Annotated in this window: 63 protein-coding genes and 1 tRNA gene (2 of these 64 cut by a window edge); 25 read left to right on the top strand and 39 right to left on the bottom strand. The window is 58.0% G+C overall.

Annotation, left to right across the window (positions count from 1 at the left end; translation table 11 throughout):
• From ABJM03_RS01410 to fabD, 21 genes are all read right to left on the bottom strand, one after another.
• Positions 1 to 794: the 5' portion of a DUF2163 domain-containing protein gene (locus ABJM03_RS01410; protein ID WP_348415075.1), read on the bottom strand. It extends 97 nt beyond the left edge of the window; 794 of the gene's 891 nt are visible here — the first part of the coding sequence; it begins with the start codon at positions 792 to 794; its stop codon lies off the left edge, out of view.
• Positions 791 to 1423 carry a DUF2460 domain-containing protein gene (locus ABJM03_RS01405; RefSeq protein WP_348415074.1) on the bottom strand — a complete coding sequence of 211 codons (633 nt, stop codon included), beginning with the start codon at positions 1421 to 1423 and terminating at the stop codon, positions 791 to 793. The genes ABJM03_RS01410 and ABJM03_RS01405 overlap by 4 nt, the downstream gene beginning before the upstream one ends.
• A gap of 14 nt (positions 1424 to 1437) precedes the next feature.
• Positions 1438 to 2103, bottom strand: coding sequence for a phage tail tape measure protein (locus tag ABJM03_RS01400; RefSeq protein WP_348415073.1), 666 nt, complete (start codon positions 2101 to 2103; stop codon positions 1438 to 1440).
• On the bottom strand, positions 2093 to 2302 hold the full coding sequence (locus ABJM03_RS01395; RefSeq protein ID WP_348415072.1) for a rcc01693 family protein: 210 nt from the start codon (positions 2300 to 2302) through the stop codon (positions 2093 to 2095). Before ABJM03_RS01395 ends, ABJM03_RS01400 begins: the two co-directional genes overlap by 11 nt.
• The gene (locus ABJM03_RS01390; protein ID WP_348415071.1) at positions 2299 to 2613 is read right to left on the bottom strand and encodes a gene transfer agent family protein; all 315 of its coding nucleotides are present in this window, start codon (positions 2611 to 2613) and stop codon (positions 2299 to 2301) included. The genes ABJM03_RS01395 and ABJM03_RS01390 overlap by 4 nt, the downstream gene beginning before the upstream one ends.
• A gap of 2 nt (positions 2614 to 2615) precedes the next feature.
• A complete protein-coding gene (locus ABJM03_RS01385; RefSeq protein ID WP_348415070.1) occupies positions 2616 to 3071 on the bottom strand; it encodes a phage major tail protein, TP901-1 family in 456 nt (151 codons plus the stop codon).
• 37 nt (positions 3072 to 3108) lie between these two features.
• On the bottom strand, positions 3109 to 3519 hold the full coding sequence (locus ABJM03_RS01380; RefSeq protein WP_348415068.1) for a DUF3168 domain-containing protein: 411 nt from the start codon (positions 3517 to 3519) through the stop codon (positions 3109 to 3111).
• Positions 3516 to 3854 (bottom strand): phage head closure protein, encoded by a 339-nt coding sequence (locus ABJM03_RS01375; RefSeq protein WP_348415067.1) that lies wholly within the window; start codon positions 3852 to 3854, stop codon positions 3516 to 3518. The genes ABJM03_RS01380 and ABJM03_RS01375 overlap by 4 nt, the downstream gene beginning before the upstream one ends.
• On the bottom strand, positions 3851 to 4450 hold the full coding sequence (locus tag ABJM03_RS01370; RefSeq protein WP_348415066.1) for a head-tail connector protein: 600 nt from the start codon (positions 4448 to 4450) through the stop codon (positions 3851 to 3853). The genes ABJM03_RS01375 and ABJM03_RS01370 overlap by 4 nt, the downstream gene beginning before the upstream one ends.
• A gap of 181 nt (positions 4451 to 4631) precedes the next feature.
• Entirely contained in the window at positions 4632 to 5801 is a 1170-nt protein-coding gene (locus tag ABJM03_RS01365; RefSeq protein ID WP_348415065.1) for a phage major capsid protein, read from the bottom strand.
• Complete coding sequence (locus ABJM03_RS01360; protein ID WP_348415064.1) at positions 5798 to 6427, bottom strand: HK97 family phage prohead protease; 630 nt, start codon at positions 6425 to 6427, stop codon at positions 5798 to 5800. The genes ABJM03_RS01365 and ABJM03_RS01360 overlap by 4 nt, the downstream gene beginning before the upstream one ends.
• 21 nt (positions 6428 to 6448) lie before the next feature.
• The gene (locus ABJM03_RS01355) at positions 6449 to 6679 is read right to left on the bottom strand and encodes a hypothetical protein (RefSeq protein WP_348415063.1); all 231 of its coding nucleotides are present in this window, start codon (positions 6677 to 6679) and stop codon (positions 6449 to 6451) included.
• Positions 6672 to 7847, bottom strand: coding sequence for a phage portal protein (locus ABJM03_RS01350; protein WP_348415062.1), 1176 nt, complete (start codon positions 7845 to 7847; stop codon positions 6672 to 6674). Before ABJM03_RS01350 ends, ABJM03_RS01355 begins: the two co-directional genes overlap by 8 nt.
• 155 nt (positions 7848 to 8002) lie before the next feature.
• On the bottom strand, positions 8003 to 9373 hold the full coding sequence (locus ABJM03_RS01345; protein ID WP_348415061.1) for a terminase family protein: 1371 nt from the start codon (positions 9371 to 9373) through the stop codon (positions 8003 to 8005).
• A complete protein-coding gene (locus ABJM03_RS01340) occupies positions 9282 to 9632 on the bottom strand; it encodes a hypothetical protein (RefSeq protein WP_348415060.1) in 351 nt (116 codons plus the stop codon). The genes ABJM03_RS01345 and ABJM03_RS01340 overlap by 92 nt, the downstream gene beginning before the upstream one ends.
• Positions 9633 to 9793: 161 nt before the next feature.
• Positions 9794 to 10960 (bottom strand): endolytic transglycosylase MltG, encoded by a 1167-nt coding sequence (mltG, locus tag ABJM03_RS01335; protein ID WP_348415059.1) that lies wholly within the window; start codon positions 10958 to 10960, stop codon positions 9794 to 9796.
• The gene (fabF, locus tag ABJM03_RS01330) at positions 10961 to 12220 is read right to left on the bottom strand and encodes a beta-ketoacyl-ACP synthase II (protein ID WP_348415058.1); all 1260 of its coding nucleotides are present in this window, start codon (positions 12218 to 12220) and stop codon (positions 10961 to 10963) included. It lies immediately after the preceding gene.
• 173 nt (positions 12221 to 12393) lie between these two features.
• Positions 12394 to 12927 carry a GNAT family N-acetyltransferase gene (locus ABJM03_RS01325; protein WP_348415057.1) on the bottom strand — a complete coding sequence of 178 codons (534 nt, stop codon included), beginning with the start codon at positions 12925 to 12927 and terminating at the stop codon, positions 12394 to 12396.
• 177 nt (positions 12928 to 13104) lie between these two features.
• Positions 13105 to 13338 (bottom strand): acyl carrier protein, encoded by a 234-nt coding sequence (locus ABJM03_RS01320; RefSeq protein ID WP_348415056.1) that lies wholly within the window; start codon positions 13336 to 13338, stop codon positions 13105 to 13107.
• A 206-nt stretch (positions 13339 to 13544) separates the two neighbouring features.
• A complete protein-coding gene (gene fabG / locus ABJM03_RS01315; protein ID WP_348415054.1) occupies positions 13545 to 14282 on the bottom strand; it encodes a 3-oxoacyl-ACP reductase FabG in 738 nt (245 codons plus the stop codon).
• Positions 14283 to 14311: 29 nt separating this feature from the next.
• Positions 14312 to 15244 carry an ACP S-malonyltransferase gene (gene fabD, locus ABJM03_RS01310; protein ID WP_348415052.1) on the bottom strand — a complete coding sequence of 311 codons (933 nt, stop codon included), beginning with the start codon at positions 15242 to 15244 and terminating at the stop codon, positions 14312 to 14314.
• A gap of 149 nt (positions 15245 to 15393) precedes the next feature.
• Between fabD and ABJM03_RS01305 the strand changes: the two genes are divergently transcribed.
• Entirely contained in the window at positions 15394 to 16599 is a 1206-nt protein-coding gene (locus tag ABJM03_RS01305) for a cytochrome b/b6 domain-containing protein (protein WP_348415051.1), read from the top strand.
• A gap of 66 nt (positions 16600 to 16665) precedes the next feature.
• Here the strand turns inward: ABJM03_RS01305 and ABJM03_RS01300 are convergent, their stop codons facing one another.
• Both ABJM03_RS01300 and ABJM03_RS01295 read right to left on the bottom strand, forming a co-directional pair.
• Positions 16666 to 17235 (bottom strand): YceI family protein, encoded by a 570-nt coding sequence (locus tag ABJM03_RS01300; protein ID WP_348415050.1) that lies wholly within the window; start codon positions 17233 to 17235, stop codon positions 16666 to 16668.
• Positions 17236 to 17352: 117 nt separating this feature from the next.
• Entirely contained in the window at positions 17353 to 17847 is a 495-nt protein-coding gene (locus ABJM03_RS01295; RefSeq protein WP_348415049.1) for a hypothetical protein, read from the bottom strand.
• Positions 17848 to 18115: 268 nt separating this feature from the next.
• On the opposite strand from ABJM03_RS01295, the gene rpsF reads away from it, so the two are divergent.
• From rpsF to ABJM03_RS01270, 5 genes are all read left to right on the top strand, one after another.
• The gene (gene rpsF, locus ABJM03_RS01290; RefSeq protein ID WP_348415048.1) at positions 18116 to 18469 is read left to right on the top strand and encodes a 30S ribosomal protein S6; all 354 of its coding nucleotides are present in this window, start codon (positions 18116 to 18118) and stop codon (positions 18467 to 18469) included.
• 28 nt (positions 18470 to 18497) lie between these two features.
• The gene (rpsR, locus tag ABJM03_RS01285; protein WP_039018159.1) at positions 18498 to 18725 is read left to right on the top strand and encodes a 30S ribosomal protein S18; all 228 of its coding nucleotides are present in this window, start codon (positions 18498 to 18500) and stop codon (positions 18723 to 18725) included.
• 12 nt (positions 18726 to 18737) lie between these two features.
• The gene (gene rplI / locus ABJM03_RS01280) at positions 18738 to 19358 is read left to right on the top strand and encodes a 50S ribosomal protein L9 (protein WP_348415047.1); all 621 of its coding nucleotides are present in this window, start codon (positions 18738 to 18740) and stop codon (positions 19356 to 19358) included.
• A gap of 177 nt (positions 19359 to 19535) precedes the next feature.
• A complete protein-coding gene (locus ABJM03_RS01275) occupies positions 19536 to 20906 on the top strand; it encodes a DUF3179 domain-containing (seleno)protein (RefSeq protein WP_348415045.1) in 1371 nt (456 codons plus the stop codon).
• 101 nt (positions 20907 to 21007) lie between these two features.
• The gene (locus ABJM03_RS01270) at positions 21008 to 21487 is read left to right on the top strand and encodes a lytic transglycosylase domain-containing protein (RefSeq protein ID WP_348415043.1); all 480 of its coding nucleotides are present in this window, start codon (positions 21008 to 21010) and stop codon (positions 21485 to 21487) included.
• A gap of 83 nt (positions 21488 to 21570) precedes the next feature.
• On the opposite strand, the gene tig is transcribed toward ABJM03_RS01270, so the two are convergent.
• Complete coding sequence (gene tig / locus ABJM03_RS01265) at positions 21571 to 22902, bottom strand: trigger factor (RefSeq protein WP_348415042.1); 1332 nt, start codon at positions 22900 to 22902, stop codon at positions 21571 to 21573.
• Between the two features lie 109 nt (positions 22903 to 23011).
• Entirely contained in the window at positions 23012 to 23296 is a 285-nt protein-coding gene (locus tag ABJM03_RS01260) for a DUF2312 domain-containing protein (protein WP_348415040.1), read from the bottom strand.
• Positions 23297 to 23433: 137 nt separating this feature from the next.
• Here ABJM03_RS01260 and ABJM03_RS01255 point away from each other — a divergent pair, with 137 nt between their 5' ends.
• The 4 genes from ABJM03_RS01255 to ABJM03_RS01240 are packed head-to-tail and all read left to right on the top strand — an operon-like array spanning position 23434 to position 25005.
• Entirely contained in the window at positions 23434 to 23676 is a 243-nt protein-coding gene (locus ABJM03_RS01255; protein ID WP_348415039.1) for a hypothetical protein, read from the top strand.
• 47 nt (positions 23677 to 23723) lie between these two features.
• Positions 23724 to 24140, top strand: a complete 417-nt coding sequence (locus tag ABJM03_RS01250; protein ID WP_348415037.1) for a YeeE/YedE thiosulfate transporter family protein — start codon at positions 23724 to 23726, stop codon at positions 24138 to 24140.
• Positions 24140 to 24571: a DUF6691 family protein gene (locus tag ABJM03_RS01245; RefSeq protein WP_348415035.1), complete on the top strand. Its 432-nt coding sequence runs from the start codon at positions 24140 to 24142 to the stop codon at positions 24569 to 24571. Before ABJM03_RS01250 ends, ABJM03_RS01245 begins: the two co-directional genes overlap by 1 nt.
• An 11-nt stretch (positions 24572 to 24582) precedes the next feature.
• A complete protein-coding gene (locus tag ABJM03_RS01240) occupies positions 24583 to 25005 on the top strand; it encodes a TIGR01244 family sulfur transferase (RefSeq protein WP_348415034.1) in 423 nt (140 codons plus the stop codon).
• 31 nt (positions 25006 to 25036) lie between these two features.
• On the opposite strand, the gene ABJM03_RS01235 is transcribed toward ABJM03_RS01240, so the two are convergent.
• The 5 genes from ABJM03_RS01235 to ABJM03_RS01215 all read right to left on the bottom strand — a co-directional run bounded on the left by ABJM03_RS01235 (position 25037) and on the right by ABJM03_RS01215 (position 31113).
• Positions 25037 to 26203 carry a FliM/FliN family flagellar motor C-terminal domain-containing protein gene (locus tag ABJM03_RS01235; RefSeq protein WP_348415033.1) on the bottom strand — a complete coding sequence of 389 codons (1167 nt, stop codon included), beginning with the start codon at positions 26201 to 26203 and terminating at the stop codon, positions 25037 to 25039.
• A gap of 134 nt (positions 26204 to 26337) precedes the next feature.
• A complete protein-coding gene (locus tag ABJM03_RS01230) occupies positions 26338 to 29037 on the bottom strand; it encodes an ATP-binding protein (RefSeq protein WP_348415032.1) in 2700 nt (899 codons plus the stop codon).
• Positions 29037 to 29321, bottom strand: a complete 285-nt coding sequence (locus tag ABJM03_RS01225; RefSeq protein WP_348415031.1) for a hypothetical protein — start codon at positions 29319 to 29321, stop codon at positions 29037 to 29039. Before ABJM03_RS01225 ends, ABJM03_RS01230 begins: the two co-directional genes overlap by 1 nt.
• Complete coding sequence (locus ABJM03_RS01220; protein WP_348415030.1) at positions 29321 to 29698, bottom strand: response regulator; 378 nt, start codon at positions 29696 to 29698, stop codon at positions 29321 to 29323. The genes ABJM03_RS01225 and ABJM03_RS01220 overlap by 1 nt, the downstream gene beginning before the upstream one ends.
• Before the next feature lie 101 nt (positions 29699 to 29799).
• The gene (locus ABJM03_RS01215) at positions 29800 to 31113 is read right to left on the bottom strand and encodes a helix-turn-helix domain-containing protein (RefSeq protein ID WP_348415029.1); all 1314 of its coding nucleotides are present in this window, start codon (positions 31111 to 31113) and stop codon (positions 29800 to 29802) included.
• Between the two features lie 236 nt (positions 31114 to 31349).
• Between ABJM03_RS01215 and ABJM03_RS01210 the strand changes: the two genes are divergently transcribed.
• The 9 genes from ABJM03_RS01210 to aat all read left to right on the top strand — a co-directional run bounded on the left by ABJM03_RS01210 (position 31350) and on the right by aat (position 40853).
• Positions 31350 to 32714, top strand: coding sequence for a substrate-binding protein (locus ABJM03_RS01210; RefSeq protein ID WP_348415027.1), 1365 nt, complete (start codon positions 31350 to 31352; stop codon positions 32712 to 32714).
• Positions 32715 to 32836: 122 nt separating this feature from the next.
• A complete protein-coding gene (locus tag ABJM03_RS01205) occupies positions 32837 to 33868 on the top strand; it encodes a branched-chain amino acid ABC transporter permease (protein WP_348415026.1) in 1032 nt (343 codons plus the stop codon).
• 3 nt (positions 33869 to 33871) lie between these two features.
• On the top strand, positions 33872 to 35071 hold the full coding sequence (locus ABJM03_RS01200) for a branched-chain amino acid ABC transporter permease (RefSeq protein ID WP_348415024.1): 1200 nt from the start codon (positions 33872 to 33874) through the stop codon (positions 35069 to 35071).
• A gap of 12 nt (positions 35072 to 35083) precedes the next feature.
• Entirely contained in the window at positions 35084 to 35845 is a 762-nt protein-coding gene (locus ABJM03_RS01195; RefSeq protein ID WP_348415023.1) for an ABC transporter ATP-binding protein, read from the top strand.
• 34 nt (positions 35846 to 35879) lie between these two features.
• Positions 35880 to 36632: an ABC transporter ATP-binding protein gene (locus ABJM03_RS01190; protein ID WP_348415022.1), complete on the top strand. Its 753-nt coding sequence runs from the start codon at positions 35880 to 35882 to the stop codon at positions 36630 to 36632.
• Between the two features lie 297 nt (positions 36633 to 36929).
• Positions 36930 to 38177, top strand: a complete 1248-nt coding sequence (locus ABJM03_RS01185; RefSeq protein ID WP_348415021.1) for a calcium-binding protein — start codon at positions 36930 to 36932, stop codon at positions 38175 to 38177.
• Between the two features lie 172 nt (positions 38178 to 38349).
• Entirely contained in the window at positions 38350 to 38847 is a 498-nt protein-coding gene (gene accB, locus ABJM03_RS01180) for an acetyl-CoA carboxylase biotin carboxyl carrier protein (protein WP_348415020.1), read from the top strand.
• Between the two features lie 12 nt (positions 38848 to 38859).
• A complete protein-coding gene (gene accC, locus ABJM03_RS01175) occupies positions 38860 to 40212 on the top strand; it encodes an acetyl-CoA carboxylase biotin carboxylase subunit (RefSeq protein ID WP_348415019.1) in 1353 nt (450 codons plus the stop codon).
• A gap of 5 nt (positions 40213 to 40217) precedes the next feature.
• On the top strand, positions 40218 to 40853 hold the full coding sequence (gene aat / locus ABJM03_RS01170) for a leucyl/phenylalanyl-tRNA--protein transferase (RefSeq protein ID WP_348415018.1): 636 nt from the start codon (positions 40218 to 40220) through the stop codon (positions 40851 to 40853).
• On the opposite strand, the gene ABJM03_RS01165 is transcribed toward aat, so the two are convergent.
• The 5 genes from ABJM03_RS01165 to ABJM03_RS01145 form a co-directional block, all read right to left on the bottom strand.
• Positions 40817 to 41185 carry a DUF2155 domain-containing protein gene (locus ABJM03_RS01165; protein ID WP_348415221.1) on the bottom strand — a complete coding sequence of 123 codons (369 nt, stop codon included), beginning with the start codon at positions 41183 to 41185 and terminating at the stop codon, positions 40817 to 40819. The genes aat and ABJM03_RS01165 overlap by 37 nt on opposite strands.
• Positions 41185 to 41568, bottom strand: a complete 384-nt coding sequence (locus tag ABJM03_RS01160; protein WP_348415017.1) for an NADH:ubiquinone oxidoreductase subunit NDUFA12 — start codon at positions 41566 to 41568, stop codon at positions 41185 to 41187. Before ABJM03_RS01160 ends, ABJM03_RS01165 begins: the two co-directional genes overlap by 1 nt.
• Positions 41569 to 41658: 90 nt before the next feature.
• The gene (locus tag ABJM03_RS01155; protein WP_348415016.1) at positions 41659 to 42018 is read right to left on the bottom strand and encodes a Rid family hydrolase; all 360 of its coding nucleotides are present in this window, start codon (positions 42016 to 42018) and stop codon (positions 41659 to 41661) included.
• A gap of 65 nt (positions 42019 to 42083) precedes the next feature.
• Positions 42084 to 43349 carry an ATP-dependent Clp protease ATP-binding subunit ClpX gene (gene clpX, locus ABJM03_RS01150; RefSeq protein ID WP_348415015.1) on the bottom strand — a complete coding sequence of 422 codons (1266 nt, stop codon included), beginning with the start codon at positions 43347 to 43349 and terminating at the stop codon, positions 42084 to 42086.
• Positions 43350 to 43481: 132 nt separating this feature from the next.
• Complete coding sequence (locus tag ABJM03_RS01145; RefSeq protein WP_348415014.1) at positions 43482 to 44132, bottom strand: ATP-dependent Clp protease proteolytic subunit; 651 nt, start codon at positions 44130 to 44132, stop codon at positions 43482 to 43484.
• 144 nt (positions 44133 to 44276) lie between these two features.
• Here ABJM03_RS01145 and ABJM03_RS01140 point away from each other — a divergent pair, with 144 nt between their 5' ends.
• Positions 44277 to 45455, top strand: a complete 1179-nt coding sequence (locus tag ABJM03_RS01140; protein WP_348415013.1) for an FAD-binding domain-containing protein — start codon at positions 44277 to 44279, stop codon at positions 45453 to 45455.
• A gap of 122 nt (positions 45456 to 45577) precedes the next feature.
• A complete protein-coding gene (locus tag ABJM03_RS01135; protein WP_348415012.1) occupies positions 45578 to 47602 on the top strand; it encodes a PhoX family phosphatase in 2025 nt (674 codons plus the stop codon).
• A gap of 216 nt (positions 47603 to 47818) precedes the next feature.
• Here ABJM03_RS01135 and ABJM03_RS01130 read toward each other — a convergent pair whose 3' ends face one another.
• Positions 47819 to 48910 (bottom strand): zinc ABC transporter substrate-binding protein, encoded by a 1092-nt coding sequence (locus ABJM03_RS01130; RefSeq protein WP_348415011.1) that lies wholly within the window; start codon positions 48908 to 48910, stop codon positions 47819 to 47821.
• A gap of 94 nt (positions 48911 to 49004) precedes the next feature.
• On the opposite strand from ABJM03_RS01130, the gene ABJM03_RS01125 reads away from it, so the two are divergent.
• From ABJM03_RS01125 to ABJM03_RS01115, 3 genes are read left to right on the top strand one after another with little or no spacing between them, the layout of a single operon-like run.
• Positions 49005 to 49487 carry a transcriptional repressor gene (locus ABJM03_RS01125; protein ID WP_348415009.1) on the top strand — a complete coding sequence of 161 codons (483 nt, stop codon included), beginning with the start codon at positions 49005 to 49007 and terminating at the stop codon, positions 49485 to 49487.
• On the top strand, positions 49484 to 50230 hold the full coding sequence (locus tag ABJM03_RS01120) for a metal ABC transporter ATP-binding protein (RefSeq protein ID WP_348415008.1): 747 nt from the start codon (positions 49484 to 49486) through the stop codon (positions 50228 to 50230). The genes ABJM03_RS01125 and ABJM03_RS01120 overlap by 4 nt, the downstream gene beginning before the upstream one ends.
• Positions 50230 to 51024: a metal ABC transporter permease gene (locus ABJM03_RS01115; protein WP_348415007.1), complete on the top strand. Its 795-nt coding sequence runs from the start codon at positions 50230 to 50232 to the stop codon at positions 51022 to 51024. The genes ABJM03_RS01120 and ABJM03_RS01115 overlap by 1 nt, the downstream gene beginning before the upstream one ends.
• A gap of 79 nt (positions 51025 to 51103) precedes the next feature.
• Here ABJM03_RS01115 and ABJM03_RS01110 read toward each other — a convergent pair whose 3' ends face one another.
• Positions 51104 to 52006 carry a hypothetical protein gene (locus ABJM03_RS01110; RefSeq protein ID WP_348415006.1) on the bottom strand — a complete coding sequence of 301 codons (903 nt, stop codon included), beginning with the start codon at positions 52004 to 52006 and terminating at the stop codon, positions 51104 to 51106.
• A gap of 94 nt (positions 52007 to 52100) precedes the next feature.
• On the opposite strand from ABJM03_RS01110, the gene ABJM03_RS01105 reads away from it, so the two are divergent.
• Positions 52101 to 52176: transfer RNA gene (locus tag ABJM03_RS01105), tRNA-Thr, on the top strand.
• A 333-nt stretch (positions 52177 to 52509) separates the two neighbouring features.
• On the opposite strand, the gene ABJM03_RS01100 is transcribed toward ABJM03_RS01105, so the two are convergent.
• Entirely contained in the window at positions 52510 to 54123 is a 1614-nt protein-coding gene (locus ABJM03_RS01100) for a long-chain-fatty-acid--CoA ligase (RefSeq protein ID WP_348415005.1), read from the bottom strand.
• A gap of 24 nt (positions 54124 to 54147) precedes the next feature.
• Positions 54148 to 55250 carry the 3' portion of a GMC family oxidoreductase N-terminal domain-containing protein gene (locus ABJM03_RS01095; RefSeq protein ID WP_348415004.1) on the bottom strand. Its footprint extends 520 nt past the window's final position, so 1103 of the gene's 1623 nt are visible here — the last part of the coding sequence; its start codon lies off the right edge, out of view; it ends in the stop codon at positions 54148 to 54150.

The following is a 55250-nucleotide window of genomic DNA, read 5'->3' as shown; positions in this document are numbered from 1 at the left end:
AAATTGTTGAACTTACCCTGGCAGGTCTCCATTCTTTTGTCGCACCCCGCCACAACTCGCACCTGCGCCCCGCTCGTAATCTCGCCACGGATCGGCTCCCAAAGCTCGAGCACACGGGTCGTGCCGATGATCCGGTCGGATTTGACCGTCCCCCAAAGGCCAGCCGCAGGCCCGTCCAATATCTCCAACCGGCCCCGCGTGAACCATCCGTCGTCAAAGCCTTTAAAATCTTCCCAAACGAATTTTCGCGCACCTTCAACATTCTGCACAGGCAACGCATAGGAATAGCCGCCTTGCCCCAGATTAAAGCGGCAGGTGCCATCCCCCAGTACCGCCGCACAGGGCTTTTGATACACTCGCCCCAACGGGCGGTTCAGCCCTTCCGTCAACCCGCGTAATTCCGCACGAAATCCGCCATCTGCGCGCGTCAACTCACCCAGATGACCGCGAAAATTCAGCCAATGCTGTGAAGGATCAGCCCAATTGACCAGCCATCCACGTACCTCGGCGCCGTCAAACCGCCCTTGCTCGATCTCGTCCTCGCGCAACGAACTATCCGACAGCGCCCCCAAAGCTTCGGTGTTATCCACCGACAACCCCGTAGATTGCGACAGTGCCAATGCGCTCAGCCCCGTATCCGCGCGAAACTCGAACCCCGCAAAACTGAGCGGCTGATCATGATCCGTGAAGCCGAAAACTGTGCCATCGGTCCGTATAATAGCCCATGCATGGCATACCGTGCTCACCCCGGAGGCCAGATGCGCAGCAAGATCCTCATTGAAAGCAACGCTCATACCCGCACCTCGCGCACCGGAATATCCGGCACCTGACCTGCGTGAAAACTGGCAATGTTGGTAAGAAGGCTATCGCTGTCAAAACGCACAGGGACGTCGAACTCATACCCTGCAAACACACGGGTATCAGGATCAGGCGCATCAAAAAACGTGATCACACCTGTGGTGTTATCAATCGTATAGTCGACAAGCTCCTGTTTGTCGTCCTGTTCCACGGCAAGGACTACACTGCCTGCGACCGGTTTAGTAATTGGCCGCGCATAGGTATGGCTGCCCGAGCGGTATGTTTTGATGAGCTGATATTGCGTCGTGACCCCGTCCCCCAACGCGATCTGCTGATCACCGCGATCAATCTCGGCGGACGGGATGGCAGATTTGTAATCCGACCAGTCCTTCCAGCGAAACCCGTACATCTGACCATAGCGCGCCTCATAGAACGCGATCACCGCCTCAACGTCATCAAGCGACCTTAGCCCAAGCCCCGCATCATAGACGCGGCGCGAATGTGCCCAAGGCGTGTTGCGTTCTTCGAAACCATTGGCCAACGTGACCACATCAACCCGCCGCTGCGGTCCGCCCAACGCACCAAAACTCAGGTTGGCCGGAAATTGCACCTCATGAAAATTCATCGCCTGTCTCCCGCTTATCTATTTCTCTCACCAGCGCTCAACGCGCGGCTCACCTGCGCCGAGATCTGCCCGCGCGAGCGTTGGAAGCCCGCGACATCAGGCGTCGAGATGTTCATGACAATTGTCGGAGACGATGCATTGCTGCCGCCCGCCCGGACACCCAGTTTCCCGTCAGGTCCGCGCGCCAGTGGCATGATTGCTTCAGGGCCGGCCTCTCCCATCACACCCAGCCCCCCGCGCATCCCGAAATGCGTAGCTTGCGACACGACCCCTCCGTCCGCAAAAGGCATCACACGCCCCTGACTGAACGGAGCCCCGTTCGCAAAGGGCAGAATCCCCTGCACCAATCCGGTCACCCCTTGGGTAATCAGGCCCCCAACATGATCAGTCACCGGCTTGATCGCCGCATTATACGCACTGTTGGACAACGATTGCGCAACAGTCGTCAAAGCATCCGACAGTTTGCCCCCATCCAGAACCACATCATCAAACGCCTTGCGCAATCCGCGGCTCAAACCGCGCTCCAATGTGGCCACATCTTTGCCCGTCGCACTCAGCGATGTGCCCATCCGGCGCAGTTCACTATCAAACCCCGATACCAGAACACTCGTCTGCCCCAGCGTTTGGTTCAACGATTGCGCATCTGTCCCGAGATCCTCAAAACCGTCATCATCTATCATCACAGTGATCCTTATTCTTGTCCGGATAAGCCGCCATCAGGGCCGCTAATCCATCACTCAGCATCGGTGAGCATGATGTGTCATTCCCCAACATCAGCCCCAGCTCGGCGGGCGTCAGTGACCAGAAGACATCCGGTGCCAACCCAAGCCCGTGCAGGGCTGCGCGCATCAACGCAGGCCAGTCAAAACCCGCGCTCACGAGGACACCGTAAACGCCCGCGCCAACAGCTCGGCTGCAGCTTGCGCCGCCCGCATCGGCCCACCTTCGATCTCGGCACCGGCAAGCTGATCGGGATCCATCATCGTGCCGCCCCCGCGCAGACCAGCCACCAAAAGCGCCAGCACATCACGCGTGCTAAAGCCGCCTGTCTCAAACCGTTGCACCAGCGCCATCAAAGAGGTCTCGCCCAGATCTTCTTCCAGCTCGGCCAACGCCCCAAGGGTCAGCCGCATCCGGTGATGCTGGCCCTCCACAACCAACATCACCTCTCCCCTCCAGCGGTTCCCCATGATCAACCGGCTTCCGCATCTGTGGTGTCATCCACGACAACCTCGACCACAGGGATGAATTGCAACTCACCCGCCGAAGCCAGCGACAATTCATAAGTCGCCTCGCCATTCAACTGGCCTGCATATTCCAGCGAAGTCACCTGAAACGCGCCCTGCACCGTGCCGAAGTCAGGGATAATCACCTGAAAATTCGGTGTCAGCCCATCAAACAATAACTGTCGCGCGCGTTCGTCTGTCGCCGCGTCACGGAACACACCCGAACCGCTGATCGCGGCAGAGCGGACCCCCGCACCGGCCAGCAGCTCACGCCAGCCGCCTGCACTATCCAGTGCCGTCACATCCACCGCCTCTGCGTTGAAGCTGATCCGCGTTGCACGCAGCCCTGCGATGGTCTCGAAGTTGCCATCGGTGCTCATATCTACTTTGACCAAAAGGTCCTTACCTGCTTGAACAGCCATTTTCGTACTCCTGTAGTGTGCCAAAAGGCGTTGAGAATTAGTCGTCCTGCACCCGCGCCCGGAACCGCAGATCAATCTGGCGACCGCTTGCCCCGTCGATGCGTTGCGCCGCCGCCCTGTCGAAACGCAATGATACCAGCCTCCCGCGGCTCAGTGTCAGCGGCGCATTATGCAGCGCATCGCTCACGGCTGCGGCTACGGCTTTCGCCCCCGAAAACCCCGGGTTTGTGGTGATCACCGACACAGTCAGCACATGCTCTGCACCATCGCCGCTGATGTCGGATGCATCACGCACAGTCTCAGAGCCCAACCGGATATAAAGCTGCGGAAGACTACCCACCGGCACAGCATCATAGATCGCTGTACCCACCAGCCCTGACAGCAGCGCATCAGCACTCAGCGCCTCAAACACCGCGGTCTGCAATGCTCCCGAAATCGCATAGGTCATACCACCAGCTCCTGTTCGGCAAGACAGGTCAGATAGCGCCCCTCGGCGTCCGCCTCTGCCACTGCCTCGATGGCGAAAATCCGGTCCCCTTCGCGAAACCGCTGCTGTGGTGCCGGCCGCTCATCGCTCCCCTCAGGTGCAGCGCGCACAGTAATTTTAAAAGCCATCCGGCTCACAGGTGCGCCGGCCTGCATGGTTTCGCGGCCGCTGCGCGCCGTGACCTGTGCCCATAAAATGCCCAATGGCACCCAACCGCGTATAGATCCGCCCGCCCCATCGCTCAGCATATCGGGGGTCTCCAGAACCAGCTGGCGGTTCAGCCGCGGGGCGCTCATGGTTGCGCTCCGATTGCACCCAATCGCAATGTGCGGAAACGTTCGATCAATGAGGTAACACCAAAAGGCATGCAGCCCCCACCCAATGCCGTGTCATGACGATATTCATAGTAATGCGCCGCCAACATCATCACGGCCTGCTGCAAATCCGCAGGTATATCGTCCCACTCGGGGCCATAGCCTGCCAAAAACCGAACGCTGAACGCGCCGCCTGCCTCGGGCTCCGGCAAAGAGGCAGCAGTCGAACGTAAGCGCGGAGTGTGATTATCCCGCTCCAACCAATACAGCCCTACATCCAGCACCTGTTCGGAACCGCCCCGCGCCACCAACACAACCTTGTCCACTACAGTCACGGGTGCCACCGGCAGCATCACTGTATCCTGTTGTTTCAGCTCGGAAAGAGACAGGGTAAACTCCCGCTCGATCAACACCTTGCCCGTGCGCCCCTCAACAGCAGCCAAGGCCGCCCGCAGGAAGCTCCCCAACACCGCATCCTGAAGCGACGTATCTGAAAATCCTGTGCCCATCCGCAAATGCGCCTTGAATGCCGCCAACGGCAGAACCGCATCCGGTATGTTTGTTTCTTCGATCAACATCCCAAAGCCTCTCTCAACTTCTTTCCATTACCGCCCATCAGACGGCTCCCCTTGACCGGGCGTATGCCCCCCCGCGCATTGTTCGGTCGGAGGGGAGCAGCTAGACAATGCGAAGGCCTCGTCAGGGCACACGCCCGGGCCGGAACAGATGCAAAACCCTGTTCTGGCTTCGGCATGGCGCTTATGCCGTGCCGAATTTCAAAAGCTTGATGGCCGCGAAATCGCTCACATCACCGCCCACACGCTTTGTCGCGTAGAACAGGACATGTGGCTTGGCGCTGAAGGGGTCACGCAGAATGCGCAGATCAGGACGCTCGGCGATGGTATAACCCGCGTTGAAATCACCAAATGCCATGGCCATCGCACCTGCAGATGCATCCGGCATGTCCTCGGCGATAAGAACGGGATAGCCCATCAGACGCGCAGGCTCGCCCGCTGCCAGGCCATCGGTCCACAAGAAACGGCCATCCATATCCTTGAGCTTGCGCACAAGACCGGCTGTCTTGGAGTTCATGACGAAAGAGGCGTTGGCACGGTATTGCGCACCCAGCGCATAAACCACATCCACAATCGCATCTGGTGTGACCTCACCGGCAATGCCCGTCGGCACATAACCCAGATTACCCCAGGCCCAGACGTCATTGTCGACACTCGGATGATCAAGAAAACCCTTTGGCTTGTCCACACCATCACCGTTGATGAATGCACCCGCCTCCGCACGGGCGAATTTGTCCGCAATGCGGCCCGCCAGCCAGCCCTCAATGTCAAAAGCTGAATCGTCCAACAGCCGCTGCGACGCCTTAGGCAGCGCGCTCAGTTCGTGAAGCTGCACAGTGATGCGGTCGATCTGCGGGGTGTCGGTCTCGCCAATCGCCGACGACTCGGTTGCCCACCCCGCGCCCGCATCCGAATGATCCACCAAAACATCATAAGACGTGGCTTCCACATGTACCACGCTCGCAATCGCACGGATCGACGCGGTGGTGTTCAGCACGGATTTCACAATGTCGGAGGTCTGCGGATCAACAAGATATCCACCGTCCGAGTTCACCGCCGAAGACAGCGCCTTGCCCTCCATCTCAAGGCCGCGCAACCCGTCATCATCACCAGTACGCACATAGGCGTTAAAAGCTTTCTGGTGCGGTGCGCCCATATCTGTATCCCCCGCCAAAGGAGTACGCACAGCAGTCAGTGTCTTACGATCCAGCATGGTCATTCGCTCTTCTGTTTGTTGAAGTTTAGTCTCAATATCGGCCTGTAGCCCTTTGAATTGTCTTACAAAGCCACTCACAGCCCGCCGCATATCTTCAGCCGGGGACAAACCCGCAGCATCGTGATTGCTATCACTCATTTCGCGTTCCCTTTTTCTTGCTTGATCAAGGGCATGATTTCGGCTGCCGCCGCATCAAATACCCCCGCCATCTCACGCAGGATCTCTCCCAGCGGCACGAAACCGTCCGCCTTCGCCCCAACCCGCGCACTGGGCAGCATCGGAAAGGTCACTAACGACACCTCCCAAAGCTCCAGTTCCTGCAAGAGCCGTTGGCCCTTGGTATTCTTGGCCGCCTTTACGGTGCGGTAGCCGATGCTCAGCCCGTCGATTGCGCCCGCCTCAATCAACGCGATCGCCTCGCGTCCCTTTGCGACGGATTGCAAAATCCGGCCTTTTACAAACAAACCCTTGTTGTCCTCGCGCACCTCATCCCAAACGCCAATGGGCTGGGCCGGATCATGCTGCCACAACATCTTGACCCCGCGCCCTGCGGCTTTCAGCGCCATCAGGCTTGCGCCATAGGCCCCGCGCTGCACTACGTCATTGCCTTGATCCACCGCGTCAAAAAAGCTGGCGTAGCCTTTGATTTCAACGCCTCCGTCTACCTCTGCGACTTCATCAAACTGCATGAACTTGCGCTCAAGCGCGGGCAAAGCTTCCCCGTTCTCCGCGCTGCGCGCGAAGCTATTTCCACTCATATCCATGGGTAGTCTCCTGTTATTTTCTCACAACACCGGCGGAGGTCGTAGCAAGAAAGACTCTGCCGCCTGCGCAAGGATCACCGCTGCAACCCCGTAAACCGTCAGCCAAAGTCGACGCTCCAACCGCTCCATCATGATTTCAATCCGGTCCAAACGATCCGACAGCATCTCGAAATGGATCTTGCTGATCCGCTCGTGGGCCTGCAGCTGCATCCCCGGTGCGCATTGAAACCGCTCCACCGGCATCTCACTCACCACCGGTCACCGCAGGCAGCCCCAACAGCGCGCGTTTCTCACCTTCCGTGAGGAAATCCGCACCAGCGACCCGTGCCCATTGCGCATCTCGCTCGGCACTCAGCGCTGGCACCTGATCCAGATCTGGCTTCAGCTCCACAACCTCGCCCGTGAACCCCGACAGCCAATGTGCCAACGCCGCCGTTACCCGCGTCGCCAAGGGCAATACCGTCAGCCGGTAAAACGCACGGTGCGCCTCTTGGTAGTTGGCATAGGTTGCATCCCCCGCGATCCCCAACAGCATCGGCGGCACCCCGAACGCCAGCGCAATCTCCCGCGCAGCCGCCTCCTTGGTCTTTTGGAACTCCATATCCGAGGGCGAAAACCCCATCGGCCTCCAATCCAAACCGCCCTCTAACAACATCGGCCGCCCGGCATTGCGCGCCCCCTGGTGGTGGCTCTCCATCTCACTGACAAGGCGGTCATATTGGTCATTGCTCATCGCCCCCTGACCCTCGCCCCCCTTGTAGATGATCGCACCAGACGGCCGCGCAGCATTGTCCAATAGCGCCTTGGACCAGCGCGACGCCGAGTTATGCACATCCACCGCCGTTGCTGCGGCCTGCATCGGGCTAAAGCCGTAATGGTCATCTTGCGGATGGAAGTTTCGCACATGGCAAATCGGCGTGCCTTGCGTAGCATCAAAACGGTGCTTGCGCCCACTCACCGTGTATTCATACGCCACCGGCCACCCATCGGCCCCAGGTACCACAGACATACGGTCCGAGCGCAGAATATGCAGCTCCTGCGGCAGCCCCATACCGCCGCCCACCGCCTCGACATACCCATCGCCAGACAACAGCAACTGCGCATAAAGCGCCTCCAACAGCTCCGCCCGCCCCTGTGCACCATTGGGCCGCGCCATCAGCGCCAATACAGGATGCGTGTCAAAACGCTGCGCTAAATCCTGACACACCAACGGCAAGGCCGCCGCCGCCTCTGCAATCAATTTGACCGACCGGAAACCAACCGGATTACCTGCAAACCCCGTGCGCGTCAGCGACACGGTATCGCGCGGGCTCCACGCCACGCGGCCCGAGGTCTGCACCCCCACCACACGTCCCGTGGCCGAGGCCTTGGCCTCCACCACATCTTCCGTTCCGCGCTTTAGAAAATCAAACACCCGCATCTCCTATGCCCTGATCCGCTGGCCATCCCGCTGCTTGGGTGGCTCGATATGCAATTTGCCACCAAAGATTTAAGTCCAAAGAACCAGAGCGTGCGTTGCATGGTGCATCGCGGCCCAAACAAAAAAGGAGGGCCATTGCCCCCCTTTCAATCCCTCTACAGCGACCGCACCCCCGGCTGTCGCCACTTCGCCGCTGGCTCGATCATCAACTCATGTAAGGCCCAAACAAGCGCATCCACGCGGTCCGGTGATCCGCCCCCCTCATAGCCACGACGGGTCATCCGGCACATTTGATCCTCTAAGCCGTCCAGATCCACCACATGCCGCACCCGCCCCTGTTCATAAAGCGCCGCCACAGGCTCCGCCCGCGCGACCTTACCGCGCGACGCATGCACCCCCTTATAGGGGACCAAAGGATCCACCTGCCGGATCACCTCCCGTACCATCTGCCCCCCCTGATTGACCTCCGCCACCAACCGGTCCGCGCCAAAACGCTCCATCGCGCCCACAGCCGCACGCGCCCAGCCATTCGGCCCAAGCCCCGTTACCGTGCAATCCGCTAACACAAATGCACGCCAGTCCTGCGGCGGCCCGCTGCATTGCACCCCCGCCACCACAATCCCGCATTCATCAGAAGAGACCCCCGATGTGGTCGCAGGGTCCACGGCCACAACAATCCGGTCCAGCGTCGGCACATCAGACACCCGCGCTTTCTCCAACATATCCGAGGTCCACAACGCCCCCTCTGCATCCGCCAGCAATACGCCATCCAGCTCTTGCCGCCCCAAGCGCGTGCCGCGATACCGCGCACGCACCTCTTCCAGAAACGATGCCGCCAGATTGGCGCGGTTGGCCTCTGTGGGCGCATGGGTCACCACCGTCGAGGGGGATTTCAGCAAAGCCTTCAGCACCCCCACATTACGCGGCGTGGTTGTCACACAAACCTGTGGCTGATCACCCAACCGCAAAGCAAACTGCAACATGTCCCATGTTTCTTGGCTTTTCTTCCACTTGGCAATCTCATCCACCCAAGCCGCATCAAACTGCGGCCCGCGCAGCCCTTCGGGATCATGCGCCGAATGCACCGTCGCCACCGCCCCGTTGGGCCAGACCAACCGCTTGCGGCTGGCCTCCCAATCAGGCCGCCGATCCGCAGGCGAACAGGCCAGAATGCCACTATCCCCAAAGATCATAACCTCGCGGACCTGCTCAATCGTTTCCCCCACCAGCGCCACGCGCCGGCAACGTCCCGCATCCAATGGCCGCGCGCCCTCGACCACGCTGCGAACCCACTCCGCACCCGCACGGGTCTTGCCCGCGCCGCGCCCGCCCATAATGACCCACGACCGCCATTCCCCCTCAGGGGGCAATTGATGCGGCATGGCCCAAAAGTCGAATAAGTAAGGGAGAGCACGAAGCTCTCCCTCATCCAGCTCATTCAGGAAACTCTCCTGAACCGATGGAACAGCGGAGCCGATCCAGCTTGCACCCGATATCAGCCCGCGCTTGGTCCATGTCGAGGGCATATCCCCCTCGCACGATCCCCGCTTGTTTATTTCGGCAGTCATTCAGAATTAGCCCCGCTTTTTGACAACGCGCAACGGTCTCGGACAGCTGTGTCACCGTCTTTGACGCTGTAGTTGCATCGATTTCCTCTCCGGTTTTGGCCCGTTCCTTCAGGCTCTCTAATGCTTCTCTCAGCTCGGCGAGCGAGCGGTGAACAGAGGCAAACAACGCCTCTGCTTCCGCCAACTCGTCCAGCGGTGGCACCGGTTGGGTAGTCATATGTTCTCGGTCCTTTCGCTTGGATTCCTCCAATCGAAAGACATGAAAAAGCGGCCCTGACTATGTATCAGGGCCGCTCCCCAAATCTCCTAGCATGGGATCTGGTGTATCATTTAGATTTGAACAAATTCGCCAAGCACCGCGCGTTGCGGCGCAACGGCTTAGTTATTGCCGCTTTGTGCGGCGCGCTCCGCCTCGATCTTGCGCCATTCGGCCACGTTGCGGTTATGCTCGTCCAAGGTCACCGCAAAAGCGTGTCCGCCCGTCCCATCCGCAACAAAGAAGATATAAGGCGTCTCGTCCGGCTGAGCAGCCGCCATCAGGCTGGCACGTCCGGGGTTGGCAATCGGTGTGGGTGGCAAGCCGGGGATGACATAAGTGTTATATTCGGTCTCTGCACGCAGCTCGCTCCGGCGCAAGCCACGGCCCAATACACCCTCACCGCGTGTGATGCCGTAAATCACGGTCGGGTCAGTCTGCAACCGCATCCCTTGATTGATCCGGTTCACAAATACACTCGCCACTTGGCGGCGCTCGTCTGCAACACCGGTTTCTTTTTCCACCAGCGATGCCAGCGTCAGCAAATCTTCGGGGCTGTCGATTGGCAAGTCTTCGTCGCGCGCTTCCCAAGCGGCCGCCAAAAGCGTCTCTTGCGCCGATTGCATCCGCGCAATCAACGACGCACGATCATCGCCCTTGCGCACCTCATAGCTGTCAGGTGCCAACGATCCCTCCGCCGGTGTCGCAGCTACCGTACCTTCGAGGATATCCATGCTTTGCAATGCGTTCACAACTTGCCAGCTGGTCACACCCTCTGCCACAGCAACACGGAAACGCACATCAGCCTCGTCGCGCGTTTCGGTGTATGCTGCGGGTACGGCATCCGTACCGGGCGTGAATTCTGCCAGCTCCGCAAAACGGTTTGTCGCCGGATCCAACTCACGGACCTGCACGCTCACATTATTGACACCCACGCGGTACACAATCTCGGTACCACAAGTGCTTGCACCGCCCCGCGTGATAATATCCACAATGCTCTGCATCGAAGTTTCGGGCTCGACCAAAAAGCTGCCAGCCTTAAGCTGGGACGTCTTTTTCTCGTAATCCGCACCAATCCGAAAGATCGAAGCCGAGCTGACCGCCCCTTGCTCTGCCAGATTTTTGCTCACGCTGCGCATGTTGGTGCCGCTTTTGACCTGCACACAAACCGCCTGTGTCAGCGGCCCGGGCGCGTCATATTCGGACTTCCCCCACATGATGAGCCCGCCCACCAGAAACAGGGCGACCATCAAAAAGGTAATCGCGTTCGCCGCCACATGCCGCCACATTTAGTCGACCTTCCTGAAGATCACACTCGCGTTGGTGCCGCCAAAGCCAAATGAATTGCTCAGCGCGATCTTGATATCGTGCTTGACCGGCGCATTCGGGGCAAGGTTGATCTTTGTCTCAACTGCTGGATTGTCCAAGTTGATCGTCGGCGGCGCGATCTGATCACGGATCGCAAGAATCGAGAAAATACCTTCAGCCGCACCCGCAGCCCCCAGCAAATGCCCGATCGAAGACTTTGTAGAGGACATCACAACGTTCTCCGCATGATCCCCCAACAACCGCTCAACAGCGCCCAGCTCGATCGTATCAGCCATCGTAGATGTGCCATGCGCGTTGATATAATCAATGTCGCTCGGTGCCAGCCCCGCATCACGTACAGCAGCCCGCATTGCGCGCTCGGCCCCGTCACCATCTTCAGATGGTGCCGTGATGTGATAGGCATCGCCCGACATACCATAGCCGATCACTTCGGCGTAAATCTTGGCACCACGCGCTTTGGCGTGCTCATATTCTTCTAGCACCAAAATACCGGCACCCTCACCCATCACAAATCCGTCACGGTCTTTGTCGTAGGGGCGGCTTGCTTTCTTGGGGTCATCCCCCCGCTTGGTGCTCAGCGCCTTACAGGCGTTGAACCCTGCAATGCCGATCTCGCAAATCGACCCTTCGGACCCGCCTGCAATCATCACATCGGCATCGCCGTGCTGGATAATGCGGCTGGCATCGCCAATGGCGTGTGCCCCTGTGGAACAGGCCGTCACGATCGAATGGTTCGGCCCGCGGAAGCCGTAGCGGATCGACACCTGACCCGAAATCAGGTTGATCAGCGCACCGGGCACAAAGAACGGGCTGACCCGCTTGGGGCCTTTCTCGGCCATCATATTGGCGGTGTTGGCAATAGAATTCAGCCCGCCAATACCAGAGCCAATCAACACACCTGTGCGATCAAGGCTCTCGCGGTCCGTCGGCATCCAGCCTGCATCTTCAACAGCCTGCTGCGCCGCCGCGACACCGAACAACACAAAGGTATCAACCTTACGCCGCTCTTTCGGAGCCATGTAGTGGTCCGCGTTGAACGTCCCGTCAGTGCCATCGCCCAAGGGAACTTCACAGGCATATTGCGTCACACAATCCTTCGCATCAAAGGTCGTAATCGGCCCCGCGCCTGATTGGCAATCAAGGATTCGCTTCCACGTTTCCTCAACCCCGTCAGCCAACGGCGTGACCAGACCCAATCCTGTGACGACAACTCTGCGCATATGTCCTGCCCTTTGGTGACTATCTGCTTTCGCCTGCTATACAGCGTGGCGGCGCAATTGATCAAGAGCGGCTGGAAGGAACTACGAACGTTATCCCTAGCTTACGCTCAGTTACTGGCCGGCCCCGACCATATCGGTCAATATTCTGTGGTGCCTGTACCTTTGCCTGAAATCTAAACTGGCGGTCCGTTGCGGGTCATCAGCATAACATCGTCATCATCGATCTTGCCGTCGCGCAGCGGTGCATAGCCCAGTGTTCGCGCAATCTTTAACGAACCTTCATTACCTGGCCGGATCAAACAAACCGTTCTGCCCGCCACAACGCGGTCAAACCAATCATGCGCCGCCTGTGCGGCATCCAGACCAAACCCCTGCCCCTGAGCCTCCGGTGCCAGAATCCATCCTGCTTCGGGATAGGGATCGAAATCCTCCCCAAGGCCGCGTGATCCGAAAAAGAATCCCGTCTGCCCCGCCATCTCGGGTGAGCCGTGGATCTGGATGGCCCATTGTCCAAACCCCGTGATTTGCCAATGTCCGGCATTGCGCAAAAATGCATCCCAACTCCGCGCCTTTGTCCAAGGCGCACCACCGATATAGGCGACCACAGCAGGCTTGGCCCAAATATCGGCAAAGCGCGCAAAATCTTCAGTACGCATGCCACGCAGGGTCAGGCGTTGGGTATTAATTGTAGGTATTGTGCGGGACATAAACGGGAGTTGGCTCATATATGATAGAAAGCTGCAGCGCAGCGAGAGGTCAAAACTGCCGCAGCACACCCTCTGCAACAACCCCTAAAGGACACCAGAATCAAAAACGGCGCCGATCCGCAGATCATGGCGCCGTTTGAGAATTTTTCTGCCGAGCGGACCCGGAAAGAGGCTTACTTAGGAAGCTTCTTTAATGAATTTGCAAGCGTCACCGAAAGTCTGGATGTTCTCTGCTGCGTCATCGGGGATCTCGATGCCGAACTCTTCTTCAAAGGCCATAACCAGCTCAACAGTGTCGAGGCTGTCTGCGCCCAGATCGTCGATAAACGAAGCGTTTTCAACTACTTTGTCTTCTTCAACACCAAGGTGCTCAACAACGATCTTTTTAACGCGGTCTGCGACGTCGCTCATACTTTAGTCCTCACTCATTGGGCCCTATGGCCCCTTTTGGGGTTCCGCCGGACCGGATTACCGATCGGGTCAGAAGGTGCCCTTTTCAGGGCGGCTCGTGTCCCTTGCTTGCACAAGGCGCGGGGCACATACAATGCCCCGACTGATTTAATGTGCGCCCCCTTTAGCATATGCTGCGGGGTACGCAAACGCTTATCAAGCAGTCGCTACAACATGGCCATGCCACCGTTCACATGCAAGGTGGCCCCTGTAATATAGGCCGACTCGGCGCTGGCAAGATATACCACAGCGCTGGCAATCTCATCCGGTGTGCCCATACGGCCCGCCGGAATTTGCCCCATGATTCCTGATTTCTGATCATCGGTCAGCTTATCCGTCATCGCAGTTGCAATAAAACCGGGGGCCACAGCATTAACCGTGATTCCACGGCTCGCCACCTCATAGGCCAGACTTTTTGACATGCCGATCAACCCCGCCTTGGAGGCCGCATAGTTTGCCTGACCGGGGTTACCTGTCGCGCCGACAATCGATGAGATATTCACAATCCGGCCCCAGCGCGCTTTCATCATGCCGCGCATCACACCTTTGCACAGCTGGAAAGTCGCCGTCAGATTCACATCCAGAACCGACTGCCATTCCTCGTCAGACATCCGCATGAACAGGTTGTCGCGTGTGATACCGGCGTTGTTTACCAGAATATCAACCGACCCCATCGCATCTGCAGCCTGCTTGGGCAGCGCCTTGACCGCCTCCAGATCGCTCAGGTTGCAAGGCAACACATGCGCCCGCTCGCCCAACTCGGCGGCCAGCGCCTCCAAAGGCTCCGTGCGCGTGCCGGACAGGCCAACAGTGGCCCCCTGTGCATGCAACGCGCGTGCAATATCCGCACCGATGCCGCCAGATGCGCCGGTTACCAACGCATTTTTACCTGTCAAATCAAACATATCTTATTCCTTTTAATCTCTTATCCGGCTCAACCTTCGGCCGCAGCCGTCACATCCGCAGCCGCACCAACATTGCGCAGCACCGCTGGCTTGTGAATACGCCGGATCATCCCCGACAGCGCCTTGCCCGCGCCGATCTCCCAAAACTCGGTCACGCCCTGCGCGACCATCCACTCGATGGACGAACGCCAGCGCACACGCCCTGTAACCTGCTGCACCAATAAATCGGCAATCGGCGCGGCGGTATCGACACTATGTGCCAATACGTTTGCGACCAATGGCACAGTTGGCGCATTCAACGTCACACCAGCCAGCGCCTTGGCCATCTCATCCGCCGCAGGCTGCATCAGCGCGCAATGGAACGGTGCCGATACCGGCAAAGGCAAGGCGCGCTTGGCCCCCGCAGCTTTGGCCAGATCAATTGCACGGGCCACAGCCGCGGCACTGCCCGAAATCACGTTCTGTGTCGGGTCGTTTTCATTGGCCAGCTGGCAAACGTCATCGCCTGCGGCCTCTTCGGCCAGCTTGGTAACCTCATCGGCTGCCAAACCCAAAATCGCTGCCATTGCACCCTGCCCTACAGGCACGGCTGATTGCATCGCACGTCCGCGAATACGCAACAAACGCGCCGTATCAGCCAGCGTGAAAACACCCGCCGCGCAAAGCGCCGAATATTCACCAAGGCTGTGGCCAGCGACAAATGACGCCCGCGTCACATCAACGCCTTCGACTTCCAGCGCCCGCATCGCGGCGATCGAGGTCGCCATCAGCGCAGGCTGCGCATTCTCGGTCAGCGTCAGCGTCTCGATATCGCCCTCCCAGATCAGCGCGCTGAGGTTTTCGCCCAAAGCCTCGTCAACCTCGTCAAACACAGCTTTGGCGGCAGGATAAGCCTGCGCCAGATCGCGCCCCATGCCGATGGTCTGTGCGCCCTGTCCCGGAAATACGAATGCTGTGCTCATTAAACTGCCTCCTAGTGATTTGCGCACGGGTGTAGCGAAGCGCGCCATCCCTCACAAGACCGCACACATATCGTGCGCCATCACAGATTGCCTAACTGCCCCCACAAGATATGTATTATGTGTAAGGTCACACCAGATCGGAGAGCACCATGGCCCTGAGCAACACCCAAACCACTTATGGCACCGTCACACGCGGTTTTCACTGGCTCACCGCCCTGCTGGTGATGACCCTGATCCCTGTGGCGCTGATCGCCAACGACCTGCCCTACGACACCTCCGAACAGCTGACCCGCAAAGCCTTTATGTTCTCCTTACATAAAACGCTGGGCGTTACCGTGTTCTTTGTCGCACTTTTGCGGATCATCTGGGCCATGACCCAATCCAAACCCGCTGCCCTGCATCCCGACCGCAAGGCCGAAACGCTGTTGGCGGAAACCGCCCATTGGTTGCTTTATGGGTCGCTTGTGCTGGCGCCGCTGTCGGGATGGATCCACCACGCTTCCACCTCGGGCTTTGCGCCGATCTGGTGGCCCTTTGGGCAAGACCTGCCAATGGTCCCCAAATCTGCAGCGGTTGAGGCTATTTCAGGCGGGCTTCACGAGGTTTTTGGCAAGGTCATGCTGGTGACGATCCTGCTGCATATCGCAGGCGCGCTTAAACACCATTTCATCGACCGTGACGCGACCCTGCCGCGCATGTGGCGCGGAGCCGTTGCGCCACATACGCCGGTCACAGCCCACCACACCCGCAAACCCCTCCTCGCGGCCATTGCCGTCTGGGCCGTGACCCTCACAGGTGCCGGCCTGCTGGGCTACTACACTCCACATTCCTCTGACACCCCCACCGCTGAACTTGCACAGGTCGCCTCTGACTGGACTGTACAGGAAGGCAGCATCGAGATTGCCGTAACCCAATTCGGCAGCACAGTCGAAGGCAGCTTTGCCGATTGGACCGCCGATATCAGCTATGACCCCGCCATCGTCAGTGGCCTGTCCGGCACGGTAGAGGTGATCATCGCCACCAGTTCACTCACCCTCGGCTCGGTCACAGATCAGGCCATGGGCCCCGACTTTTTCGACACAGGCACGTTTGAAACCGCAACATTCAAGGCCGACCTGATCACTGGCATCGACGGATTTGTCGCCGATGGCACCCTGACCATCAAAGACCAGACACTGCCGCTTGTGATGCCCTTCCGCCTTTCGGTTCAAGGCGAAGATGCGAATATGTCCGCCAACCTCACGCTGGACCGCCGCGACTTTGGCATTGGTGCAAATATGGACGACGAAAGCTCGTTGGCCTTTGCTGTGGATGTCTCAATCACACTGGCCGCCACGCGCAGCGAAACGGAGTAACGTCCGAAACAAAAAGGCCGCGCAGAATAAACTGCGCGGCCCCGGATCGTAATGTGATGTTAAAGCTTATTCAGCTTTCTCGGCTTCGATCGAGATGACCACATTCACCTCATCGGACACGTAGGGGGCAAATTTCCCCAAATCGAAATCACTGCGCGTCAGCGTAACAGTCGCGTCAAAACCCGCCCATTCCTTGTTCGCTGTCGGATGGGTCCCCGCCTGATTGAGCTTGGCATCCAGCACCACAGATTTGGTCACTTCGTTCATCGTCAGATCACCGGTGATCAACGCAGTATCCTCACCAGTCACTTCGATGGCTGTTGAAGTAAAGGTGATCACATCATCATCGCTGGCCGCGAAAAAATCATCGGACATAAAGTGGCCCTCACGCGCCTCCCAGCCGGTGAACATGGATTTGGTCGGCATCGACACCGACACGGAAGAGTTCGCAGGATCGTCCTGATCAAACATGATCTCGCCCTCAAACCCTGAGAACATACCGTAGGTCTTTGAATAGCCGAGGTGGCTATAGTTAAACACGACCTGTGAATGGCTCGGGTCCAGTGTATATTTCTCGGCGGCAAGCGCCATAGAGGCGGTGGCAGACATCAATGCGGCAAGGATAAGCGGCTTCATGGGGCGTACTCCGTTATGAACATTGCCACCAGTCTGACGCATCACCCGTAATTCTCAACCCCACAACGGCACACATATTTAGTGCGCAGGTGAACAACACGACCCTTCACAATCTGTTCAGCTAAGCTTGCCCTCAGCGCGCAAAGCGGCCAGCAGCCGCGCATGAGCATAGGCATTGCTTAGTGTGATCTCGGCCAAAAGCCGCCCGCCCGGTGCCCAAAATGCAATGCGGCGGCCATTCAGTTCAACGGTTTGCAACGCATCAAACCCCCAGCGCTCGATCACAGATCTATCGCGGTGCTGATCCAGACGCACCAAACGCAGCTCGGCATTCTCCGCGTCAATTTCAACCGATGGCGACAATGGCGGAAGGCTACCCTGCCAGAACGCGACGCTGGCAAAGATGGCCGTGATCGACAGTCCCAATTTGAACAACATCACATCGCTTTCCCACGATGCACCGGGCGCCAACCAGACCAGCACCGCCATGAAGGCCGCTGTCATCGCGGCACCGCGCGACAGCATCCGCATCAACATCCGGCTTCCGTCAAGCATATAAGGAACACCGATCATGGCGCTTTGGCTTAATGCATTTTCCGAAGTAATTGTCATTCTTATCCCTCTCAGATGGTGCGCGCAGCTGGGCCACGTCGTTTGGTTAACAAATCATTAAAGTGACAATTGGGCGATAAAGCGGCACTACATAGGCGCTGTCAGGGCGGCTACGGTGATCTGCGACCTGCCTGCTTGCGTATGCGGTCAAAGCGTGTATATGGGCACTTCCTTTGCAAATCGATTTAACCGCGCAGTCTCTCGTGGTGGGGCCGCAAAGGATACATGCCCTACCTTTGAAATGCGCCTTGAAATAAGTGGAGCACACATGCCGCTATATGAGCATGTTATGATTGCGCGTCAGGATCTTTCCAACACGCAAGCCGAAGGCCTTATCGAACATTTTGGCACCATTCTGTCGGACAACGGCGGGACACTCGTGGATCACGAGTACTGGGGCGTCAAAACAATGGCCTATAAAATCAACAAGAACCGTAAGGGTCACTACATCTTCCTGCGCACCGACGCAGCGGCACCTGCCGTTAAGGAAATGGAACGCCTGATGGGTCTGCACGACGACGTTATGCGCGTCCTGACCATCAAGATGGATGAGCACAAAGAGCTGCCATCGGTTCAGATGCAAAAACGTGACGAGCGCCCCGAGCGCCGTGAACGTCGCTGATTTTGGCTTGAGAAAAAGGACCTAAACCATGGCATCAAAACCATTTTTCCGCCGCCGCAAAGTTTGCCCCTTCTCTGGCGACAACGCACCGGCCATCGACTATAAAGACACACGTCTGCTGCAACGCTACATCTCTGAGCGCGGCAAAATTGTGCCTTCCCGTATCACTGCAGTTTCTGCGAAAAAGCAGCGTGAATTGGCCCGTGCCATCAAACGCGCCCGCTTCCTCGCTCTGCTGCCCTATGCTGTGAAATAAGGAGTAGAAAACATGCAAGTTATCCTTCTCCAACGTGTCGCAAAGCTGGGCCAGATGGGCGATGTCGTCGACGTCAAACCCGGCTTCGCACGCAACTTCCTGCTGCCACAGAAAAAGGCGCTGACCGCGTCCAAAGCCAACGTCGAAGCTTTTGAGGGCCAAAAAGCCCAGCTTGAGGCCCAAAACCTCGAGACCAAAAAAGAAGCCGAAGACATGGCGGCCAAACTGAACGGCCAGCAGTTTGTTGTGATTCGCTCTGCATCCGACGCAGGCGCGCTTTACGGTTCTGTCACCACCCGTGACGCAGCCGAAGCAGCAACTGCCGAAGGCTTCACAGTGGACCGCAAGCAGGTTGTTCTGATCGCTCCGATCAAATACCTCGGCATTCACGAAGTTTCCGTCGTTCTGCACCCCGAAGTCGAAGCCACAATCGAGCTGAACGTTGCACGTTCGCCCGAAGAGGCCGAGCTTCAAGCCGCAGGCAAATCCATTCAGGAACTCGCAGCGGAAGAAGAAGCCGCAGCTGAATTCGAGATTTCCGAATTGTTTGACGACATCGGCTCTGCCGCTGACGAAGACGGCGACGAAGCTCCTGCAGCTTCCGGCGATCAGGAAGAGACAGCAGGCAACTAAGCCTCAGATCTTTTACAATTTTAAACGCCGCGCAGCCACTGCGCGGCGTTTTTCGTTTCATCCACTCACACAAAGCTGAACAGACTTTATTAGCCGCCCTCCCCCAATTTGCGCAATGCTCTCGCAAACGCGCAACGGCCTCAAAGAGCCAGCGCCATCACCATCTGGAGGGCCCACATGAAACTAAATCTGCTAAAGCTGCTGCAAGTCGCGGTTGCCGCCACCATAAGCCTTGCGCCAGTAGCGCAAGCCCAGACCAGCGCGTCTCTTCCTGATTACATCATCGAAGAATTCGGCACCCCGCCCGCTTTGGTCAGTGGCCCGCTTTCCCCAAGCGTCAAACGGGCGGTAAAGACCGTCTTTGTCGATAGCCTAAGGCAGTCGGACTGGGGACGCGATCAACAACTGGCCCTCACCGAAATCGCAGAATCCGGCGATGCGCGTCTGGCGTGGATCATCGCCGATATGATGCGTTTCACATGGCGTCAGGAATTCGACACAGCCCTTGCCGACACCGCCAGCACCCTGCTGCAATTTGAAATCCAAACCCCGAACCGCTGGGGCGAAATCACCGATCAACTGATCGCATGGGATATCCCTGCCCCGCCTGGCTACCTCAAAACGAAACGTGCAATCTTCACGCATTTTGTTCCTGGCTGGGACCGTATCTTTGTCAAAGGTGATGTTGACTGGCGGTTTGTCTCTTGGGGCGGCGTGAACATCGACGACCGGGCCTATGACACCACCGACGAGACCTGCAATTGCATCCCCGCCGCCGATAACCCCGAAGTCAGCACCGCAGCCGAAGCGAAATGGCTCAAGGACAGCGATGTTGTGTTCGGCATCGAAATCAACGGCGAGGCCCGCGCCTATCCCCGCCAGATCATGGAAGTGCGCGAGATGGTCAATGACACGCTTGGCGGTCGCGACCTTGGCATCCCTTACTGCACCCTGTGCGGTGCGGCACAGGCCTATTTCACCGACGAGCTGCCCGTCGGTATCAAACGCCCTATTCTGCGCACCACTGGCCTTCTGAGCCGCTCCAACAAGGTCATGTATGACATTACCAGCTATTCGGTATTCGATACTTTCCTTGGGAAAGCGCTCACCGGCCCGCTGGCCAAACGTGATCTGACCCTCAAACAGGCCACAGTCATCACAACTGATTGGGGCACATGGAAAAAACAGCACCCCAATACAACTGTTCTGGTCGAACGGCTGGCACTGGGGCGTAACTTCAACTTCCGCGAAGGGCGTGACGCCAACGGCCCGATATTTCCCATCGGCAATGTCGATCCGCGCTTGTCCGTACAAGAAGACATCATCGGCGTGCTTACCGCGTCGGGCAAACCGATTGCCTTCCAGCGCAGCAAAGCCTTGGCGGCCCTGCGCTCTGGTGCGCAAATCGGTTACGAGAACGTGCGCCTCAAGCTCGACGCAGGCGGAATTCGTGCCGTGGACGCAGACGGCAGTGATCTGGGCAGCCACGAAGCCTTCTGGTTTGCATGGTCCCAATTCCATCCCCAAACCGCCCTTTGGAAAGGATAACCCCTGTGCGCGGGCCCTTGCCGATCACCGGCGGGGGCCCTTGCAGCATATCCCTGCGCGCCTGTAGCTAGATCAACGGAAAAAATTCAGGACCTTCTGCTATGCAACGCATCGCCCGCCGTCAGTTCATGTTAACGGGCGCCTGCGCCCTCGCCGGATGTGCCAGCCGCGAAAAACCTGCGCCGGTCCCTCCTGCTTCAAAACTCCCCCTTTTTCCGAATGAGACGCCAAAACTGCGTGCCTCTATTAACCATTGGGCCGATCATTACGAGCTGCCCCGCAGCCTTGTGCACCGTCTGGCCATCCGCGAAAGCACCCATAACCCCAAGGCCCGTAACGGTCCCTACTACGGCTTGCTGCAAATCCTGCCTGAAACAGCCCGCACCATGGGGTTTCGTGGCAAACCGAATGATCTGCTCGATGCGGATACCAATCTCGAATTTGCAGGCAAATACCTGCGCGGTGCATGGCTTTTGTCGGATGGGGATGAGGCAACCGCGATCAAATGGTATGCCCGCGGCTATTATTACGAGGCCAAGCGCCGCGGAATGTTAGTCGAAACAGGCCTGCGCAAAGGATAATCGCGCCCCTTTGATACAAGGCACCGAAACGCAAAAGGGCCACCCGATCGGGTGGCCCTTTCTACATCCTGATGGATCAGGATTTACTCTTCTTCAAGCTTTTCAACGGCTTTTTGCAGCTCGTCTTTGGAAACTTCTTTTTCAGTCACTTCAGCTTGCTCTGCGATGTGATCAACGACCTTGTCTTCAAAGATCGGTGCACGCATCTGCTGCTGCATTTGCTGGTTTTGCTGAACGAATTCAAAGAACTGACGCTCTTGACCGGGGTACTGGCGCGCTTGGTTCATGATCGCTTGGGTCATTTCCGCATCGGTTACTTCGATGGAAGCTTTCTGACCCAGCTCGGCCAGCAACAGGCCAAGACGCACGCGGCGCGTGGCCAGCTTGCGGTGCTCGTCTGTGGTTTCGATCTCGGGGTGATCGTGGCCTTCGACTTCAGGGTTGTCTTCATGCCACAACTGGTGCGCAATCTGACCGGCTTCTGCATCCAGCAAGGATGGTGGCAGATCGAAATCAACCATGCCGTCCAGCGCGTCGAGCAGACCACGCTTCATGACGGCGCGCGATGCACCAACATATTCCGCTTCCAGACGCTCACCAATCTGCACTTTCAGCGCAGCAAGGTCTTCGGCACCGAATTTGGTGGCCATCTCGTCGTTGATTTCAGCCGCAACAGGCTCTTTAACTTCTTTGATGGTGCAAGAGAACACAGCCTCTTTGCCCTTCAGGTGCTCTGCCTGATAATCCTCAGGGAAGCTCACAGTCACTTCTTTTTCTTCTTCAGCTTTCACGCCGACCAGCTGCTCTTCAAAGCCGGGAATGAAGGAGTTGGAGCCCAAAACCAGCGGGTAATCGTCGGCAGAGCCGCCTTCAAACGCTTCGCCGTCAACCTTGCCCACGAAATCCATGACAACCTGATCGCCGTCTTTGGCTTTGGAGCCTTTCTTGCGGGCTTTAAAGTCTTGAGCTGTCTCGGCAAGCGAGGCCAGTGCTTCGTCGATGGAGGCGTCATCCGCTTTCACGACCAGCTTTTCGAGCTTGATTCCGGACATGTCCAGCTCGGGAATCTCGGGCAGTGCTTCATAGGACATCGAAACTTCGACGTCGTCGCCCTCTTTCCAATCTTCATTGGTCATCTTCACGTCAGGCTGCATCGCAGGGCGGTCGCCGGACTTCTCGAAGTGGTCGTTCATGGCACCGTCGATGGCTTCTTGCATCGCTTCGCCCATAACACGCTGGCCGAATTGCTTTTTCAGCAGCGCCATTGGGACTTTACCCTTGCGGAAACCCTTCATCTCGACGTCAGGCTGCGCTTCTTTCAGCTTGTCGTTGACTTTGGCTTCCAGTTCGGCGGCTGTCACGGTGATGTTATAGCCGCGTTTCAGACCTTCGTTCAGCGTCTCTTTGACCTGCATATGTGCTCCATAGCGTTTGGCCGCGCCATTATGCGCGGGCGAAAAATTTGTGTTCTTCTATGGGCGGTGGCGCGCGGGTGCAAGGCCCGTTTCACCTCTGCCCGACAGGCTACATGCCAAGCGCTTCTTTATACATGTCCAACACTGCTTCTTCTTCGGCAATGTCGTCAGGTTCGCGCTTGCGTAGCGATATCACCTTGCGCAGCACTTTGGTGTCGTAGCCGCGCGATTTTGCTTCGGCCATGACTTCTTTTTGCTGCTCGGCAAGGTCTTTCTTTTCGGCATCCAGCCGCTCGATCCGCTCAACGAACTGGCGCAGCTCATTGGCCGTGACCTTATAGGTCGCATCGCCTGCATCTTCGGTAACACTTGGGTTTGTGCTGAAATCGCTCATGGTGGCTCCTTGTCGTGCGCGCGTACGCCGGTTGCATCGTGCATCCGCGTGGTGCTTTGAGCCGCCTTGCTAGCGTGCCCCCCGCGCCCCCGCAAGCCAGACTTGAAGCTGGCGCGTGATTATCCTATGGGGCGGCTATGGAACAACAAACAACATCTTCGCTTTTCGACATCATCGTATGGTCCGGCGCCGCTATTTCAATGCTGGGCCTTGGCATATTGATCTATTGTATCTTACGCGTCGGCCGCGCCAAAAAGGCGGGCCTTGATGACGAAGCCATGCGCGAAGAATTGAAAAAAGTGCTTCCCGTAAACCTTGGTGCACTGTTCATCTCTGTCATTGGCCTGATGATGGTCATTGTCGGAATTTCTTTGGGTTAACCCCTTACCACCGCACGGCAAATACTGAAATCGACAAGGACGTACTCATGCCAATGGAATGGATATGGGGCCTGATCGGCGGCTTGCTGATCGGCTCTGGTGGCGCGCTTTATTTGCTGGGCAACGGGCGCATCATGGGAGCCAGCGGTATCCTTGGCAATCTGCTTGACGGCTCTGCGCGCATTGATACGGCCGAGCGGCTGGCCTTTCTGGTGGCCACAGTGGCGCTGCCTGCGATCCTGTTCGCCACGGGCGTGCACGGCGAGACGAATGTGACAAACAATATCGTGCTTTTGATCGCCGCCGGACTTCTTGTAGGTCTTGGCACGCGGATCGGCAACGGCTGCACCTCGGGGCACGGGGTCTGCGGGATCTCGCGGCTCAGCATACGGGGTATGGTTGCCACGGCATTCTATATCGGTGCCGGCATCTTGAGTGTCGCCGCGATGCGCGTGCTTTTGTGATGCGGGTCTGGATTGCCTTACTGGCCGGAGGCCTGTTCGGGGCAGGCTTACACCTGTCAGGCATGACCGACACGCAAAAGGTGTTGGGGTTTCTGGATATTTTCGGCCAATGGGACCCGACGCTGATGTTTGTGATGGGGGGTGCGATGATCCCTATGGCCATCGCCTGGGCTTGCACCCGCGGGCGCCGACCGCTCAGCGGCGGGCAGTTTCCCCCGCGCCCCACAGCGGGACCGGACCGCTCCCTGATCATCGGCGCGATGATGTTTGGCGCAGGCTGGGGCCTTGTGGGGCTCTGCCCCGGTCCGGCAATCGCCTCGCTAAGCTATGGCGGTGTCGGCGGCTTTATATTTTTGGCCGCTATGGCGGCGGGCATGTTGCTCGCACCTAGGGCGCGGCGCTGGCTAGACACAGCCACAGCGGCGCAGTAAGCATATCAACCATGGATATCCGTCAACTCACCCCCCGCTATTACGTCGCCCCGCAAATTTCGCCCGACCAGATGGGCGCGTTGAAAGAGGCAGGCATCACCCGTATTCTGTGCAACCGCCCTGATGCCGAAGTGCCCCCCGCTTTGCAGGCTGCCGCAATCAAAGCGGCTGCCGAAGCTGCAGGTCTGGAATTTGCCGAGCAACCCCTGACCCATCAGACCATGAATGAGGAAAACGTCGAACGGAACCGCTGCATCGGCGCGGACCTTGAAGGCGTAACACTGGCCTATTGCGCCTCGGGCACACGGTCCTGCATCGCATGGGCTTTGGCCCATGCCGGCACGATGTCCCCTGACGAGATTTTGTCAGCGGCACAGGCCGGCGGTTATGATCTGGAAAATATACGTCCCTACCTTGAGCAGCAGGCCCCATAAAGGCACCCTGCTATAACAGGCACACAGGAAATCAGCTGGCCTGATTTTCCCTTCTGTCTTGCCCACCATCGCCTATGCTGTCGCGCGCTGCCATGCGGGCGTCAGCTTCGGCCGATAGTTCATCCATATCCGGCATGTCAGGCAAATCATCAATGTCACCAAAGATATCCACGTCTGACAGGCTGGGCAGATCTACGTCATAATCATCCTCATCACCGGATGGGTCGCCGCCCTGCCCCGCAGTGACATCAGGCAGGTCCAATTCATCCCGATCAGAGGCGCGTCTGCGCGGCTCATTATTTTTGTTGGTGTTTTGCTGTTCCACCTGAAGGGCGCGTATGCCGTCGATCTGACCCAATGTGCCACGGGTGATCACCTTGCCATTGGTGTCAATCACAAGGGCCTGCGCCATGGAGGATAGGTTGATGTCCACAACATCGCCCGCTTTCAGGCTCGACACCTTTTGTATCGGCATTTTCAGCCGGGTCAGCGCGATGGTCAAATCCGCATGCAGCTCCATCACCTGTTTATCCAACTTGGTGGTCACAGCCCGTTTCGACACCTCCTCCGTTGCCTCATCATCGACCTGCTGAACCTCCGCCACAGGCTCCGGCAGGATAAGGACAAGCTTGCCCGACCGCGTACCCGCCGCCAGATCCAGCGTCATTTCCACCACCTCATAGGCGCCTGCATCCAGCGCCAGCAACAATTGCCGCGGAATGCGCGCCCAGACCCCGAAACGGTAGCCTTCCAACAGGTTCCGATCACGAGGTGACTCGGGCATCATTGCCGCACGTGTCATCAGCGCCTCGACAAACGGCGCGCATAGCGCCGCATCTGTGGCCGTTGTGGGGCGCGGTATTTCTTGCTCTGGTGCGGGCCTGACATTGCCCATGGTCTGCTGCTGGATCAGGCCGGTGACAAGCGCGGGTTCAAGCATTGCCGCCGCCACCTGCTCGCCCGGACCGTCCATCAGCAACATCAACGAATCCGGCATCAGCTGCTTTTCAAGCTGCTCCGACGCGATTGCCTTTTGCGTCACGCTTAATGTGCCCATGGCCAGACCCATCAATTGATCCGCCTGCTTAGCCGCCGTTAGACGCAGGGCCCGGCCCAGTGACATCGCACGCGCTGCATGGGCTTCGCGCCCCGTGCGCGCCTTGCGTTGTAACAGTGATGTAATCTGCTCCGCACTCATTTGTGCCGCATCCCCTTATCCGTCGCCCCAGCCATCCAAAGTGTCACCGCCCAGCGGGGCCAATGCACATGTCAGGTGTTATCAATCTTGGTAAAGCGGAATGGTTACCAGCGCCTTTATACGGCCGATAAACCTTAACTCAGCACGCCTGCGGTCGCGCCGGACAAGCAGACTTCGAACCGGCTGCCTTTTTCACGGGTGACATATTGGATATCGCCGCCCAAGCGCGTCACAATTTCACGACAAATCGCAAGCCCAAGCCCCGCACCATCGCCGCCGCCACTGCCCAAACGGGCAAATTTCTCGAAAATGATATTATGGGAATCAGCGGGAATACCGCTGCCATTGTCGCTGAAGGCGACGACGACATCATCGCCCTCGCGTCGCACCGAAATAGACAGCACCGGATGGCGCGCATCGCAATATTTGATCGCATTTGTCACAAGGTTGATGAAAACCTGCGCCAACCTGTCCCCATCTGTGAACAGCTCGATGTCCTCGTTGCGCGGCCTGCGCTTGATCTCGATGCGGCGCGGCGCACTGGCCTGCGCTGTTGTCACCGCCTGTTCGATCACTTTGTGCAAAGTCACCCAGCCTGCGTTCAGCGACACCTGACCGTTTTCAAGCACCGACAAATCCAGCAAATCATCCAGCAACCGCGTCAGCCGGATCGTTTCGGAATGAATGATCGACGCATAGCGGGTCTTTTCTTCGGGGCTCAGCCCCTCCATATCGCGAAGAATCTCGGAAAATGACCGGATCGAGGTCATCGGCGTGCGTAGTTCATGGCTGATCTGGCTTAGAAAACTGTCCTTTTGCAGCGACAACTGCGTGAGCTTTTCATTCGCCCGCTGCAGCTCGGTGGCGGTTTCGGTCAGTTGACGGGATTTGACCTCAAGCCGGCCGGAATATTCGAGGATCTGCGCGGATTCGTCGGCAACCGCCATCAAATCCTCAACCGAAATCGCCTGCCCCCCGACAATCCGCCCCACCATCGCGTTTGCCGTCGCAGCACCGACAGCCGCCGCAAGCTCCCGTTCAAGCGCCTGCACAAACTCGGGCGAAGGGGCGGGCCGCCCGTCTACCCGCCCTTGTAGCAACGCCTGCTCGGCGAAAAACGCCTGCGCCTCGGAAGCACCAAGAATGCGTTGAGACATCACCATCAGATCATCCGCACCGCCCTGTGTCGCGGTCCAGCCGCGGGCAGAGCCCGAGGATTCCTCGAAGACATTCACAAATTGCACACCCTGCACCCGCTCCATCGGCGTGGGAAAGGTAAACAGGGAAACAACGATAAAGAACAATGTGTTGAGCGAAAGGCTCCACCAGACGGCATGCACTGTGGGGTCCAGCCCCGTGATCCCGAATAACGCCTGCGGGCGTAGCATCGCAATCCCGAACAAGCCCTGCTCAAACACATCCCCCGACAGGGCAACACCGGGTCCGAAGCTGGGCAAAAGCATCGTATACATCCAGATCGCAAAGCCGATACTTAGCCCCGTTGCAGCCCCCAACCGCGTGGCACCGCGCCAGAAAATACCGCCCAACAGCACCGGCAAGAACTGGGCCACACCGCCGAAAGAAATCAACCCGATCGCAGCCAGCGCACCCGATCCACCAGAGGCACGATAATAGAAATAACCAAGCGAGATGATCAACATAATCGACAAACGCCGCGCAAATATCACCACGCTGCGCACATCGCCTGATTGCTGCGCGCCTGCCTTGCTCAGCTTGAACCACAAAGGCATGACGATATGGTTGGACACCATCGTACTAAGTGCCAGCGTGGCCACGATCACCATCGAGGTCGCCGAAGAAAATCCGCCCAGAAACGCCAGTGTCGCCAGATTACTGGCCCCCTGACTTAAAGGCACCGTCAACACAAACAGATCCGGATTGGACCCTTCAGGCAACAGCTCAAGCCCGACCACCGCGATGGGCACCACAAACAGGCTGATAGCGAGTAGATACATAGGAAAGGCCCAACTGGCGCTTTGCAGGTGCCGCTCGTCCTCGTTTTCGACCACCATGACCTGAAACATACGCGGCAGGCAGACAAACGCCGCCGCCGACAGAACGATCAGCGCGCTCCACCGCCCGCCATCGGTTTGCCATTCGCCGATGGGCGAGGCATCAATTCGCGCGACCGTCTCGGCCACACCACCGCCCAGGCCCCAAACCACAAAAACACCAACAGCCAACAGCGCGACCAGTTTGACCACCGCCTCAACGGCGACCGCGATCACGATGCCATGGTGCCGCTCGTTTGCGTTAAGGTTGCGGGTCCCGAACACCACCGTGAACAAGGCAAGCCCCGCCGCGACCCAAAAGGCCACCGTATTATCAAGCCGCTGCGCCAAATGCCCAGCGCTGACATCTGCCGTGGCAAAAATCGACACCGACAAGGTAACTGATTGTAGTTGCAAGGCAATATAAGGCGTCACGCCCACAACAGCCATGATCGTGACCATCACCGCCAGTAGATTGGATTTGCCGTAGCGTGCGGAAATCAGATCCGCCACCGAAGTCACCCGCTGTGCGCGCCCGATCCGCACCAGACGCCGCAGCACCCACCACCAGCCGATCATCACAAGGCTGGGCCCCAGATAGATCGTCACATATTCCAACCCCGAGCGCGCCGCATACCCAACGGCACCGTAGAACGTCCAAGCGGTGCAATAGATCGACAAAGACAGCGTATAGACCAAGGGCGAGCGCAGCAGCCTGCTGGTCGTGCCGCGCAATGCAGCGCGTTCGGCCAGAAAGGCCACCAGAAACAGCCCCGCCACATAGGCAAGGCAAACCGCAATCAGCTCATTGAGCGACACCATCAGCGGGGTTGCCCGCGCTCGTAGGATTCGGCGGCCTCGTCGCCCCCATCGCTAAGCCTGCGCCACAGGGCAAAGGAGGCCGTAATCGCCAGCCCCCAGATTGAAAACAGATACCAAAGCGCCCCCGATAATGAGGTATCGCTTCCTGCGTCCGGCCCGCTGGGCCACATCGCAGGCACCACAACCCAAAGAAACGCACAAAGGAACGGCAGCATCCGCAGGGCATCCATCACGCGACGCCGGCGATAGCTACGCCGCTCAAGGAAAAGAGGCTTTTGCGCCATCAGGCCAATCTATCCGCAGTCAACTCGCGCGCGGCTGCGATGATTTCCTCGTTGGAAAACGGTTTGGTCATAAAGCGGCTCACACCGGCTTGCTCGGCCATTTCGCGGTCACGGGCCTGACCGCGCGCGGTCAGCATGAGCACCGGCAGCCCTTCAAGACTGTCATCGCTGCGCAACTCGGCCAGAATTTCAAAACCGGTCTTGCCGGGCAGCATCACGTCCAGCATCACCAAATCCGGCTTTGCCGCGCGGATAACCGCAGCAGCGTTATCGCCGTTGGCCAATGTTTCGACACGCCAGCCTTCGCGCCCCAGTAAGAACCGGATTGCTTCGGCGATGTTGGTTTCATCTTCAACCAATACCACGTGTTTACTCATAACTCCCTCTCCTCCCCAAAGGCGCGGCTTTGCCTGTCCGGTCTTCGCCGGATCATCCAAAGCCTGTGCGCAGTGCACGATGCCCCGTTATCACGCAGGTGTCAAAACCCTTGCACCACTTGATCCGCCCGCAGGATCGACGGCTCACGGCGGGCATTACAGCTGGCATGGGGGCAAATCCGGCAGGTCGCCCCCACTTCATGGACATCAACGCTCACGTCTCCTGCCGGAGCGGGCAGCAACAACATCACCCCCCGCGCGGGTGCCGGTGCATTGTATTCCTGAGCGCGGCCAATATCGCTACATGCGTATGCATCAAATTGAACGCGTCCGCGTCCCAGTTGCCCGATCCGTGCATAAAGCACAGACCCCGGCGCACCCAAAGCTGTAAACAGCGGCCAAAGCGGGCAGCAACTGTCAAAGCGCGGCACCGAAAAACCGTCTACGGTTTTTCGAAAGATCACCGTGCCAGAGCGGTCACACACAACCAGCCCCGCCCCCAAATCGCGCAGTGCCGCCAAACGCCGTAGCACCGCAGGCACCCCTACCCCAAGCCGCCGCGCAATCCGTACGGGATCGCGCCCCTCCTGGGCCACGGCCTGCTCCAATGCAGGCAAGGCCACCTCCTGAGCATCCAGACGCACCTGCTCCAATACCCCGCGCAGAATAAACCGCGCCGCTTCGGATAGCCCGCGTGCCTGTGCCACCAGTAAACTGTCGATGGCCCGAGGCGCTGCCGGGGCCTCCAGCTCGGGGAAATGGAAAGAATGGCGCGCAAGAAAGGCCTCGACTTCTTCTTGTGGTGAATTGCCGGGTGCCGAGGCGTTTTTGGTTTGCTCTAGATACCCCACCAGCGCCTGCGCACTTTCAGCGAGGCGCAGGCTGTCGACATCAAGGTTGGCGTGAAAGCGGTCTTGCCACTCCCGTTCAAGCGCCCCGTCATCCGCCAAAATCTCTGCCGTTGATCGGACAGCGGCAGCAGTGGTCAGCAATTCATGTATGGAATCCGCAAGATGCGGGTCATGGGCCATGCGGTCGCTGAGGGTTTCAATCGTCCGCTCGAGCCCCGCCACACGGCGTTGACTGGCCGCAAGCGCCTCGGCCCAGCCCGGAAAGCGGCCTGCGAATGCTTCGGCCTGTCCCAATTCACGATCTGGCAAACCAGCCGCCTGTGCCGCCTCTTCCAACACCCCCAACAAGGCGGCTTCGGCCCCGTCGGTCAGGGTCTGCGGTTCGACCTCCAGCGCACTGGCAATATCAAGCAATAGCTTACCGCCGATTCTGCGGCGGTTATGTTCGATCAGGTTGAGATATGAGGCCGATATCCCGATCGCGCGGGCCAGATCGGCCTGCCGGAGCGCCTGCATCTCGCGGCGCTCGCGGATTCTGCTCCCGGTGAGGGTTTCAACGGGCATTTCGGCTGCTTTCGCTTTTCACACCCGAAATCAATGGCTTTCTGCGTTGCAATATCATGAATTTTACACCCTTTTCAGAACCGTAGTTTATTTATTTACAAATTCGCCATCCCAATCAACCCACATGTTGCGCCACCACCCTCCCCCTCCAATACTGAACCCGCACGACACACGTGCCGGCGCCAAAGCCCACAAGAAGGTAAGGTGCCAGTTTTAACTTTTTCGGGAGGACACTTATGTCAATCTTCAATCCGACACGTCGCGGTCTGATCAAAACCGGCGCAGTCGCCGGTGCCGGTCTGGCCCTGCCTACGTATCTGCGTGCCGATGGCCATTCCGGTTACACCAACGCACCGCAGGGTGACACGGTCACACTCGGCTTTAACGTGCCACAATCAGGCCCCTACGCCGATGAAGGCGCAGACGAGCTGCGCGCCTTCGAGCTGGCCGTAGAGCACCTGAACGGCGAAGGCGACGGCGGCATGCTGCAAACCTTCAGCTCCAAGGCGCTGGACGGGACAGGCATCCTAGGCAAGAAAGTCCAATATGTGACCGGCGACACACAGACAAAATCAGACGCCGCACGCGCTTCTGCCAAGTCGATGATTGAAAAAGACGGCGCCGTGATGATCTCGGGAGGATCTTCATCCGGTGTGGCCGTTGCTGTTCAAGCGCTTTGCCAAGAGGCTGGCGTCATCTTCATGGCGGGTTTGACCCACTCGAACGACACCACGGGCAAAGACAAAAAAGCCAACGGCTTCCGTCACTTCTTTAACTCCTACATGTCCGGTGCAGCCCTTGCGCCGATCCTTGCCAACCAATACGGCAAAGACCGCAAAGCCTATCACCTGACAGCGGACTATAACTGGGGTTACACCACAGAAGAAGCCGTAAGCTCCTCTACCGAGGCTATGGGTTGGGAAACTGTGTCAGCTGTGAAAACACCGCTGACAGCGACAGATTTCTCCTCCTATATCGCGCCGGTAATCCAGTCCGGCGCAGACGTGCTGGTGCTGAACCACTACGGCGGCAACATGGTCAACTCTTTGACAAACGCGGTACAGTTCGGCCTGCGTGACCAGACGGTGAATGGCAAACAGTTCGAAATCGTTGTGCCGCTCTACTCCGAGCTGATGGCCCGCGGTGCGGGTGCCAACATCAAAGGCATCATCGGTTCGCAGAACTGGGATTGGTCGCTCGAGAACGCTTTGGGCTCGCGCTACTCCGGTACAAACGCCTTTGTGAAATCCTTCGGCACCAAATACGGCTTCCCGCCCTCGCAGGCGGCGCATACATGCTATGTGCAGACGTTGCTCTATGCGGATGCGGTCACACGCGGCAAATCGTTCAACCCATGCGCGGTTGGTGAAGCCATGGCCGGGTTCGAATTCGACGGTCTGGGCAACGGCCCGACACTCTACCGCGCCGAAGACCACCAGTGCTTCAAAGACGTGCTGGTTGTGAAAGGCAAAGAGAACCCAGAAAACGAATTCGATCTTGTTGAAATCGTTGAAGTTACACCGGCAGAGCAAGTCATGTACGATGTGGATCACCCACAGTTCGCTGGCGGTTCGCTGGGCGATTGTAACCCGGGCGCCTAATCGGCTGCCCCCTGCGGGGCGGGCCATGCGCCTGCCCTGCATCTCGCCTCATACACCACCAACAGCCCGCAAATCCCCAACCGCCTCTGGGCGTACGGCACGTTTGACAGATGGGACAGACCATGGACGCACTCGTTCTTCAAATTCTCAATGGCCTCGACAAAGGATCCGCCTATGCGTTGATCGCTTTGGGGCTGACCTTAATCTTCGGCACCCTTGGCGTGGTTAACTTCGCCCATGGTGCTTTGTTCATGATCGGTGCTTTCTGCGCTGTGACCTTTTCCAAAATCCTGACGCTAAGCCATAAGGCGACCGAGCCTACGGGCACGGATTTCCTTGGCAATCCCAAATTCGACGACATTCTTTATGTCACCGAATGGTTTGGCCAAAGCACAGGGGAATGGATGATTGACTGGGCTGTGCCCCTCTCGGTCCTGTTCACCATCCCTGTCATGATCGCCGTCGGCTTCATCATGGAGCGCGGGCTGATCAAGCACTTCTACAACCGCCCTCACGCGGATCAGATCCTTGTGACATTCGGCCTTGCCATCGTGCTGGGTGAATTGATCAAGTATTTCTACGGTGCAAACCCCTACCCCACGCCTGCGCCTGCCGCCTTTGCCGGCTCCTTCGACTTTGGCGCGATGCTGGGCTTTGACCCGAATACGATCATCTACCCCTACTGGCGTCTGATCTATTTCTGCTTTGCCGCTGTGGTTGTGGGCGCTGTCTTTGCCTTCTTGCAGTTCACCACCTTCGGGATGGTTGTACGTGCGGGCATGGCGGACCGTGAAACCGTGGGCCTGCTGGGCATCAACATCGACAAACGCTTTACCATCATGTTCGGCATCGCCGCCGCTGTGACCGGTGTGGCGGGGGCAATGTACGCGCCGATCAACTCCCCCAACTATAACATGGGCATGGATTTTCTGGTTCTGAGCTTTGTTGTGGTGGTTGTCGGCGGCATGGGCTCACTGCCCGGTGCCGTGCTGGCGGGGTTCCTGCTGGGTGTGGTCGAGAGCTTTGCCTCTATGGGTGCCGTGCTAGAGGTCATTCCCGGCATCAACCAAATCATCATTTACCTTGTTGCGATCATCATTTTGCTGACGCGCCCCCGTGGCCTGCTGGGCCGTGCCGGCGTGATGGAGGACTAGACCATGCTTGGACTGACAAAACGTGATGCAGGACTGCTGGCCATTGTTGCGGCCCTCTGTGTCCTCGCCCCCTTTATCCTGAACCCCTTCCCCGAAGGCTCTGCCATGGCGCAGTTCAACGCGGGCTACCCCGACTTGATGCAACGCCTTGTGATCTTTGGCATCTTCGCCATTGGCTTTAACATCCTGTTTGGCCTCACCGGCTATCTCAGCTTTGGCCATGCCGCGTTTCTGGGTGTGGGATCCTATGCTGCAATCTGGATGATGAAACTGCTGACCATGAATGTGATCCCTGCGATCATCATCTCGGTCATCGTTGCGGGCCTGTTCTCGCTTCTGGTGGGATGGATTTCGCTGCGCCGTTCGGGAATTTACTTTTCCATCCTGACGCTGGCCTTTGCCCAGATGTCCTATGCGCTGGCCTATTCCGTGCTGACCCCCATCACGGGCGGTGAGACGGGCCTTCAACCCAATGTCAACGATCCTCGTATCCTTGACGGCGCGGTGACCAATGGCCGGACCCCGACTGCCAATCTGTTTGGTCTGGATATGAAAGCAAGCCATGAGCTGTCCATCGGAGACTGGGTCTTCACCTTCAATGCAGGCTACTACATTGCCGCCGTTGTCATGCTGATCGCCTTTTACCTGTCGATCCGCATCTTCCGCTCGCCCTTTGGCATGATGCTGCGCGCGGTGAAATCCAACCAACAGCGGATGAACTACACCGGCCTGAACTCCAAGCCCTACACGCTGGCGGCTTTCGTGATCTCCGGCATGTATGCTGGCCTTGCAGGTGGGTTGCTGGTGGCAATGGACACTCAGGTGGGCGCAGAGCGCATGTTCTGGACCGCCTCCGGTGAAGTCGTCGTGATGACCATCCTTGGTGGTGCGGGCACTTTGATCGGGCCTGTGCTGGGCGCGGGTATCATCAAATACATGGAAAACATCGTCTCCAAAATCAACAAAGCGGTTCTGGAACAGTGGTTTGCCTTTATGCCCGACGGGATCGAGGATGTCTTTGTGACAATCGTCTACCCTTTCGTGGGCAAAGGTTGGCACCTCACGCTGGGCGCTGTGTTCATGCTGGTGGTGATCTTCCTGCCTGGTGGTCTTGTGGAAGGCGGCCAACGCGTCGGCAACCTGTTCCGCCGCAAAAAGACCGATGCTGACACGCCTGCGGGCAAAACAACCCCTGCCGAATAAGGAGCGCCAGACATGAGCATTCTCGAAGTCAAGAACGTCAACAAGCGCTTTGGCGGGTTGCAAGCGCTGGGGAACGTGAACCTCAACGTTGAAGAAAACAGCGTCCACGCGATCATCGGCCCCAATGGGGCCGGTAAATCCACCCTGCTGAACGTGCTGGTGGGGAAACTGATCCCTGACACAGGGTCCGTCATGTTCGATGGGCAATCCGTGCTGGGGCGCAAACCCTACGAGATCAACCAGATGGGCATTTCGCGCGTCTTCCAGACACCAGAGATCTTTGGTGATCTCAGTGTGATGGAAAACATGCTGATCCCCTGCTTTGCCAAACGCGATGGCGGGTTTTCGATGCATGCCATTGGCAGCGTCGACAGTGAGGCGGATGTCGTTGAAAAAGCGAAAAAGATGCTGAACGACATGAAGCTTTATGAAAAGCGCGACATGCAATCATCTTCGATGTCACGCGGGGACAAACGCCGCCTCGAGATCGCCATGTGCCTGTCTCAGGAACCCCGCCTGTTGCTGCTGGATGAGCCGACCGCCGGTATGGCGCGGGCCGATACCAACAACACCATCGACCTGCTCAAACAGATCAAGGAAGAGCGGGACATCACCATCGCCATCATCGAACACGACATGCATGTGGTCTTTTCCTTGGCCGAACGGATCACCGTATTGGCCCAAGGCACCCCGCTGGTCGAAGACACGCCTGACAACATCAAAGGCCACCCAAAGGTGAAAGAAGCCTATCTGGGAGAGACGCAGGAAGTGTAACCCCTGCCCGCCTCCCCCAACAAAGGACATTGTTATGAATACGCAAACACTCGACAAAAACGCCAATCACGCGTCAACCGCCCCCGCCTTCCTGTCGGTCTGGGACATCCATGCCTCCTACGGCGAAAGCTATATCGTGCAAGGCGTGAGCTTTAACGTGCATGAGGGCGAAATCCTCGCGCTGCTGGGCCGGAACGGCGCGGGCAAAACATCAACCCTGCGCACCATCGCGCAAATCGGTGATCCGCAGCTGACCCACGGCGAGGTCTGGCTGGACCACCAGCCGCTACACAAGATGAAAAGCTACGAGGCTTCCGCCGCGGGCCTTGCCCTGGTGCCCGAAGACCGCCGCATCATCGCGGGCCTCACGGTTGAGGAAAACCTCAAGCTTGCGCAGATCGCCCCGCCCCTTGGCTGGTCGCTTGAGCGTGTCTATGAGCTGTTCCCCCGTCTGGGTGAGCGCAAAAAGCAAGAAGGCACAACGCTATCGGGGGGCGAACAGCAAATGCTGGCCATCGCCCGCGCCCTGTGCCGCGACATCAAAGTGCTGCTGCTGGACGAACCTTACGAGGGCCTAGCCCCCGTGATCGTCGATGAGATCGAAAAGACCCTGAGCATCATCAAAGCCCAAGGCATCACCACCATCCTCGTGGAGCAAAACGCCGTGCGTGCACTCAAGCTCGCGGATCGTGCCGTGATCCTTGATACGGGCGGCGTGGTGTTTGACGGCTCTGCTCAAGAAGTGCTTGAGAACGAAGCCCTGCGGGCGGAATACCTAGCCATTTGACGGCACCACAAAGCATTGCATTACATAAATTGACCCGCTCTTGCGGGTCTTTTTTTTCATGCGCGCAAGCTGGTGAAGCCGCAGCACCCAATGCCCATATGAAAGGGCGCTTGCGGCGCAGTGATTCTGCGCGCCCCTCAATGCGCAGGCCATACCCCCGCCCATTGCCCCCTCTCCCACTCATAGTTCCACCCCTGAGCCTTATTTGTCTACCAACATGAAACAATAAGATTTTTTTCTAGCTGCGATGGTAAATACGGCATTAATGTGGCGAAATTATTTCCCAAGGAGGCGACAATGCCAATTATATTTAACGAAGTTTCCGGCCAGTTCGAAGGCAACATCCCAAGCACTGAAACCCTCCCCGGATTTGATTTCTCGGTCTTTGGCGGCCTCATCACCAACAGCGGAACATTTACCGGACCGATCACCGCAGACACGCCTGAAAACATCGAGATCGCCAATACTTTGGGCGGCTCGATCAGCAAGGCTGCAGGCTCTGCCTATGCGGTTGACCTGCTGGGCAATGGTGGGCGCAATTTTTTCAACGACGGCACGATCTTTGGCTCGGCGCGTTTTGGCAACGGCTTTGACAGCTTTTTCAACACTGGCTCTCTTAACGGGCAGATCCGGATGGGAGCGGGCAATGATATGTTGGTCAATCAAGTCATTCCGGGCATTGATGGCGGCCCGCTGACCCTTGGCACCATCACCGGTGGCGTTTTGATGGGGGATGGTGATGATACCGTGCTCAACGGTGGCAGCCTTGGCAATGTGATCCTCGGGGCAGGCAATGACACCTATAACGCGGCGATTCTCGGCGAGGAAACCGGCACTGGCGGCACAGCCGGAGATGTGCGCGGCGGCAACGGAAACGATAACCTGATCGGCGGCAGCGCCGATGACAGCTTTCAGGGCGGCGCAGGGCGTGACACGCTGGATGGCGGCGCAGGCAAAGACCAACTTTATGGCAATGGGGCCGCTGACCTGATCCTTGCCGGTGCGGGGAATGATCTGGTTGATGGCGGCAGCGGGAATGACATCATCGACGGCGGCGACAACAACGACCGCCTCTTTGGCGGCACCGGTGCCGATGACGTCTATGGCGGCAATGGCAACGACCAGATCTGGGGCGGTTCGGGCGCGGATGTGCTTGAAGGCGGTGCCGGTAATGACAAACTTTATGGTGACGCGCAGAATGACACGATCGACGGTGGCGCAGGCCATGACCTGCTGAGCGGTGGTGCCGGTGCAGATGTCTTTATTTTCAACGGGAATTCGGGCCGCGACACGATCACCGATTTTGATTCTGATGACGTGATCGACCTGTCCGCGCTGCAGGCCTCTGGGGTGGGCTATGCCGATGTCCTCGAGAATACGCTATTCAGCGGCGGCGATGCAGTTATTGATCTGAGCGCGCTTTTCAACCTGACAAGCGACGCAATCATCGACCGCGGCTCTTTGCTGACGGTCGAGAATGTGACCTTTGCCGATCTGGACGCTAACGCATTCAACCTCTCGGACTTTAGCATTATTCCGCTGTGAAAAACCTGTCGGGCGGCGATGCGCTGCCCGGCTTTCCCCCATTGATCAGGTGTCGCTTTCAGAGTTGATCACCTATGGTAAAGTCGCGCCTTTCCATGCCTTCTTCCTTACCATATAAGCCCTGACAAACGACGCACCTCACGCGTCCACTTCGCAACGGTCGGGGACCCATATGACAAAGAATACACATGACAGCGATGTCGCATTTATCCGCGCTTTGGCGGAATTGCTGAATGAAAACGATCTGACAGAACTGCAGGTCAAACGCGATTACGCCGAGGACGACAGCCTGAACGTACGCGTCTCGCGCAAGCCTCCTCAGCAGGTTGTCGCAGCAGCCCCTGTTCAAGCAGCGCCACCTGCGATGACCTCTCCTGCGCCTGCCCCGTTGGCGGCCCCTGACACTGCTGCACCTATAGCTGATCCATCCTCCGATCCGGGCGCGGTTTCATCACCAATGGTTGGCACCGTATATACGTCGCCCGAACCCGGTGCGGCTCCGTTTATCACCGTGGGCAAACAAGTGTCCGAAGGTGACACCCTGTTGATCGTGGAAGCCATGAAAACCATGAACCACATCCCCGCGCCTCGCGCAGGTACCGTCAAACGCATTCTGGTCGAAGACGGGGCCGCTGTTGAGTTTGGCGCACCGCTTGTGATCCTCGAATAAGGAGGACACTTCATGTTCAACAAAATCCTTGTTGCCAACCGTGGCGAGATTGCCCTGCGCGTCATCCGTGCCGCGCGTGAAATGGGCATTGCTTCGGTCGCGGTGCATTCCACCGCTGACAGCGATGCAATGCATGTGCGCATGGCAGACGAGAGCGTGTGCATCGGGCCTGCGTCCTCTCAGCAATCTTATCTGTCGGTGCCAGCGATCATTGCCGCCTGTGAAATCACCGGAGCCGAAGCGATCCACCCCGGTTATGGTTTCCTGTCGGAAAATGCCGGTTTTGTGCAGGTCCTCGAAGATCATGATCTGACCTTTATCGGCCCTACAGCCGAACACATCCGCATGATGGGTGACAAGATCACCGCCAAGGACACGATGAAGGCGCTTGGCGTGCCTTGCGTGCCCGGATCGGACGGCGGTGTTGCAACCCTCGAAGATGCGCAAAGGCTTGGCGAAGAAATCGGCTATCCGGTTATTATCAAAGCCACAGCAGGTGGCGGCGGTAAGGGCATGAAAGTGGCTCAAACGGCCGCGGACATGGAGCGCGCCTATCAAACGGCCCGTGCCGAGGGGAAATCGAACTTCGGCAACGACGAAGTCTACATCGAGAAATACCTCACCACCCCGCGCCACATCGAGATTCAGGTGTTTGGCGATGGCAAAGGCCGCGCCGTGCATTTGGGTGAACGGGACTGTTCGCTTCAGCGCCGTCATCAGAAGGTCTTTGAAGAGGCCCCCGGCCCCACAATCACCGCCGAGGAACGCGCGCGTATTGGTAAAATCTGTGCCGATGCCTGTGCCAACATCAACTACATCGGTGCGGGTACAATCGAATTCCTGTATGAAAACGGTGAGTTCTATTTCATTGAAATGAACACCCGCCTTCAGGTGGAACACCCTGTCACCGAAGCCATCTTTGGCGTTGATCTGGTGCGTGAACAAATCCGTGTGGCTGCCGGCCTGCCGATGTCCTTTGAACAAGACGATCTTGAGATCAACGGCCATGCCATCGAGGTGCGCATCAACGCAGAAAAACTGCCTGATTTCCGCCCCTGCCCTGGCAAGATCACCCAATACCACGCGCCTGGCGGGCTTGGTGTGCGGATGGATAGCGCGCTTTATGGTGGCTATTCGATCCCGCCCTTCTATGACAGCCTGATCGGCAAGCTGATCGTACATGGACGCGACCGGCCCGAAGCGCTTGCGCGCCTCAACCGCGCCTTGGGCGAGCTGATCGTGGACGGTGTGGACACCACGGTGCCGCTGTTCCATGCCCTGCTGCAAGAGGAAGACATCCATTCCGGCGGGTATAACATCCACTGGCTTGAGCACTGGCTGGAAACCACCTTCGGCGAAGCCTGACCCTCATGGGAGAGCTGACACCCGAGCTATTGCTGCACGGCTATAGCGTCGGCATCTTTCCCATGAGCGAAAGCCGCGACGACCCGGAAATCTTCTGGGTCGATCCGCGCATGCGGGGGATTATGCCGCTCGACGGCTTTCATATCTCCCGCTCGCTTGCCCGCGCGATGCGGCGCAGCAATTGGACCATCACCACAGATACCGATTTCACAGCCGTTCTGGATGGCTGCGCGGACCGCGAAGACACTTGGATCAACGCCGAAATTCGTGACCTTTACTGCGCACTGCACGCCCGCGGACAGGCACATTCTCTCGAAGTGTGGGAGGACGACATGCTGGTTGGCGGGGTCTACGGTGTGGTGCTCGGGGCGGCATTTTTTGGCGAATCCATGTTTTCGCGGCGCACAAACGCCTCGAAAATCGCGCTGGCCTGTTTGGTGGACCGTCTAAAGCAGGGCGGATTTACCCTGTTTGACACCCAATTCATCACTGACCATCTTGCGTCATTGGGCGCGATCGAGATCACGCGCGCCCGGTATCATGCAAAACTTGCCGATGCCAAAAACCGCCAAGCCCGCTTTCATGCGGCAACAGACGCTTCACCTCACGAAGTGATGCAGCGCATGACCCAAATATCATAGCGTGAATGCTCAAGCCCGTTCAGCGCCGGTGCCGAGGCAATCATCCACCCCGAAAACACTGTGCCTGCCCGTCCGGTTTCGGAGATTTCCAACTCGGCATACGCGTCGCCCGACGGGTTGCCCGCAGGATAGCGACATTCGTTCATAACAATCTGCAACCGTCCGACGCTGGCGGATGCGCCACTGGGCACAGACAGGTCAATCGTCGTGCCAGACGTCTTATCCAAGGCACGCAGAATCGCGCCTTTGGCATTACTGGTCTGCTGCCCCGCAGCAGCCGTGGCCACGCAAAGCGCGCCCAACAGGGCAATCTGGCGCAGGGCGGTCTTCATCACTCGGGGCTCCACGCCTCGTAGTCGCCGCGATCCGCAGGCTTTTCCCGCCGGATCGAACCACTGGGCGCATAGGCCAGCATGGTACCGGTCAGGTTTTCCTGATGCGGTTTTTCCCATTCTTTATGGACCAGAGGGCTGTCCGTGGGTGGCTCATCAAAGGTCCGGTGCAACCAGCCGTGCCAATCAGGGTTGATGCGGCTCGCCTCGATCTCACCATTGAAGATCACCCAACGCTTTGAGTCATCCGCATTGCGGTAATAGATGTTGCCCTGCGCATCATCGCCCACACGTTCGCCCTTGCGCCATGTGAAAAGCTGCGTGTTCAGGGTTTGCCCGTTCCACCATGTGACCGCGCTTAGAAATTTGTTGAGAATGCCCATGAGAGACTCCTGCTAATCTTATCAGGGTTATGACCAATAAACGGCCCAAGGTCCAGCGCCGCACGATGCGCTGCGCTCAAGAATTGGAGGTCAACCCTCCCCCGCCAGCGCCGTGACTTCGATCTCGATGCGGTATTTGTCGTCGATCAAACCACATTCGATCATCGTGGCTGCGGGCGGGTGAGCGCCGAACGTCTCTGACAGGATCGGGAAGCAAGGCGCGAATTCGGCGCGATCGGGCAGCATGTAGGTCACCCGCACAACACGCTCCATGCCCGAGCCAGCCTTCTCGAGCGCCTCTTTGATAACACGCAGCGCATCGCGGCATTGGGCCACGACATCATCGCCCTGCCCCACGGTGCCCGCAACATGCACAAAACCGCCCGCGACCACAGCGCGGCAATAGCCGACTTTCGCCTCGAACTCACCACCCGATGAAATGCGTCTCATATTCCATTCTCCATGAAAAAAGGGCAGACCAAACGGCCTGCCCCAATTGTTTCACTGATCTGATCTTACCCTGCCGTGGCAGGCTCTTTTTCCGCTTCTGCGTGGATCATCAAAGGCTTGGCATCCGATGTCACCGCCTCTTCATTCACGACAACCTCTTTGACACTGTCCAGACCTGGCAGGTCAAACATTGTATCAAGCAGAATATCCTCAAGGATCGACCGCAGACCGCGGGCACCGGTTTTACGCTCGATCGCGCGTTTGGCAATCGCACTCAGCGCGTCGTCGGTAAAGGTCAGCTGCGTGTCCTCCAGCTCGAACAGGCGCTGGTATTGCTTGACCAAGGCGTTCTTAGGCTGGGTCAGGATGGTGACCAGCGCGTCCTCATCCAGATCCTCAAGCGTTGCAAGAACCGGCAAGCGACCCACAAATTCAGGGATCAGACCAAATTTCAGCAGATCTTCAGGCTCAAGGTCGGTGAAAATCTCACCGATACCGCGTGCATCCTGATCGCGCACATCGGCACCAAAGCCCATGGCCGAGCCTTTGCCGCGTGCAGCGATAATCTTATCCAGACCAGCAAAAGCACCACCACAAATGAACAGGATGTTCGTGGTGTCCACTTGCAGGAATTCCTGTTGTGGATGCTTGCGCCCACCCTGCGGTGGCACAGAGGCAACGGTGCCTTCCATCAGTTTCAGCAGCGCCTGCTGCACACCCTCGCCCGATACGTCACGGGTGATCGAAGGGTTTTCGGATTTTCGCGTAATTTTATCTACTTCGTCGATGTAGACGATGCCGCGCTGCGCACGCTCAACGTTATATTCGGAAGCTTGCAGCAGTTTGAGAATGATGTTTTCGACATCCTCACCGACATAACCGGCCTCGGTCAGCGTGGTCGCATCCGCCATGGTGAAGGGTACATCCAAAATCCGCGCCAAAGTCTGGGCCAGCAATGTTTTACCACAGCCCGTCGGGCCCATCAGCAAAATGTTGGATTTCGCCAGCTCGATGTCGCCGCCTTTTTGCGCATGGTTGAGGCGTTTGTAGTGGTTGTGTACCGCCACCGAAAGCACGCGCTTGGCCATCGCCTGCCCGATAACATAATCATCAAGCACTTCGCAGATGTCTTTTGGCGTTGGAACGCCATCCGTGGCTTTCAGGCCGGATGCCTTTGTTTCTTCACGGATAATATCCATGCACAGCTCGACACATTCGTCGCAGATAAACACGGTTGGCCCTGCAATCAGCTTGCGCACCTCATGCTGGCTTTTGCCACAAAAGCTGCAGTAAAGGGTGTTTTTGCTATCGCCGGAGGATGAATTGGCCATGGGAGCCCTTTCAGGTCTAATGCGTGTATGTGGGCGCGTGCAGGGCATACGCCGCTAATCGGTTTGTGCTACATTCTAGGTCACGCCCTCCGGTCCTGCAATCGCGAAAACCGGAGTGCGCGCCTTTGTGACTTACTTACCCTTTTTGGGCGCTGGCGCATCCGGATCTTCGGTTTTGCCACGGTTCTCTACGATCTCGTCGATCAAGCCCCAGTCTTTAGCCTCTTCCGGTGACATAAAGTTGTCACGCTCAAGACCTTCCTCGACTTTTTTCAACGAGTTGCCGGTGTGTTTGACGTAAATCTCGTTCAGGCGCGTCTTGAGCTTTTGAGTCTCTTGCGCGTGGATCATGATGTCCGTCGCCTGCCCTTGGTAACCACCAGATGGCTGATGCACCATCACGCGAGAGTTGGGCAGCGAGAAACGCATCCCCGGCTCACCGGCCTGCAACAGCAACGACCCCATCGAGGCCGCCTGCCCGATCACCAGCGTCGATACCTTCGGGCGGATATATTGCATAGTGTCATAGATCGACAGACCCGAGGTCACAACGCCACCGGGGCTGTTGATATACATAGAGATTTCTTTTGAAGGGTTCTCGGATTCGAGGTGCAACAGCTGCGCCACGATCAGCTGTGACATGCCGTCATGCACAGGGCCGTTCAGGAAAATAATACGCTCTTTAAGAAGGCGGGAGAAAATATCATAGGCGCGTTCACCGCGGCTGGTCTGCTCCACAACCATGGGAACAAGATTCATATAGGTTTCTACGGGATCGTTCATATGCTCTGCCTTTGTGTCGTATTGAGCGGGACCATACCCGACCAAGCGTTACCACAAGATTAGTCTTGGCCGTGGGGAGCTTCAAGACCTCAAAAGACACGATCCTTGGTTGAATCCCGCTGGTCCAGCCCTAGCTGACCGCCCATGAACAACTGCTTCCCGCCCAACACAGCCGCAGCCCGCGCCCGACTGCGCACTTTTGCGCCCCATGCAGGCGTTCAATACGCCCGCAATCGGAACTACGATCCCGGCCCAGAGAATGCAGGCTTTGTCTCACGGTTGTCGCCGTATCTTCGTATGAAAGTGATCGACGAGGCAGATGTCAGCCGTGCCATTCTGGCACGGATGGACGCCCGCGAGGCCGATAAATTCCTGATGGAGGTCTGGTGGCGCCCCTATTGGAAAGGCTGGATGGAGCAGCGGCCCGCCGTCTGGGACAGCTACCGCAGCGATCTGGAGCGCTTGCACAATGAGGTGCAAACGCAATCGGGTCTGCGCCAGCGTTGGGAAGAGGCCTGTTTGGGGCAAACCGGCATCGAGGCGTTTGATCACTGGGCGCAGGAATTGGTGCAAACGGGATATCTGCACAATCATGCGCGCATGTGGTTCGCCTCGATCTGGATATTTACGCTGGACCTTCCTTGGCAACTGGGCGCTGATTTTTTCTTGCGCCACCTGCTGGATGGCGATGCGGCGGTCAATACGCTGAGCTGGCGTTGGGTTGCGGGCATACAAACGCAGGGCAAAACATACCTTGCCGACCCCGAAAACATCGCGAAATTCACCAATGGCCGGTTTGCCGATACACCGGGCCTTGCCTGCGCAGCCACACCGCCCGAGAGCGGTGCCATTGTTGACCGAAAAAACATCCCCGAAATTGCGCCGATCACCGCCCCGCCAACAGGGCGCGTGGGTTTGTTGCTGCATTCCGACGATATTGACACAGGGGCCATGGACCAGCTTGGCCTGACGCCCCATGCAACCGCTTATCTCGATGCCACCACAGGGCAAAGCCCGTGGCACATAGCGCCGATGGTGACTGAGTTTCGCGAACAGCTTTTGAACGACCACAGGCCAGATGCAAAGATTCTGGATGATGCGCAGGCCGTCACCGATTGGGCCAAGGCCGAGGAAATTGACCATATTATAACGCCCCACGCCCCTGTCGGATCAATGCGCCCTGTGCTGCAAGAAATTGCCGCCACGCTCCCCCTGTCCGAACACCGCCGCCCCATTGACAGCGCCGCATGGCCGCTTGCCACGGCGGGGTTCTTTAAGTTCCGCAAACATATTCCCGACCTGCTGGATCGTTTCGCAGGCTGACGCCCGGACAATTTCCAAAAATTGCCCCCGTTACGATAGCGCAACATTAGCGTCATAAATTTGTGACGGAATCGCGCCAGAAGGCTAACAACTTGTTAATCTCGCCAGCACCGGAGCACGCCATGAATCGCAAAGACATCATTCAAGACCCAAGCATCGGCAACAAAGCCGAAGCCTACGAGGCGTTTGACGATATCCCGACAAACCCGAACCTGAGCCGCACCATCGGCGAGGTTGTGGCAGCGCGCTATTCCCGCCGCGACATGTTCAAGGGCGCGCTGGCGGTCACCACGACGACTGCACTTTTTGGCACTTCCGCGATGATCGCGCCAAAACAGGCGGCCGCAGCGGGTACCTCACGCTATAACTTTACCGAGCTGGCCTGGGGCAATGACACGATGCACCACGTGGCCGAAGGCTATGACGCGGAAATCCTGTTGCGCTGGGGCGACCCAATCACAGCAGACGCGCCAGAATTCGACGTGATGAACCAAACCGCCGAGGCCCAGCTGCAGCAGTTCGGCTATAACAACGACTATGTCGGCTTTACCGCGCTGAATGACGCAGGCACCCGCGGCCTGCTTTGTGTGAACCACGAATACACCAACGAAGAAGTCATGTTCTCCGGCATTGGCCGTCAGGACAAGGTCGATTTCACCGGCATGACGCCCGAGCTGATCGACATTGAAATGGCTGCGCACGGCGGCACCGTGGTCGAGATCGAAAAAGAGACCACCGGCCAATGGCGCGTTGAGCGCAATGGCAAATACAACCGTCGCATCACACCGCTGAACACCAAAATGACCATCGACGGCCCCGCCGCAGGTCATGCGCGTATGCAGACAAACGAGGACCCCGAGGGCATGACCATCATTGGCACGCTCAACAACTGTGCCGGTGGCATGACCCCTTGGGGCACCTACCTGTTGGCCGAGGAAAACTTCCACGGGTATTTCTGGACCGACAAGCTGGATGCGGACGGCAAGCCCGACATCAGCGCCCAGCCAGAGGCCAAGCAGATGGACCGCTACGGCGTGCCGGGCCGCTGGTACAACTGGGGCACCCGCTATGACCGCTTTAACATCGACAAAGAGCCGAACGAGCCGAACCGCTTTGGCTGGGTTGTCGAAGTAGACCCGCGCAACCCTGACGCCATGCCCGTCAAACACACCGCCCTTGGCCGCTTCCGCCATGAAGGGTGTGAGACCACGCTGGCCTCTGACGGCCGCCTTGTGGTTTATTCCGGCGATGATAACCGCTTTGATTATCAGTATAAATATGTCTCCAATGGCACGCTGTCAGACGATAACGCCGCCAACTCAAAACTGCTGAGCGACGGTATCCTCTACGTGGCGCGCTTTGACGAGGACGGCACTGTTGAATGGCTGCCGCTGGTGCATGGTGAGGGGCCACTGACCGCCGAGAACGGCTTTAACGACCAAGGCGATGTGATGATCGACACGCGCATTGCTGCCGATTTGCTGGGTGCCACACCTATGGACCGTCCCGAAGACGCGCAACCGCGCGGCGATGGCTCGGTCTATCTGATGCTCACCAACAACTCCAAACGCAAACCCGATCAGGTGGACGCGGCCAACCCGCGCCCCGAAAGCTCCTTTGGCCATATCATCGAGGTCAAGGAAGACGGCGGCGATCACGGTGCCACACGCGGCACTTGGTCGATCCTTGTGCGTTGCGGCGATCCGTCCGTGGCCGAAGTCGGCGCGGTCTGGAACCCTGAAACCTCCGAAAACGGCTGGTTCGGCTCCCCTGACAACGCGGCAATGGATGCGGATGGCCGCCTTTGGGTCTCTACGGACCAAGGCTCCAACTGGGGCAAAACGGGTAAATCGGACGGGCTCTATGCGGTGGAAACCGAAGGCGAGGCCCGCGGCACGTCGAAACTGTTCTTCCGCTGCCCCATCGGCGGCGAGATGTGCGGCCCCTACTTTACCGACGACAGCGAAACCCTGTTTGTCGCCGTGCAACACCCCGGCACGGATGGCACAAAAGACATCCCCGGTTTCGAGCGCGACAGCACATTTGAAGATCCGGCAACCCGCTGGCCCGACTTTGACCACGCGATGCCACCGCGCCCCTCTGTGGTTGTCGTGACCAAGCAAGGTGGCGGTAAAATCGCCGTCTAACCTCATTCTTTAAAGAAGTATTTCAGCACAACATTGGCTTCGCCTTCGGGCGGAGCCATATTTTATTCGGGAAACCGCTACATCGGCATAGGTGAAAACGAACACCTGAAATCAGATTGGCATCAGATCCATTGGCCGCCCTTTCACCACCCGAAAGAGAACACCGGTCATAAAAACGCTGCGGCAGGCCCGATGCCCGCCGCAGCGCAGATTGGTTCAGGATTTATCAGCGAAACAGCCAACCATCGCATCAGCAAAGCCGCGCAGCAGGGACGCATAGGAACCACCATCACTGCCAATCGGGTCAAGCACGGCCACCCGTGTCGCCTGCCCCTCAAGCGCGGTGCGCAACAGCTGTTCGTTTTCTTGCGGCGCGGTAAAGGCGCAAACGGCTGGATGTTCTGCCAGATGATCGCGGAGTGCTTTTACACGGGCAGGACCAGGTGACTGGCCATTGCCGGGCACGATAAAGGCAGCCGCTTCAAGGCCATAGGCGTTGTCAAAATATTGGAACGCATCATGCAACACGATGAACTTCGCATCTGCGTAGGGCTCCAGATCGGTCGCAACCTGCTCCGAGACAGCGGTGATTTCCGCACTTAGCTTGTCCCAGTTGGCCATATAGGTTTCCGCATTATCAGGGTCCATCTGGACCAACTGCTGCGCAACAACGCCAGCCCAAAGCACCGCATTGCTTGGCGACAGCCAGCCATGAGGGTCGATGTTGCCCACGTGGTGGTGGCCATCGTGGCCTGCGTGATCGTCATGCTCCGCGTGGTCATCATGATCCGCATGATCGTCATGATCTGCGTGATCGTCATGGTCCGCATGATCGTCGTGAGCCGCGTGGTCCCCGTGGTCCGCGTGACCGTCATGATCCGCATGATCGTCATGATCTGCGTGGTCGTCATGATCAGCGTGATCGTCGTGATCTGCGTGATCATCATCCTCGACAACCAAGGACTCCGGCGAGCGCAGCGGCAATGTTTGCGTGCCCGGGTGCTGCATAAGAACCAGTTGCGTGGAATCCGGTGATAATGTCTCGATCGGCTCCTCCAGCCAATGGGTCAACGACGGCCCAACCCACACCACAAGGTCTGCTGCCTCCAGCGCGCGTGCCTCGGAGGGCCGCATCGCATAACTGTGCGGTGATGCACCTGCCGGAATAATTTGTGACGGCTCGCCGACACCTTCCATGATCTGGGCTACTAAAGATTGTATAGGTGCGATATCAACCACTACATTCGGGGCATCTTCGGCATAGGCGGGCATAGCTGTGAGGCAGCAAGCGGCAATCAGGCGGCGCATTGAATTATCCTTTATGGTTGCGACGGGCTCTTGCTAAAATGTATGTTATAACATATCAATCCCTAAAATTTAATCCTGTCGCAAAGGGCTTCGCATGACCGATCCTATCGGCTTCCAATGCACCAATCATAATGAGTGCAAATCCACCCTTCTGGCCGAAGCAAAGGCGCATTGCGCCGAACAAGGGCTACGGATGACCCCCGTGCGCCTTCGGACGCTCGAAATTCTGCTGGCCGAACATCGGGCGCTGGGGGCGTATGACGTGCTGGCGCGGCTCTCCGAGGAAGGTCTGGGCAGCCAGCCCCCTGTGGCCTATCGCGCACTGGATTTTCTGGTCAAAGCCGGATTCGCCCATAAGATCGAAGCGCTCAACGCCTATACGGCCTGCGTGCATCCGGGTGCGGCGCATTCTCCGGCCTTTCTGATTTGCCGCAATTGCCAGACCGTGGCCGAAGCAGGCACTCAAATCGCTCAGGGACGGCTGGGTGATGCCGCCCGTGCCACGGGGTTTATCATTGAGCATACGGTGGTCGAAGCCACCGGCCTATGCCCCGACTGCATCGGTCCCACTGCATGAGCGCGCTTCTCGAGACCCGCGACCTGCGGCTAGCCTATCACGGGCATACAGTGCTGCGCGATGTGAACTTTAAAGTAGAACGCGGTGAAATCGTCACCATTGTCGGGCCAAACGGTTCGGGCAAATCATCGCTGCTGCGTGCGCTTATCGGGGCGGTAAGCCCTGCGGCCGGAACAGTTCACCGCGCCCCTGCGCTGCGCATCGGCTATGTACCGCAGAGCCTTGCTATTGATGCCACCTTGCCTCTGACGGTGGCGCGTTTTCTCAACCTGCCCACACGGGTCAACGCCGATATCGCGCGCCGCGCCCTCGCGGATGCTGGCGTGCCAGAGCTGGCCGACCGTCAACTAGCCGCCTTATCCGGAGGTCAGTTCCAGCGCGTGCTGCTGGCCCGCGCCTTGTTGAACAATCCCGACATCTTGATTCTTGATGAAGCGACACAAGGGCTTGATCAACCGGGTGCTGCGCAATTCTACCGGCAAATCGAAGCTGTCCGGCACAGCCACGGCTGTGCTGTATTGATGGTCAGCCATGATCTGCACGTGGTGATGGCTGCCTCGGACCGTGTGCTGTGCTTTAACGGCCATGTCTGCTGTGAAGGTACGCCCGAAGTTGTGGCCGATGCCCCTGAATACCGCGCCCTGTTCGGCAGCGGCACCCAAGGGGCGCTGGCCCTGTACCGCCATCATCATGACCATGATCACTCCCACAACCACGAGCATACGCATGAGGGTGCTGCCTGATGTTTGACGATTTTATTGTACGCGCGGCCTTTGCCGGTCTTGGCGTTGCCTTGGCGGCTGCTCCGCTGGGGTGTTTTGTTGTGTGGCGGCGTATGGCCTATTTCGGCGATGCGACCAGCCATGCGGCGATCTTGGGTGTCGCACTGGCGCTGGCGACTGATTTGCCCGTATTTGCAGGCGTTTTGGCTGTGGCGCTGGCCATGGCATTGATCATCAGCGCGCTATCCAACCGTCAGGTAAGCTCGGACGCATTGTTGGGCGTTTTGGCCCATGCGGCGCTTGCGTTGGGATTAGTCGCGGTATCCCTCATTGATGGGGTACGCGTTGATCTGGAAAGCTATCTGTTTGGCGAAATTCTCGCGGTGAGCACATATGATCTGACCGTGATCTGGAGCGGAGCCGCTTTGGTACTGGCCCTGCTGCTCTGGCGCTGGCAGGCGCTGCTTACGGCGACGCTCTCGCCGGATCTGGCGTCGGCCAGCGGTATTTCACCACGCCGCGAACAGCTGATACTGACGCTGGCCCTGGCGGTGACTGTTGCGGTGGCGATAAAGGTTGTGGGCGCGTTGCTAATCGCCGCTATGCTGATCATCCCCGCCGCCACGGCCCGCCCTTTGGCCCGCACCCCCGAAGCCATGGCCGCCTATGCGCTTGCCGCTGGCAGCCTTGCCGCGCTTGGCGGGCTTGGCGCTGCGTTCACCTTTGACACCCCCGCAGGGCCCAGCATCGTTGCGACGGCTGCTGCAATGTTTGCCCTGTCCAGCGCAATTTCCGCCGTTATCCGGCGAAATTAAACCTCACCACACCTAAGGCAAAGCTTTAGGTGTGGCCTGCATCTCATTGCTAAATAAAAACTATACCCCGACGCACACCTTAGGGCATCAACACCCGCACGCCAGGCATCTGCGCGATCCGCGCGACATCCTCGTCGTATATCTCCGACATCTCATCGACCAGCTCGTCCGTCCAGCCCGGCATGTCGAGCTCCTCTTCCACTTCGGCATCCATGGCGTATTTATCTAGAAAAGCCGCGATCGCACGGCGCTTCTGGTGTTCGCTCATCACCGGATGATCCTTGAGATAGGCGCGAAAGCGCTTCATCCCCTCAGCCGTCATAATCGAGCTGAGCAAATCAAAGCCGCCAATGATCTTTTCAGAGTCTTCCAGCCCTACCATCTGGCGAATGATATGCGCCCATAAAAGCGGTGTATCCTCATTGCACCAAATGGTGATCGGCATATCCGGCACAGATTCGCGCAGCAATCCTACCATTTCGGACCAACGCACATCACGCGGATCACGCCCACCCCAGAAGGCTGCCGGATCTTTCGCGTCGGATTTGGCCGCGAGAATCGGCAACAGGGTTGCGGGGTTCCGGATGGCCATGAAAATCTCTGCCTCATCCCCCTCGAACACCTGTGCGATGCGCATCATCCGTACCGGTGCTGCAGGGTAAAGCATTCCCTCCTGAAAGGCCGTTTTGGGCGTGCGGAAAAAATTCGCATCCGACAGGATCACCCGCTCTGCCTGCGTATCATCAAGAATCGCATCCAGCAGCACATCCCGCGCCATTTCTGACGGCTGAGAGTTAACCATAGCGTTCAAAGTTTCGCGCAAGATACCGCGATACCGGGAGTGCCCGGGCACTGATACGCCCTTTTTGGCAAAGTCATCTGCATTGCGCAAAAGACATTTGATCATCCGGTCTTCTTCCGTGAAATGCGTGCCGACATGTAAGACCAGTTTCATCGTCATCTTGTCCAATTTTGTGTTCAACTTCCTCCTGTATGTATCAGAGGGATAAAACCTGCAAAAGGATGATAAATGCCTCTTGCGCCCCCCGAAATTTGCCTTTAAACGACCGCCCAGTGCCCCTATAGCTCAGCTGGTAGAGCAATTGATTTGTAATCAATAGGTCCGCGGTTCGAGTCCGTGTGGGGGCACCATATAATCACTCAGACACATCCGATATACCCTTTGTTATAGGGTTTATTCGTCCGCCTGGCCGGGGTATATCTTGCCGGCCTCCAAGCCATAAAACAAACGCTCTCTGAGGTGCTGAAACCTTCGCCAGCAATAGAGATGATCGAGTGTATCCAGTAAACCTACGGCAATGGCCGGAGACAGCTACCTGATCCGGAGGGGGCAGGATTTGCGATCGCCACTAAAATTCAGATACCGAAAAAACAGAACCTCCGCCGCATCTTGCGCCAAGAGCCGGTTGGGAAAAAGAATCTCTCATAGAATCCCCCTAGCGGGAGCACTGGGGGCATCGGGTTTCAGGCCTCCAGCAGCACCTTGCCGTATGCCTCGCGCAATTTGTTCTTTTGCACCTTACCCGTCGAGCCGATGGGCAGCGCATCAACAAAGATCACGCGGTCGGGGATTTGCCAGCTTTCGACTTTACCCTCATAGAACGCCAGTAACTCGGCCTCGTTGACTTCACCTGCCTTGATCACCACCAGTACGGGGCGCTCGTCCCATTTGGGGTGCAGCGCGGCGATGGCAGCGGCATTCGCGACGGCCTCATGGGAAATGGCGATATTTTCCAACACGACCGTGGAAATCCATTCGCCTCCTGATTTGATGATGTCTTTTGACCGGTCGCGGATGATCATGAAGCCTTCGGGATCAATCGTAGCCACATCGCCGGTGTCAAACCAACCGTCACCGGTCAGCGCGGGGGCTTCCATGCCAAAATAGGTATCGACAACCCACGGCCCGCAGATTTGCAGATCGCCCTGCGTGACGCCGTCATGAGGCAGGATTGCACCCTGCGCGTTCACCAGACGCAGATCAACACCGTAGGGTGGCCGCCCCTGCCCCATACGGATTTCGGCTTGTTGATCGGCTGGCAGAGTCGTGTGGCGCTGGAGCAGTTGGTTCATCGCCCCCAACGGCGACGTTTCCGTCATGCCCCAAGCATGCACCAGATCGACGCCGTATTCCGCGAATTTCGGGATCATCGACGGCGGCAGCGCCGATCCCCCCACCACTGTGCGCTGAAGGCTGGGCAATTTCGAACCCGTCTGCTCAAGCGCGGCCAACAGCCCCATCCAGATCGTCGGCACCCCCAGCGCCAGCGTGGTTTTCGTCTCGTCGATGAGGTTCACAAGGCTCACCCCGTCAAGGTTTGGCCCCGGCAGCACCAATTTGCAGCCTGTGACAGCAGCGATATAGGGCACGCCCCACGCGTTGACGTGGAACATTGGCACCACAGGCAGCACCGTATCCATCGCCGAGATATTCAACCCATCCGGCATATTGCCGCCCAAGGTGTGCAGCACCGTCGAGCGGTGAGAATACAGCACCCCCTTGGGATCGCCGGTGGTGCCGGAGGTATAGCACAGACTGGATGCGGTGTTTTCATCCAGTTCGGGCCAAGGCTCAAAGGCATCTCCGGTCTCAAGCAACTCGTCAAAGAATTTGAGACCCGGCACCGCCTCGGCGGCGGCGGCATCACGCGGACCCATCATGACGATATGTTTGCACTTGGGCAGTGCCTGCACGAGCTTGGCCGCTGCGGGCACAAAAGTCGCGTCGATAAACAGCACCTGATCCTCGGCGTGGTTGATCACATAGACCATCTGTTCCGGACCCATACGCGGGTTGATCGTATGACAGACAAAGCCGCCCCCCGAGACACCAAAATAGATCTCCAGATGGCGGCGGTTGTTCCACGCAATGGTACCGCACCGCGCCCCCTGCTCGAGCCCCAGTTTGCGCAGGGCGCTGGCCAGACGGCGAGCATTTTGCCCCACCTGCCCCCAGTTGGAATGCTCGACCCCACCCGTAGTCTCGACCGAGACGATCTCGCCTGCGCTATGAAACCGCGCGGCATGGTCGATCAGGCTACCGATGGTGAGCGGCATGTGCATCATTTGTCCAAGCATGGGATCGCCTTCCGTAAATGTTGATTAAGCCCTTTCAGGCCAATGTGTTTTGATAAGGTCTGCCACCCGTTCGGCAATCATGACCGTGGGGGCATTGGTATTGCCGCTTGTTACGGTGGGCATGATCGACGCATCCACGACGCGCAGCCCCTGCATCCCGTGTACGCGGGCCTGCGGGTCAACTACGGCCATCGGATCCACGCCCATCTTGCAGGTGCCCACAGGGTGATAGATGGTATCAGCGCGGGCGCGGATGATCGCCTCCCATTGCGCATCACTCATACCGTCACGCACCCCGAACAGCTCTGACTGCTCGTATTGTGCCAGTGGCGGAGCCTTCATGATCTCGCGCGACATTTTGGCACCTTTGATCAAACAGCGCAAATCGCTGTCTTCGGCCAGAAAGTTAGGATCAATCGCAGGGGCCGCCAAGGGGTCGCTGCTGGCGAGGGTCACGCTGCCCCGCGATGCTGGGCGCAACACGCAGACATGGCAGCTATAGCCATATCCTGCGTGCAATTTGCGCGCGTGATCATCCACCACCGAGATCAAAAAATGAATCTGGATGTCGGGGCGATCGATTGCCGGATCGGTTTTTAGAAATGCAGCGCCTTCCGCAAATGGCGTCGACAGCAACCCCTTACCGGTCTTGCGCCATTCCCGCATGTGTTTGACTAGATTGACCGCCCCCCGCAGGCCGATGCCAAAGTTATCGGTGTCTTTGGTTTTATAACCCAAAGTGAAATCCAGATGATCTTGCAGGTTCTGGCCTACACCGGGCAATTCGTGGACCATGTCGATGCCGTGGCGGGTAATATCCTGCGGGCGGCCGATGCCTGACAATTGCAACAATTGCGGAGAATTGAACGCACCACCGCACAGGATCACCTCATGATTGGCCCCGACGTATTGATCGCGTTTATCGGCGCGGTAATGCACACCTGTGGCCTGCTTGCCCTCCAACGCCAGCCGCGTGGCATGGGCGCCGGTGATCACAGTGAGATTTGCACGCGACATCACCGGATGCAGATACCCTGCCGCGACCGAGCACCGCTCGCCGTTGCGATCCGCATCGTGGAACTGCGTCACCTGATACAAGCCCACGCCTTCGTTGTCGCCGGTATTGA

The sequence above is a fragment of the Sulfitobacter sp. genome (assembly GCF_039977885.1).
Taxonomy (GTDB): Bacteria; Pseudomonadota; Alphaproteobacteria; order Rhodobacterales; family Rhodobacteraceae; genus Sulfitobacter.
The sequence above is the reverse complement of the archived record's forward strand: the minus strand, read 5'-3'. Positions and strand labels throughout refer to the sequence as shown.

Bases quoted from the DNA above. Each gene is read 5' to 3' on its own strand.
- ABJM03_RS01270 (WP_348415043.1), top strand. From the start codon at position 21,008: ATGCAACGCATCGCCCGCCGTCAGTTCATGTTAACGGGCGCCTGCGCC.
- ABJM03_RS01135 (WP_348415012.1), top strand. From the start codon at position 45,578: ATGAATCGCAAAGACATCATTCAAGACCCAAGCATCGGCAACAAAGCC.
- rpsR (WP_039018159.1), top strand. From the start codon at position 18,498: ATGGCATCAAAACCATTTTTCCGCCGCCGCAAAGTTTGCCCCTTCTCT.
- ABJM03_RS01350 (WP_348415062.1), bottom strand. From the start codon at position 7,847: ATGCGGGTGTTTGATTTTCTAAAGCGCGGAACGGAAGATGTGGTGGAG.
- ABJM03_RS01200 (WP_348415024.1), top strand. From the start codon at position 33,872: ATGCTTGGACTGACAAAACGTGATGCAGGACTGCTGGCCATTGTTGCG.
- mltG (WP_348415059.1), bottom strand. From the start codon at position 10,960: ATGTGGCGGCATGTGGCGGCGAACGCGATTACCTTTTTGATGGTCGCC.
- ABJM03_RS01260 (WP_348415040.1), bottom strand. From the start codon at position 23,296: ATGAGCGATTTCAGCACAAACCCAAGTGTTACCGAAGATGCAGGCGAT.
- ABJM03_RS01235 (WP_348415033.1), bottom strand. From the start codon at position 26,203: ATGAGTGCGGAGCAGATTACATCACTGTTACAACGCAAGGCGCGCACG.
- accB (WP_348415020.1), top strand. From the start codon at position 38,350: ATGACAAAGAATACACATGACAGCGATGTCGCATTTATCCGCGCTTTG.
- ABJM03_RS01405 (WP_348415074.1), bottom strand. From the start codon at position 1,423: ATGAATTTTCATGAGGTGCAATTTCCGGCCAACCTGAGTTTTGGTGCG.
- ABJM03_RS01325 (WP_348415057.1), bottom strand. From the start codon at position 12,927: ATGTCCCGCACAATACCTACAATTAATACCCAACGCCTGACCCTGCGT.
- ABJM03_RS01215 (WP_348415029.1), bottom strand. From the start codon at position 31,113: ATGCCCGTTGAAACCCTCACCGGGAGCAGAATCCGCGAGCGCCGCGAG.
- ABJM03_RS01255 (WP_348415039.1), top strand. From the start codon at position 23,434: ATGGAACAACAAACAACATCTTCGCTTTTCGACATCATCGTATGGTCC.
- ABJM03_RS01210 (WP_348415027.1), top strand. From the start codon at position 31,350: ATGTCAATCTTCAATCCGACACGTCGCGGTCTGATCAAAACCGGCGCA.
- ABJM03_RS01320 (WP_348415056.1), bottom strand. From the start codon at position 13,338: ATGAGCGACGTCGCAGACCGCGTTAAAAAGATCGTTGTTGAGCACCTT.
- fabD (WP_348415052.1), bottom strand. From the start codon at position 15,244: ATGAGCACAGCATTCGTATTTCCGGGACAGGGCGCACAGACCATCGGC.
- ABJM03_RS01155 (WP_348415016.1), bottom strand. From the start codon at position 42,018: ATGAGACGCATTTCATCGGGTGGTGAGTTCGAGGCGAAAGTCGGCTAT.
- ABJM03_RS01340 (WP_348415060.1), bottom strand. From the start codon at position 9,632: ATGACTACCCAACCGGTGCCACCGCTGGACGAGTTGGCGGAAGCAGAG.
- ABJM03_RS01160 (WP_348415017.1), bottom strand. From the start codon at position 41,568: ATGGGCATTCTCAACAAATTTCTAAGCGCGGTCACATGGTGGAACGGG.
- ABJM03_RS01125 (WP_348415009.1), top strand. From the start codon at position 49,005: ATGACCGATCCTATCGGCTTCCAATGCACCAATCATAATGAGTGCAAA.
- ABJM03_RS01165 (WP_348415221.1), bottom strand. From the start codon at position 41,185: ATGAAGACCGCCCTGCGCCAGATTGCCCTGTTGGGCGCGCTTTGCGTG.
- ABJM03_RS01385 (WP_348415070.1), bottom strand. From the start codon at position 3,071: ATGGCTGTTCAAGCAGGTAAGGACCTTTTGGTCAAAGTAGATATGAGC.
- ABJM03_RS01240 (WP_348415034.1), top strand. From the start codon at position 24,583: ATGGATATCCGTCAACTCACCCCCCGCTATTACGTCGCCCCGCAAATT.
- rplI (WP_348415047.1), top strand. From the start codon at position 18,738: ATGCAAGTTATCCTTCTCCAACGTGTCGCAAAGCTGGGCCAGATGGGC.
- ABJM03_RS01365 (WP_348415065.1), bottom strand. From the start codon at position 5,801: ATGAGTGATAGCAATCACGATGCTGCGGGTTTGTCCCCGGCTGAAGAT.
- ABJM03_RS01140 (WP_348415013.1), top strand. From the start codon at position 44,277: ATGAACAACTGCTTCCCGCCCAACACAGCCGCAGCCCGCGCCCGACTG.
- ABJM03_RS01130 (WP_348415011.1), bottom strand. From the start codon at position 48,910: ATGCGCCGCCTGATTGCCGCTTGCTGCCTCACAGCTATGCCCGCCTAT.
- ABJM03_RS01190 (WP_348415022.1), top strand. From the start codon at position 35,880: ATGAATACGCAAACACTCGACAAAAACGCCAATCACGCGTCAACCGCC.
- ABJM03_RS01120 (WP_348415008.1), top strand. From the start codon at position 49,484: ATGAGCGCGCTTCTCGAGACCCGCGACCTGCGGCTAGCCTATCACGGG.
- ABJM03_RS01195 (WP_348415023.1), top strand. From the start codon at position 35,084: ATGAGCATTCTCGAAGTCAAGAACGTCAACAAGCGCTTTGGCGGGTTG.
- clpX (WP_348415015.1), bottom strand. From the start codon at position 43,349: ATGGCCAATTCATCCTCCGGCGATAGCAAAAACACCCTTTACTGCAGC.
- ABJM03_RS01275 (WP_348415045.1), top strand. From the start codon at position 19,536: ATGAAACTAAATCTGCTAAAGCTGCTGCAAGTCGCGGTTGCCGCCACC.
- ABJM03_RS01375 (WP_348415067.1), bottom strand. From the start codon at position 3,854: ATGAGCGCCCCGCGGCTGAACCGCCAGCTGGTTCTGGAGACCCCCGAT.
- ABJM03_RS01250 (WP_348415037.1), top strand. From the start codon at position 23,724: ATGCCAATGGAATGGATATGGGGCCTGATCGGCGGCTTGCTGATCGGC.
- ABJM03_RS01245 (WP_348415035.1), top strand. From the start codon at position 24,140: ATGCGGGTCTGGATTGCCTTACTGGCCGGAGGCCTGTTCGGGGCAGGC.
- ABJM03_RS01205 (WP_348415026.1), top strand. From the start codon at position 32,837: ATGGACGCACTCGTTCTTCAAATTCTCAATGGCCTCGACAAAGGATCC.
- ABJM03_RS01400 (WP_348415073.1), bottom strand. From the start codon at position 2,103: ATGATAGATGATGACGGTTTTGAGGATCTCGGGACAGATGCGCAATCG.
- ABJM03_RS01230 (WP_348415032.1), bottom strand. From the start codon at position 29,037: ATGGTGTCGCTCAATGAGCTGATTGCGGTTTGCCTTGCCTATGTGGCG.
- ABJM03_RS01370 (WP_348415066.1), bottom strand. From the start codon at position 4,450: ATGTTGATCGAAGAAACAAACATACCGGATGCGGTTCTGCCGTTGGCG.
- ABJM03_RS01145 (WP_348415014.1), bottom strand. From the start codon at position 44,132: ATGAACGATCCCGTAGAAACCTATATGAATCTTGTTCCCATGGTTGTG.
- fabG (WP_348415054.1), bottom strand. From the start codon at position 14,282: ATGTTTGATTTGACAGGTAAAAATGCGTTGGTAACCGGCGCATCTGGC.
- ABJM03_RS01345 (WP_348415061.1), bottom strand. From the start codon at position 9,373: ATGCCCTCGACATGGACCAAGCGCGGGCTGATATCGGGTGCAAGCTGG.
- ABJM03_RS01295 (WP_348415049.1), bottom strand. From the start codon at position 17,847: ATGACAATTACTTCGGAAAATGCATTAAGCCAAAGCGCCATGATCGGT.
- ABJM03_RS01185 (WP_348415021.1), top strand. From the start codon at position 36,930: ATGCCAATTATATTTAACGAAGTTTCCGGCCAGTTCGAAGGCAACATC.
- ABJM03_RS01305 (WP_348415051.1), top strand. From the start codon at position 15,394: ATGGCCCTGAGCAACACCCAAACCACTTATGGCACCGTCACACGCGGT.
- aat (WP_348415018.1), top strand. From the start codon at position 40,218: ATGGGAGAGCTGACACCCGAGCTATTGCTGCACGGCTATAGCGTCGGC.
- ABJM03_RS01220 (WP_348415030.1), bottom strand. From the start codon at position 29,698: ATGAGTAAACACGTGGTATTGGTTGAAGATGAAACCAACATCGCCGAA.
- ABJM03_RS01360 (WP_348415064.1), bottom strand. From the start codon at position 6,427: ATGGATATGAGTGGAAATAGCTTCGCGCGCAGCGCGGAGAACGGGGAA.
- ABJM03_RS01115 (WP_348415007.1), top strand. From the start codon at position 50,230: ATGTTTGACGATTTTATTGTACGCGCGGCCTTTGCCGGTCTTGGCGTT.
- ABJM03_RS01100 (WP_348415005.1), bottom strand. From the start codon at position 54,123: ATGCTTGGACAAATGATGCACATGCCGCTCACCATCGGTAGCCTGATC.
- ABJM03_RS01300 (WP_348415050.1), bottom strand. From the start codon at position 17,235: ATGAAGCCGCTTATCCTTGCCGCATTGATGTCTGCCACCGCCTCTATG.
- rpsF (WP_348415048.1), top strand. From the start codon at position 18,116: ATGCCGCTATATGAGCATGTTATGATTGCGCGTCAGGATCTTTCCAAC.
- accC (WP_348415019.1), top strand. From the start codon at position 38,860: ATGTTCAACAAAATCCTTGTTGCCAACCGTGGCGAGATTGCCCTGCGC.
- ABJM03_RS01380 (WP_348415068.1), bottom strand. From the start codon at position 3,519: ATGACCTATGCGATTTCGGGAGCATTGCAGACCGCGGTGTTTGAGGCG.
- fabF (WP_348415058.1), bottom strand. From the start codon at position 12,220: ATGCGCAGAGTTGTCGTCACAGGATTGGGTCTGGTCACGCCGTTGGCT.
- tig (WP_348415042.1), bottom strand. From the start codon at position 22,902: ATGCAGGTCAAAGAGACGCTGAACGAAGGTCTGAAACGCGGCTATAAC.
- ABJM03_RS01225 (WP_348415031.1), bottom strand. From the start codon at position 29,321: ATGGCGCAAAAGCCTCTTTTCCTTGAGCGGCGTAGCTATCGCCGGCGT.
- ABJM03_RS01390 (WP_348415071.1), bottom strand. From the start codon at position 2,613: ATGGGGAACCGCTGGAGGGGAGAGGTGATGTTGGTTGTGGAGGGCCAG.